This is a genomic window from Streptomyces avidinii (assembly GCF_014650695.1).
Lineage (GTDB): Bacteria > Actinomycetota > Actinomycetes > Streptomycetales > Streptomycetaceae > Streptomyces > Streptomyces avidinii.
This window is the reverse complement of sequence record NZ_BMVL01000007.1, coordinates 1-41,227: the sequence shown is the minus strand read 5'-3', so window position 1 is coordinate 41,227 and position 41,227 is coordinate 1. Positions and strand designations below refer to the sequence as shown.

Sequence of the window (41,227 nt, the reverse complement as noted above, 5' to 3'; positions counted from 1 at the left end):
CCGCGCCTCAAACGCCGGCGAGGCTGAAGTGGCCCGGCGAGGCTGGAATGGCCCGGCGAGGCTGAAGTGGCCCGGCGCACCCGGAAGGTGGCCGGTGAGGGTTACCAGCCCTGTAGGGGTGGGGAGACGCCGCTCGGCGGTGCGGCCCAGGGGCGCGTCAGTGAGGCCCACACCACAAAGGCCACCGCGGCAGCGAAGAGCACCGCCCAGCCGAACCGGCGCAGCGCCCGCCGCCGCCGCAGGAGCCGGTCGCCCCGGGCCGCCGCGCCCGCCGCCAGCCCGGCCGGCACCACCGGGTACGGCCCCTCCAGCAGGTGCCTGATCTGGGCTTCCTTCCGGTCCGGAACCCCGCTCACGCCGCCTCCCGGGACCGCAGCGCCGCCACGGCCCGGTTGCACAGCACCCGTACCCGCTCGACCGGCATTCCCAGCTGCGCCGCCGTGACCTCCTCCGCGACCCCTTCGTAGAGCCGCAGGACGAGTACGAGCCGCTCCGGCGGGCTCAGCCGCGCCAGCACCCCCGCGCCGCCGTGATGGCGCCAGCCGGTCCGGGCGAAGGCGGCGCACAGCTCCTGGCGGGTGTAGTCGTACGGATCGTCCGCGCGCAGCCGCCGCCAGTTCGCGTACGTCCGGGCCAGCGCGCCCGCCAGTAGCCGGCGGGCCGATTCCGGTTCGCCGGTGAGCAGTACGGCGACATGCAGGAGCCGCCCTGCCGCGCCCGCGACGAAGGCTTCGAACTCCGCGTAGGAGCCCGCCTGTTGATCAACCACCCGCATAGTCCACATAGTGCGGGCAGCGGGGCGGCCCAGGTCAAGAGGACGGACGGACTCCGCTCAGGAAGCGGGACCTGCTTCGGCCACGGCCGCCATGAGCTCCGACAGCGACAGGTTGAAGCGCGTCAGCAGCCCGGTGAAGGATTCGCGCTCGCCCTCGCTCCAGCCCTCGGTCACCCGGGCCATCAGCTCGCGCCGCGAGGAACGGACCTCCTCCAGCCGGGACAGCCCCCGCGGGGACAGTGCGAGCACCACGGCCCGGCCGTCCTCGGGGTGCGAGGTCCGCTTGACCAGACCGCTGTCGACCAGCGGCGCGACCTGCCGGGTCACCGTGGAGGAGTCGATCCCCATGCCGCCGGCGAGCGCCTTGACGCCCATCGGGCCCTCCAGGTCGAGCCGGTTCAGCAGCAGGTAGGCGGCACGGTCCATCGAGTTGCGGGCCTGGCCCACACCGCCCAGACGGGTCTGCTCGGCACGGCGGGCGAAGACCGCCACCTGGTGCTGGAGCGCGTCGAGGAGACCGGCTCCGGCGGGCGCCTCGAGCGCCGTGGGCAGATCGGAATTGGCCGGGATGGAAGGCATGGCCGTGGGCTCTCTTCGCGTGGGTCCGACAAGGTTGGGGGACAGAGTACGCGGCCGTGCGGCGGCCCGTACGCCTCGTACGAGAACTGATACCGCCGGTTCGCGGACCGGCTGCGCGCGCGTCCCGGATGGCGAGATATCGCCCCTGGCGCCGCCGGCCCGCACCCCTCGCGCCCGCTGCGCGTCGCGCACGCCGCGTCCGCGCGGCGGCCCTTCCGCCGCCTCGAGCCGGGCCCCGCCCGGGCTGCGAGACTGGCGGCATGAACTACCGCGTGCCCCAGCCCGTTCCGCAGGTCATCCTCGACGACGTCCGGGGGGCTCAGAAGATGCTCTCCGGCGTCTCCCGGGTCACCGCGATGGAGGGCAGCCGGCACCTCTCCGCCCTCACCGGCTCGCCGGTCCACCTCAAGTGCGAGAACCTCCAGCGCACCGGCTCCTTCAAGCTCCGCGGCGCCTACGTACGCATCGCCGGCCTGCGCCCCGAGCAGCGGGCCGCCGGTGTCGTCGCCGCCAGCGCGGGCAACCACGCCCAGGGCGTGGCCCTGGCCTCCTCCCTCCTCGGGGTCCGCTCCACCGTGTTCATGCCGGTCGGGGCGCCGCTGCCGAAGGTGGCCGCGACCCAGGAGTACGGCGCCGAGGTGCGCATGCACGGGCAGGTCGTCGACGAGACCCTCGCTGCCGCCCAGGAGTACGCGGACCGCACCGGCGCGGTGTTCATCCACCCCTTCGACCACCGCGACATCATCGCCGGGCAGGGCACGGTCGGCCTGGAGATCCTGGAGCAGTGCCCGGAGGTGCGGACCATCCTCGTCGGGATCGGCGGTGGCGGGCTCGCGGCCGGGGTCGCGGTCGCCGTGAAGGCGCTGCGCCCGGACGTCCGGATCATCGGCGTGCAGGCCGCGGGCGCGGCGGCGTACCCGCCCTCGCTCAAGGTCGGGCACCCCGTCTCGATCGACGACCCGATCACGATGGCCGACGGAATCAAGGTCGGCCGCCCCGGCGACGTCCCCTTCAAAATCATCGGCGAGCTCCTGGACGACGTGCGCACGGTCTCCGAGGACGCCCTCTCCAGCGCTCTGCTGCTGTGCCTGGAGCGGGCCAAGCTGGTGGTCGAACCGGCAGGGTGCAGCACGGTCGCGGCCCTGCTCAGCGAGCCCGAACTGTACGGCGGCGGCCCGGTGGTGGCCGTCCTGTCCGGCGGGAACGTCGACCCGCTGCTGCTCCAGCGGATCCTGCGCCACGGCATGGCGGCGGCGGGCCGGTACCTGTCCCTGCGACTGCGCGTGGCCGACCGGCCCGGGGCGCTGGCCGGGCTCCTGGCGGTGTTGTCAGTGGTGGATGCGAACGTGTTGGACGTGAGCCATGTGCGGACGGACCCGCGGCTGGGGCTCACGGAGGTGGAGGTGGAGCTGCACCTGGAGACGAAGGGCCCGGAGCACTGCGCGGAAGTCGCGCGTTCCCTGCACGGCGCCGGATACAAGGTGATGAGCCAGTAGCCGGAGAAAGCCCGAGCCCCTGACCGCGGACCGCACCCGATCGGCCGAGCAGGACGTGTCCGCCGCCCATAGGATTTGCCTAGGAATGCCTTGAATATTCTGATTCCAATGGCCTGATCCACTGGGAGAATCCATATGCCAGGCGCTATCTACGCCGAAGGTCTGGTCAAGACCTTCGGCGACGTACGGGCTCTGGACGGCGTGGACCTCGACGTCCCCGAAGGCACCGTCCTGGGCCTGCTCGGCCCGAACGGCGCGGGCAAGACCACGACCGTACGCGTCCTGACCACCCTCCTCCGGCCCGACAGCGGCAAGGCCGTCGTCGCCGGCATCGACGTGCTGCGGCATCCCGACGAAGTCCGCCGCTCCATCGGCCTGTCCGGCCAGTTCGCGGCCGTGGACGAGTACCTGACCGGCCGTGAGAACCTCCGGATGGTCGGCCAGCTCTACCAGATGAAGGCCAAAGCGGCGAAGGTCCGGGCCGAGGAACTCCTCGAACGCTTCAACCTCGGCGACGCCGCCGACCGCACGGCCAAGACGTACTCCGGCGGCATGCGCAGGCGCCTCGACCTCGCGGCCGCCCTCGTCGTCAGCCCGCCCGTGATGTTCATGGACGAACCGACCACCGGCCTCGACCCCCGCAACCGCCTGCAACTGTGGGGAATCATCCAGGAACTGGTCGCCGCCGGCACCACCCTGCTCCTCACCACCCAGTACCTGGAGGAGGCCGACCACCTCGCGCACGACATCTGCGTGGTCGACCACGGCAAGGTCATCGCCCGCGGCACCTCCGACCAGCTCAAGGCGCGCACCGGCGGCGAGCGTGTGGAGGTCGTCGTCCACGAGCGGGACCGCATCACCACCGCGCGCGAGGTGCTCGCCGGCTTCGGCAAGGGCGAGACCACGGTCGAGAAGCACACCCGCAAGCTGACCGTGCCCGTGTCGGGCGGTGCCAAGCTGCTCGCCGAGGTCATCCGCGAACTGGACGGCCGGGGCATCGAGATCGACGACATCGGGCTGCGCCGCCCCACCCTCGACGACGTGTTCATCTCCCTGACCGGTCACGCGGCCGAACGGCGGGCGGAGGAGCGCGCCGAAGCGGCGGCCGGCCCCGAGGTCAAGGGCCGCAAGGCGGCCCGGAAGGAGGCGGCGAAGTGAGCGGCCTGAGCGACTCCCTGGTCATTGCCCGCAGGAACTTGATTCGGATGTCCAGAATTCCCGAGATGATCCTGTTTGGCGTGATCCAGCCAGTCATGTTCGTGGTGCTGTTCAGCTTCGTCTTCGGCGGCTCCATGACCGTCGGGGGCACGACGGACCCCGTCGTCTACCGCGAGTTCCTGATGGCCGGCATCTTCGCCCAGACCGTCACCTTCGCCACGGCCGGCGCGGGCGCCGGCATCGCGGACGACATGCACAAGGGCCTGATCGACCGCTTCAGGTCCCTACCGATGGCCCGCGGCGCCGTCCTGACCGGCCGCACGCTGGCGGACCTGGTGCAGACCGCCCTCACCGTGGTCGTCCTTACGATCGTCGCCCTCCTCGTCGGCTGGCGCATCCACGAAGGCGTCCCGAAGGCGCTGGGGGCCTTCGGCCTGCTGCTCCTCCTCGGCTACGCCTTCTCCTGGATCGGTGCCCTGATCGGCCTCTCGGTCCGCACGCCGGAGGCGGCGACCTCGGGCGGCCTGATCTGGCTCTTCCCGGTCACCTTCATCTCGATCGCGTTCGTGGACTCCGCCCAGATGGCGTCCTGGCTCCAGCCCATCGCCGAATGGAACCCGTTCAGCGCGACCGTGCAGGCGTGCCGCGTCCTGTTCGGCAACCCGGGTGTCTCGACGTCCGAGGCCTGGCCGATGCAGCACCCGGTCTGGGCCTCGATCCTCTGGTCGGTTCTGATCGTCGTGGTCTTCCGGACGCTGTCGGTACGGAAGTACCGCCGCGCAGATGGTTGATGCCCTGACTTCCGATGGAGCCCCCACCCGAAGGTGGGGGCTTCTTCATGCCCGCTGACGCTGGCTCCAGGCCTCAGTGGCCCGGGAGGACGTTCTCCGGGGTGTCGAGCCATGCCCTCTGGGTGTCAGGCCCTACGGTGAGACCGAAGTGGTCGAACCCCGGTCGGCCATGGCTGAACCACCACTGAAACGCCACCTCGGTCTCTTCCCAGAGATCGCGGGGACCGGACTGGACCACCTCGTACTCGTCGGCCCCCGGGACGTAGTCGACGGAGGCCCATGACTGCGTGTCCGTGCTGTACGTCCAGAGCGTGTAGGCGCCGCCCTCATACCGCTCGGCACGCCAGAACGCCCCGGGAACCATGAGCCCGATCACGAACTGCTCCACCCAACCACCGATCTCAGTGGGGGAGAGGGCGCTGGAGCTCCGCCTGCCGTCCGCAGGCCACTCCTGGCCCTTGAGGTAGGCGTCAAACGGTGGGCGCGCCGTGCGCTGCTGCCTGAGGCGCATGAACGCGGAGGAGCGGGTGAAGGGGCCGCTCGCGGTCCCGCCCTCGCCGACGGTCAGACGGACGACGTGCTCGCCGCCGTAGTCAGTGCCCCAGGGGGCGACAATCACGCCACCAGGTACCGTCTGCTCGATCCACGTCTGTGGCACCTCACCGATGGAGCAGGTAGCGATCACCCGGTCGTACGGCGCACCGCCGCTGTACCCGAGCCTGCCGTCCCCGACGATGACGAGGGGACTGAGGCCGGCGCGGCGCAGGTTCTCTCCCGCGCCCTTGGCCACCGCTTCGTCGTACTCGATGCTCACGACGTTCTCACCGCCGAGGCGATGTGCGAGCAGCCCAGCGTTCCAGCCTGTGCCAGTGCCGATCTCAAGGGTGCGGTGGCCCTCGCGGACGTCGAGGTCGGCGAGCATCGAGAAGACCATGCGAGGCATCGAGTTGGAGCTGGTGGGGGTGGTGCCGAGGCCGTCGCCCACGTGCTTGCCGTCGTCCCACTGAGTCGTCAGGGGGATGTCCGAGTACACGCACTTGAACCACGCTTCGGGGTCCTTCTCGCGGTCCACGAGCTCGGTCTGGCGGGTGCCGTCCGCGATGCCGGGCCACACCCGGGCAGGTACGAACGACTCTCGGGGTACCGCCTTGAAGGTCGGCAGCCAGTCGGATGTCAGGGCGCCCGTCTCAACGAGCGCGGAGGCGAGCCCGTTCAGGCCCGCCTCCTCTGCGCGAATGGTCACTGTGCCTGCTTACTTGGCCGGGCCGGAGCCGTCGCTGGTGTTGCCGCCCTCGTCGGAGCCGCCCCCGCCGTGCTTGGCGCCGCTGTCGCTGTCGTCCTGCTGGCTGCCGCCCTGGCCGGAGCCGGTGCCGCCGCCGTGCTGGCCGCCGTCGGCGAACGAGAGGTAGAACTCCATGGTCGATGCTCCCCTGAGTAGGTTCAATGCCGCATGTCGGTACTGCTGCCTGCCCTGTGGGACAGGTGTCCTTCCCGCCCCTGCCGAGTCCCTTGGCCGTGCCGCGACCGGGTAGGAGGGTGTCCTGGCAGGGGCGGAGTCTGTGGGCGGCCTGCTTTGGGCCGGGGTGCGCTGGTAAGGCCGGTAGACGCGAATGGTGCGTTCGGCCACGCAGACGGCCCCGTTGCCGAGGATCATCGTTCGGGGCCTCGGGGCTGGGGCGGGGCAGAGAGACCATCACGGGGGCGCCTACGCCGCCGCCGGGCATTCCCTGCTGCGCGAACTCGTTACGTGTGGCTTCCATGATTTGCCCCTCGCCGCCGTTTCCGTTCGGTGAGTGCGATCGTCCCGCTACGGAACGTGTCGGCCCAGTGTGATGCGTAGTGTGAAGTGCAGCCCAGGTGCCTACTGTTGGCGACTTTCAGCCGGTTGGAAGGCACCATGAGGGGCGCCGGCGAGTGGCAAGGTGGGCGTATGGACCTTGGGGAACTGATCAAGAGCCTGCGCACGGCCCAATCCATGTCACAGGGCCAGTTGGCGAAGAAGATCAACGAGGTGTACGGGACGACGCTGTCCCGCGAGTACGTGAGCAATTGGGAGCGCGGCAAGATCACGCCGGGCCCCTTCTACCTGACCGCTCTCTCCGCAGTCTTGGACGTACCCCTCGCAGTCCTAGAAGGTGAAGTGGAACGACGCGCTTTTATGACGGACATCGTGGGGGCGGCCATTGCTCCCACGGTCGCCTCCGACCTCCTCTCCAAGGGCTTCGCCGCGCGCCTCAAGGGCGGGCCGGCTGCGGACGAGTGGGAGGCCAAGCTGGGCACTTACGGGACCGAGTACATGTCCATGGGCGCGGCCGACATTCAACGCCGCGTGTCCGGCGAGCTGGTCGTCGTGCAGCAACAGCTCGACGACCCGCGACTCTGGTCGGTCGCGTCGCGATTGATGACCTTGTATGCCAAAACGTTTCCGGGCTCGGATGGCGCGAAGGCAGTGCATTGGTACCTGATGGCTGCGCGGGCGGCCGACAGGTCGGATGACGCCTCGGCGCAGGTGTGGGTGCGCGGTCGCGCAGCAATCGCGCTGGGCTACGAGGGGGCCTCGCTGGGCGTTGCCGATGTCCTGGCGGATCAGGCCCTTGAGATCTCTGATCGGCCGTCTCTGGGGCTGCTGAATGCCGTCTACGGCAAGGCCCACGCGGCAGCCATCCGGGGTGACAGGGCCACAGCCCTGGACCTCGACACGAAGGGACGCCTGATCTTCGACAAGGCCGGATCGCACGAGCAGACCAGCGACTACGCAGTTCCGTACTGGCGATTGAACGTCTTCCGTTCTCTCCTTCTCGCCCGCCTGGGTGACGAGAAGGCGGCAGTGGCTGCGCAGGACCAAGCAGCGCGAGAACTGCCCGAGAGCCTGCCGAGATTCGCCACACACCTGGAGATGCACAAGGGGCTGATGCTCGCCCGAGCCGGGGACCGTGCCGGCGGCGCTGCATTTGCGCGGAGGGCCCTGGATGCGCTCCCGCCCGAGAAGCACAGCCTGACCCTGCGGATGCTCATGGACGAGATCGAGCGTTGACCCAACGACAAAAAGACCCCCCAGCCATCAGGCCAGGGGGTCTTGGTCATGCCGTCACCGGACCGGGCAGGCGCCGGTCGCGCAATCCTCGTCCGTGCCGTCCTGGACGGACGTCAGTTCGTAGGAGTCGAACTCTTCCTCGGTGATCCGCTCGTACGGGGCCTGGGCTCGCGTGCCGTCAGGCATCAGGGTCGTGCCCTTCAGCTCCGGCAGCCAGCTCTCGATCATCTTGGCCGCGGTTTCGACCGTGTACTTACACTCGGGGAAGTTGACGGTGAACGAGACCGCGTTGTCGGCGTACTCCGTCTGGTACATGGCCGGGAAGGCGAGCATCGAGAAGAGGTCGATCTCGTCCGCGGACTGAACGACCGCGGCGTCGTAGCCCGGGCGTCTCGCAGTCCGACGCCTGGCCGATGGTCCACCCGGTCTGGGCCTCGCTGATCTGATCGTCCTGATCGTCCTGGTCTTCCGCACCCTCGCGGTCCGCAAGTACCGCGGCGCGGACGGCTGAGAGGACGGCGGAGGCGGAACGCAGATGCCCGGCCGGTGGAGACCGGCCGGGCATCCGGCGTGCGGGTCGGGCAGGATTCGGTGACCGAGGGTGATCAGCCGGTAAAGGGCTTGACGTCCAGGATCTTGACCGAGGCCTTCTTGCCGTTCGGCAGCTCGTATTCGGCGTCCTCGCCGATCGCCTTGCCCATCACACCGCTGCCCAGCGGGGACTGGGGGGAGTACGTCTCGAAGTCCGAGGACGCGTACTCGCGCGAGGCCAGCAGGAACTCCATGGTGTCGTCCTCGTCGCCGTCGAAGGCGATCTTTACGAGCGTGCCCGGGGCCACCACGCCGTCGGACGCCGGCGCGGTGCCGACCTTGGCGTTCTCCAGGAGCTGCGTGAGCTGGCGGACCCGGAGCTCCTGCTTGCCCTGCTCCTCCTTGGCCGCGTGGTAGCCACCGTTCTCACGCAGGTCGCCCTCCTCGCGGGCTGCTGCGATCTTCGTGGCGATCTCCGTGCGGGCGGGACCAGAGAGGTAGTCCAGCTCCGCCTTCAGCTGGTCGTACGCCGCCTGGGTCAGCCAGGTGACGCTTTCGCTCGTCTGGGTCACGGGTGCTCCTCGTCGGTACAGGGGACTACTGGCCGCCAGCGGCGGACGAAACCACGAGCCTAACAATTCGGGAAGAAAAGGGGGAGGACCCCAGAGGCTCATTGCCTCGTGGGGCGCGTCTTCAATCCTCTTCGCGCCTCAGTGGGCGGAAGCCGCCGGCTGGCAGCCGACCAGCTCGACCATGGTGGCCCGCGTGGTGGTCTTCAGGGTGACGACCTCGTCCACCCGCGACACGGGCTTGGCGAAGGTGAAGTCCGCGCGGCCCACCTCGCCGTGCCCCTCGTCCTGGGAACTCAGGGAGCAGACCCCGGTGACCGAGGAGTCCTTGCGGACCTCCAGGTGCACCTTCACCTCGGTGTCCGAAATCACCTGGAATTTGATCACCTCGGCGCTCACGCTCTGGCCCGCGATGTAGTCCCAGCCGATCCAGCCGATCACACCCAGTAGCGCGACACCCAGCACCGATCCGATGATCTTGAGCTTCCGGTCCGTACGCTCGTCCGCCGACCGGCCGTACCGGCCCTCGGTCAGTCCCTCGCGCACCGCGCTCATGATCGTTCCTCTCGCCGGGGACGGCTTGGTCACCCCTGGAATTTTCCGCCCCCCAGTTCGGTCACTATAGGAGCTGAGTGTCGCGCCGAATCGCAGAGGATCCTGTTTTGACCGAGCAGCTTCGACTGATGGCCGTCCACGCCCACCCCGACGACGAGTCGAGCAAGGGCGCGGCCACCATGGCCAAGTACGTGTCCGAGGGGATCCCCGTGCTGGTCGTCACCTGCACCGGTGGCGAGCGCGGCTCGATCCTGAACCCCAAGCTCCAGGGCGACAAGTACATCGAGGAGAACATCCACGAGGTCCGCGCCAGGGAGATGGACGAGGCACGCGACATCCTCGGCATCGAGCAGGAATGGCTCGGCTACGTCGACTCCGGCCTCCCCGAGGGCGACCCGCTGCCCCCGCTGCCCGAGGGCTGCTTCGCGCTCGCGGACGTCGACGAGGCCGCCGGCGAGCTGGTGAAGAAGATCCGCGCCTTCAAGCCGCAGGTCGTCACCACCTACGACGAGAACGGGGGCTACCCGCACCCCGACCACATCATGACCCACAAGATCTCCGTGGCGGCCTTCGAGGGCGCGGCCGACACCGAGAAGTACCCGGAGAGCGAATACGGCCCGGCCTACCAGCCGCAGAAGCTCTACTACAACCAGGGCTTCAACAAGCCGCGCACCATCGCCCTCCACGAGGCGCTGCTCGCGCGCGGCCTGGAGTCCCCCTACGGGGAGTGGCTGGAGCGGTGGAAGGAGTTCGAGCGCAAGGAGCGGACCCTGACCACCCACGTGCCCTGCGCCGACTTCTTCGAGATCCGTGACAAGGCGCTCATCGCGCACGCCACGCAGATCGACCCGGACGGCGGCTGGTTCCGCGTCCCGATGGACATCCAGAAGGAGGTCTGGCCCACCGAGGAGTACGAGCTGGCGAAGTCGCTCGTCGACACTTCCCTCCCCGAGTCCGACCTCTTCGCGGGCATCCGGGAGAATGCGTAGCTATGAGCGCTACGCAGGCAGCACTGACCCAGCTCCTCCCGCTGGCGGGTGACACCTTCGACAAGAACAAGGTGACGCCCGGCCTCCTCGGCTTCGTCGTGTTCGCGGCCCTCGCCATCGGCGTGTGGGCCCTGATGAAGTCGATGAACCGGCACATGGGCCGGGTGGACTTCCAGGAGGCCCCGGAGCCCGCCGCGCCGGCCGCCCCCGGCGCGGACGGCACCCGGGCCCCGTAGGGCCGAAGACCGCCGCGTGCGTGCGCCGCCCGGCCGGGAAACCCGGTGGGGCGGCCATTTCCGCACGGCATGATCACCGCGTCACCGCCCACCCGCGCGACTTCGAGCCCGCCTCCGCAGCTGCGCGGCGTGCGGGCGCGCGGGTGGAAGACGTGCGCACCGCCGGACGGCCGGCCCGGACCGCGTGACGCACCCGGCGACGGGCGCCGCGTCCCGCCGCGCTCCCGCGCCCCGCCGCGTCCCGGCCATGCGCCCGCGCCGCGCGTCCCCGCCGCGCGTCCCCGCCAGGCGCCCGTGTCGGGCGGCGTTCCGCCTGGTCAGGCCCGCGGGACCCCCATCACCTCCCGCGCATGCAGGTTCGGAACCAGCCCGAGCCGCCACGCCTGCCAGCCCTCCGCCGGATCCACGCCGCGGCCGAGGATCACCCCGTACGTCTCCAGGCAGTCCTCCAGCCGGCCGTCCCGCGCCGGATGCGGCGCCTCCGCCAGCCGCCCCAGCTCCGCCCGGGCCTCCTCCGGCGCCGCCGGTACCGCGTACGGCAGCATCGTGCACCGCAGGAACCGCGCCCAGTCCTCCCCGCGCCGGTCCCCGTACGAGATGAACAGCCGCACGGCCTCCTCGCACAGACCCAGCGCCTGCGACAGCCGCCCGTTGCCCGCGTCGATCACCGCCAGCTCCAGGCAGGTCCACGCCTCGCCGTGGGCCAGCCCGATCCGCCGGAAATCCGCCCGCGCGTCCACCAGCAGCTGCCGGGCGAAGCCGGAGTTCCGCAGGTTCCCCGTCTGCGCCGCCCGCTGGTCCCGCGTCACACGGCCCGAATGGTGGCGGGCGTACGCCAGCCCGTACACGTCCCGCATCCGCGAGAACATCGTCCGGGCCCGCTCCAGCTCCCGAACCGCCTCGTCGCGCCCGCCGCCCTCCTCCAGCGCCTGCCCGAGGTAGTACTGCGTCCAGGCCTCGCCGCGCGCGTCCTCCGCCTCCCGGTGCCGGGCCAGCGCCTCCCGCAGCCCGTCCACCGCCGGCCCCGGATCCCCGTCCACCACCCGGGCCCGGCCCAGCTGCGTCAGCGCCCAGGCCTCACCGCGGTCGTCGCGGGTGCGCCCGTACAGCTCCAGCGCCAGCCGCAGCTCCGCCTCCGCCGGCTCCACGTCCCCGAACCGCAGGTGCACCTGACCCAGCTGGAAATGCGCCCACGCCTCCCCGTGCACGCTCTCGCTCTCCCGGTGCAGCGCCAGCGAGGTCTCCAGCAGCCGCGCCGCCTCCGCCAGGTGCGCCCGGTCCCGCTCCACCGCCGCCAGGGCGTGCAGACCCCACGCCCGGTCACCCGCCAGCTCCGCCGGCTCCTGCAGCACCAGAGCCTCCCGGATCCGGACCGCCGCCTCCGGAAGATTGCCCTGGTGGTGCAGGGTGATGCCGAGCGAGACCAGGGCCATCGCCGCCCCCGCCTCCTGATCGGCCTCCATGTACTGGTCGACCACCGAGGCCAGCGTGGTGCGGGCCTTGTCCAGCTCGCCCAGCTGGCGCGCCGCGATACCCGTACGCCACTGCACCGAACGCACCAGCCGACCCTGCTGCCCCGGCAGCCCCTTCTGGCCCGCTGCCACCGCCTGCGTCAGCTCGTCGATCTCACCCAGCCGGTACAGGTCCCCGCGCAGCAGGCAGAAGTCGCACAGGGCACCCAGCAGATCGAGCACCGCCTGCTGGTCCACCCCCTCCGAATGCCGCAGCGCCGCCGTGATGAAGCTCGACTCGTCGTCCAGCCAGCGCAACGCCGCATCCAGCGAGGTGAAACCGTGCCCCCCGAACTGGCCCGCCCGCGTCGACATCTTCCCGTCGACCATCCGGATCACCGAGTCCGCGAGCTGCGCGTAGTTACGGATCAGCCGCTCGTGCGCCGCCGCGGCCTGCGCCCGGTCATCCTCGTCCCGGGCCGCCTCCCCGTCCCCACCCCCGTCCACGTGCACGTCCCGGTCAGCGGCCGACCGCGCCGCCGCGTACGAACGCACCGCGTCGTGCATCCGGAAGCGCTGGCCGCGCACCCGCTCGATCAGTCCCGCCTCCCACAGCTCCTCCAGCGTGCGCAGCGCCGCCGCCTCCGGTACGTCGGCCAGCGCGGCCGCCGCCGCACCGCCCAGCGACGCCCGCCCGGCCAGCGGCAACCGTCGCAGCAGTTGCCGGGCCGGCCCCGCCAGCCGGGCGTCGGCCGCGCGCAGCGCCGCCTCCACCGGATGCGCCGCCACCGCAGCGCCGCCCACCAGGGCCCGGCCCTCACCCGCCAGCGGAGCCAGCATCCGCAGCGCGAGCGGGAGCCCACCGCTCAGCTCCACCACCGCGGCCACGTCCTCCTCCGCCACACCCGCCCCCGGCGCAGGGAGCAGCTCCGCCGCCTCCTGCGGAGCCAACCGCTCCACCGGCAGCTGGTACACCCACGCCGCCAGATCGGCCGACAGCTCCAACGGCTCCCGCGCCGTCACCAGCACCAGGCTCTCGGAACGCTCCGGCACCAGCAGGTGCACCTGCGCCGCGTCCACCGCATCGTCCAGCAGCACCGTCACGGGCAACCCGCGCAGGTGCTGGTGGTACAGCTCACCGAGGCGACGCACCTGCTGCTCCGCCGACGCTCCCTCACGGAACAGCAACTGCTCGCGGGGCGCCCCCAACCGGTTCATCAGGTGCAGCAGCGCCTCACGCGTCGCCAGCGGCGCCTCCCCTGACGCCTTCCCGGCCGAACCGCCCCGCAGGTCCACCACGCACGCGCCCCGGAACTGGTCCCGCAGCGCGTGCGCAGCCCGCAGTGCCAGCGTCGTACGCCCCACGCCCGGCTCCCCGTGCAGCACCACCACCACCGGCCGGGTCTCCGTACTCGCCCGGGCCGCCTGCACCCACTGCGCGATCCGCGTCAGCTCGGACCGCCGCCCCGCGAACACCTCGGCCGGCGCCGGCAACTGCCCGAAGGAATGCTCCAGGGCACTGCGCCGCCGCGCCTCCGCGCTGCGGTCCGTACCGCGCAACTGCGGAGCGGGCCGCGGCGCCGGCCGCGCGACGGGCCGCGCGGCACGCGCCGCCGCGGCCACCGCACGCTGCTGCTCCAGGAACGGGCGTACCCCGCGCACCTCCAGCGCCGACAGCCACTGCAGCTTCAACTGTTCGGGGCCGCCCGGCCGGCCCAGCTCGCCGGCCCGCCGGTTCGCGGCCGGCAGGTGCAGCGCGGTCACCTTCGCCACCGTCGCCACCGCCCCCGCGATCCCCACCACGGCCCCCGCCGTCAGTGCCGTACCGGCCGCGACACCCAGCGACAGGTCCGCGCCCACGGCCGTGGCCGCCGCCACCGCCGTCACCAGCAGAGCCGTGGAAGTGTTCCCCCGCCGGAAGGACTCGCCGAGCGACTGCTCCCCGGCCGCCGCCTCGTCCAGAGCCCGCACGTACGCCTCGTACTCGGGCGCCGCACTCGCGGCGAGCGCGTCCAGCGCCTCCCGGCCCCGCGCCAGCAGCGCCGCCCGGTCGACACCGGCACCCGCCGCCCCGTCCACGGCCCGCTCCAACAGCCGCTCGGCCTCACCGCGATGGCTGTCCCGCATCGGCATCCCCCTCAGAGAGCTCCGGCAACGTGCCCCAAGTGTCCTGCGGGACCCGGCCAAGTGCGAGTGAATCTGAGCTAGTTCAGAGGGAACTGCTCACTTCCTCCTACAGTCGGGTCGGAAGACACCAACATGTTTGAACGGGCGGGGATATGACGAAGCGCAGGTCACACGGGACGCCGATCACGGCCCTGTGCGCGACGGCACTGCTGGCGGTGGTGGCCGGATGTGAGGCACCCGGGCCGGCCCGGGGATTCGTACCGCGTTACGAGGAGCCGGCCGCGGCCGACCACGACAGCGCCGGCTTCCTGAAGCAGCGCCGGCTCGTCGAGCTCGTCACCGCCGACCTCAACGCCTACCTCGACGTCCCCCACCGGATCACGGTCGTCGCCCGCTCCTGCGCGGGCGAAGGCAGTGGCTACGACCCCGGGACCCGCCGGATCGAGCTCTGCTACGACGACCTGGCGGAGGACCGGAAACTCTTCGAGGGCGCCGGCCGCCGGCCGGCGGACGAACCCCTCGCCGAGGTCGTCCGTGAAACCCTCCACCACGAGGCGGGCCACGCCCTCATCGACGCCCTCGACCTCCCGGTCCGCGACCAGGGCCGCGCCGAGGAGGACGCGGCCGACCGCTTCGCCCAGCTGATGCTCCTGCGCACCCCGGAAGGCGACCGCACCCTGCTGACCGCCGCCCGCGCCTACGACCTCGCGGCTGCCGCCGACCCGATCCCGGATCCGGACGACGAACACGCCCCGGACCAGGCCCGCGCGGAATCCCACCGCTGCGCGGCCTACGGCGCGGCCCCCGCCCGCCACCCGGACCTCGCGACACCCGCCCGCGCGCACTGCGCCGCCACCTGGACCACCACCCGCGACCACTGGACCGCCGACCTGACCCTGCTACTGCGGTGAGCCCGCGCCTCGTCGGGCCCAGCTACCGCTCCGCATAGCGCAGGAACTGCCAGCCCAGTACGGCCAGAGCAAGCGTCTGCGCGAGGGAGACGATGACAAGTAGGGTCTGGGCGGCGGGAGAGCACCAGAACGCGGTCAAGCAGAGCATCGGCAGGGCCAGGTACGTCAACAGATCCACAGCTGTCTGGAGTCGCTTGCGCGTGGTGCGGCTCGCATCGTCGCGATGGTAGATCTCCCAGCCGAACACCGTGCCGTGGGCGGCGGTGAGCTCGCCCAGCCGCGGTCCCAGCTGGTCGCGGATGTAGCAGCCGATCGACGAGATCTTCTCGTCGTTGACGAGGTAGGTCCAGCCCAGAACCAGGCAGATCACGGGGACGGCGAGCAGCAGTTGAGGTTGCCCGCTCTGGACGGTGATCGCCACGGCCGCGGTGGCTGCGGCGAGTGTGAAGTAGAGCAGGTTGTCACGGAAGCCTATCCGGGTCTTCTGCTCCTCCTTGATGCAGTCGTACTCGGCCAGCAGGAGTGTGCTCTCGGTGACGTCGTCTGTGGTGGCCACGGCCAATTCCTAAGCTCGGGTCGAGGCTGGGCTGACGAGTGGGCGGGCAGGGCTCCGGCACTCCGACCCCTGCCCGCCCCCGGAGGCCCGGAGCACTCAATCGGCAGTATGGAAGGACGGCAGGTTGTTGGGGTTGTTTCGCTCGATCCAACCCTTTCCGTCCGCCGCGATTCCTTCCAGGAGGCGGAAGGTATGAATGAAACCAGCCGCGCTGAGGTTGATCTCAGCGATTTCCTGGGAACTTTCATCCGGCGCCAGTTGATGAGCATCGGCGTCCTTGACGCGAATGTTCCTGGCCGGCCCGTTGGTGAGGATGAGTTCCAGATCGTAGCCGGTGTGGGAGTTTTCTGTTACTTGCACGGAGGACAACGCCTCGAACCGGTAGTTGCTGCGCTGCTCGTTTCCGCGCTTCGCGTCAGTGAAATCGATTTCCGAGCTGATTTCGCGAACGCCATCCTGGGTGACCAGGAACAGGCGGAAGCTGTAGCGCGAGTACCGCCAAGGACCGCGCCTCGCGCGCCCCCGCTTGTAGGGGCGTGCGGGTGTCAGCAGGATGGTGTGGGTGATCAGGTCGCGCCAGGTGAGCTGGTAGTGCCGAAGCGCTTCATCGATGAACAGTGTCTTGTCGCAGGTGAGCCAGGTCTCCATTTCCAGCTCACTGGGTCGCGTGGTGTCCAGGAACGACTTCCAGTTCCCGTAAGCGACCTGTCGTGCGGTCAGCCGCTCGTGGTATTCCTGGGTTTCCCTGACGAGTCGATGCTCTTCACGCCGGACCTCCAACCATGAGGAAGTAGCCTCGCGCCCGGACCAGACCACACCGACTGCGGCCAAGACGGTCAGCAGCACCCCCGATCCGTCGATACCCGACAGCGCTGTCCCGAACACGGACAGAGCCGTGATGCCGAGAGCGATGAGGGCGACCACGGACAGGGCCTTCGCCATCGCCGGAGTCTGGTTCCGGCGTTGATCGAACAGGATGCCGCTGTTGTGGCGGTCTCGGGCGTCCTCGGCTAGGTGGCGGATCAACCAGTTGACCCGGTCCACGCCGATTCGATTCTCTCGGTAAAGGAGCGCAATCTCGGCGGCGAGGGCGTTGCGGACGTGGACGGTGTACCCGAGCCATTCGTGCGGGGCGAATCCGTGGGGCGCACGGATGGCGAAATAGTGATCGAACGAGTGACGGACGCGGTCGGTGAACCCGTCCCCGGTTGGGGCGGGATCGCGCATGTGCGGGACGTGGGGCTCGGTTGTGGTGTTCGGTTGGCGGTCCTGGTACCACCACTGACGGCCGAAATGAGTCGCAGCCAGACCCGCGCCGAGCACCACCAGCAACTCGATGACCGCCTCAGCGGGATCTGCGACCAGCGCCGTGACCCAGAGGATTGTGCTGCTGATGACGAACAGGCCTGCTCGGACCGGGAAGGCCGCCTGGGCGGCGGCAGCGGTGCTCGGGCGGGGCGGCAGGGCTCGTGGCCCGATGGGGTCGGGCTCGAAATAGGCCCAGATCCGGTGGACCCGGTCGTTGCCGAAGCGATCTGCCTCCGCCAGCTCGCGACTCTCCGCCCACAGGCTGTCCTTCAGCCCTCCGGTGAGTACGAGGTCGAGGTGGCGGAGGATCGCCTCGCGCTGGTGAGGCGACAGGGCTCGCAACCGTTCCAGTACGAGCTCCGTGTCGCCGTCCGCGGTGCTGAGCATCGCCAGCAGTTCGAACGTGATGCGCAGGGCGTCCTTCCACTCTCCCTCTTCGTAGCTCGGTACGAGCCGGGAGGCGCGGTGCATCCGCTGGATCTCTTCGGCGTTGAGGTCGTGGTAGGCGCGCGTACTGAGCATGGCGAGCACCCAATGGAAACGGACCTCTGCGTTGTCGTGTCCGTGGACGATCGCATCAGTGATCGTTTCGCGAGCGCGGCTGGGGATGCCGTCCTCCAGGAGCCGCACACCTACCCGGTACTTCTCCTGGGGAGAGGCGTCCGGATGGACGAAGTTGACAGTGGAGTTGTGCACGGTCTCGGCCTGGAAGCCGACGGTGGAGTCGTATGCCGCGTTGTGCGTGCCACTGCTGCTGCCGTTCATGCCGAGCCACCCGCGGCAACGACGAGGGGTGCCAGCTTGGCCACCAGCGCGGGGCACTCTGCGATCAGGCCACGTAACCTCTTGAGCGTCATGACCGCCCGCTTGGAAGATTCTGGAGTGTCGTCCCGTGCCGCCCGGCGGGCAGAGTCCAGATCGGTCAGCGCCTCCCGGCAGGTGTCGTCGTCAAGAGCGCCCTCGGCGTGGTGCCGCATCAGGTGCAGGCGAAAGCCGTCCAGTTCCGCGACCAGGTCCTTCGGGCTGTTCACCTTAGGGTCCGTGTTCATGTAGACGTTGCTGTCCTTGACGGAACCGGCCATGATGCCCACGGTGCTGCCATGTGCGGTGTTGCTGACGCGCTCGTCGAGTCGGTCGGCCGAAGGGACCCTGTCTTTTCCGGACATGGCGGTCTGCTCCTGTTCCCCCATTAATTCCACGGCCAGCCGTGTGGCGAATGCTGCCGCGTTCGCTGCGGCCCGCGGCTGCCAGCTACGGTCCGTCCCGCTGTGCTTCGTGCCGTCCGCCCGGTCACTGATTCCCCGGATAATCGCCACCGGCGCCCCGTTGAGATGTCCGGCCTGTGCCACACCGGCGGCTTCCATCTCGATCGCAAGGGCGTCGTTGTAGTGCTGCCGGATCCACCGCGCCTCGGCCGAGATCTTCGAGTTCTGTACGACCTCGCCGGCGGCGATCGCACCGAAGCGCACCTGCGGGGCTTGACCACGTCCGGGCGTGTCGTCGGCCCAATCGTTCACACGAGCGAGGTGCGAGCCGAGCTGACTGATGGCGTGCGGAGCCTCCCATACCCGGGGGCGGGCCTTGAGCCCGTCGTCCTCGCTGGTCCCGCCGTGGTAGGCATACACGTGTGTCGCCATCACCACGTCGCCCAGCCTGGCGGTTTCCCAGAGGGCGCCGGCGACGCCGACGAACAGCACGGCCACCGGCGAGAACTCCTGGATCGCGCGCTCAGCGATCACGGCGGCGGAATGATTTCCCTTGTTTGTCAGCGCGAGCGCAACACGGCATGAGGTGCCCTGCACGGTTCCTACCTCGAACCGCGTCCCACGCTCATGACGGTGTAACTGTGGACCGGTCATCTTCTGGCGCACGGCCTGATATTCGAGATTGAGGGCGGTAAGAATCACCACCAGGTCTTGCGGCATCTATTGCTCTTCCCCTCTTGTCGTCTCTTCTGTCGTGGAGGGCGCAGGTCGGATCAGCGGTGGGAACAACACGGTCTGCGGTCCGGCCTTGTACAGTCGCGCGGGCCGTCCTCCCGTGTCCCTGCGGCCCGATCCGGCGGGGACGATGAATCCCTTCGCGGCTTGGACCTTTCGGTAGAAATTGCGGGTGTCGAGTTCGGTGCCCCAAACCGCCTCGTACACCTGCTGCAACTCTGCTATGGAGAACGTTTCTCTGCAGAACGCTGTGGCCAGTGCCGAGAATTCGAGTTTGGTGCGTGCCTGTTCGATCCCATCCGTCGCGATCCGGTGATGGTCGAAGGCGAGTTCCACTCCGCCGGACAGGACGGATTCCGCGGGAACCCATGCGGCGTCGGTCGCATCCGTGCCTGCAACCGGATCTGGGAGTCCCGGCGCGATCGCCAAGTGGGCCACGGAAACGACCCGGCCTCGAGGATCGCGCCCCGAGTCCCCGTAGGTAGCCATCTGTTCGAGATGTACTCGGCCGGAAGTCAGGGCGGTCTCCTCACTCAGCTCGCGGTGGGCGGCGTCCAGGATCTCCTCACCGTCGTGATTCAGGAATCCGCCAGGCAGGGCCAGCATGCCGCGAAAGGGATCTTCGCCCCGCTCTACGAGGAGAACGCACAGGCGGCCCTCGCGCAGCGTCAGGATCACGAGATCGACCGTCAACAACACGGAAGTTGGTGACCATGAGTCAGCTTGCATGCCTTGTACGGTACTTGAGTTACTGTCATTTGCACAAGAAGGGTGCCGGAGCAGCCTCCGACGCCGCACCGCGAAGGTGTTCCGGGTGGTCAACGCGTCGGCCGCTCTGGAGTCGACACGGTTCGATCGTGGTCCGCTGCTTCGATGTGACCCTGAAGTGGGACGCCGTCGGCGTCGCTGGGAGGGGCCCGCTGCTGGGCCGGTCCGGCCGGAACGAGGCGGGCCACGTACATGTCCTGTTGGAGCCGGCCCGCGCGCACCGCCCGCAGCCCCGTCCGGGCCGTTGTGCCGCAGCCGGGCAACGGTCCCCGTGCGGCAGGATGGGCCCATGCCGAACCGCCTCGCGAACGAGACCTCTCCCTACCTGCTCCAGCACGCCGACAACCCGGTCGACTGGTGGCCCTGGTCGCCCGAGGCCTTTGCGGAGGCGCGCGAGCGCGGGGTGCCCGTGCACCTCAGCGTCGGCTATTCGAGCTGCCACTGGTGTCATGTGCTCGCGGGCGAGAGCTTCGAGGACGAACTGACCGCCGCCTACATGAACGAACACTTCGTCAACATCAAGGTGGACCGCGAGGAGCGCCCCGACGTCGACGCCGTCTACATGGAGGCCGTACAGGCCGCCACAGGGCAGGGCGGCTGGCCCATGACGGTCTTCATGACCGCCGACGCCGAGCCCTTCTACTTCGGGACGTACTTCCCGCCCGAGCCCCGGCAGGGGATGCCCTCCTTCATGCAGGTGCTCGAAGGGGTGCGGACCGCCTGGGTGGGGCGGCCCGAGGAGGTCGCCGAGGTCGCGCAGCGGATCGTACGGGACCTGGCCGGGCGGGAGTTGGACTACGGCAAGGCCGGGACTCCCGGGCCCGAGGAGCTCGCGCAGGCGCTGCTCGGGCTGACGCGCGAATACGACGCCCCGCGGGGCGGATTCGGCGGGGCGCCGAAGTTCCCGCCGTCCATGGTGCTGGAGTTCCTGCTGCGCCACCACGGCCGCACCGGCTCCGAGGGCGCGCTGCAGATGGCGGCCGACACGTGCGAGGCGATGGCCCGCGGCGGGATCTACGACCAGCTCGGCGGCGGGTTCGCGCGGTACTCCGTGGACCGGGAGTGGGTGGTTCCGCACTTCGAGAAGATGCTCTACGACAACGCGCTGCTCTGCCGCGTGTACGCGCACCTGTGGCGGGCCACCGGCTCCGATCTCGCGCGGCGCATCGCGCTGGAGACCGCCGATTTCATGGTCCGGGAGCTGCGCACCGAACAGGGTGGCTTCGCGTCCGCGCTCGACGCCGACAGCGAGGATCCGGCGACCGGCGAGCACGTCGAAGGGGCCTACTACGCCTGGACGCCCGACGGGTTGCGCGAGGTGCTGGGGGAGGCCGACGGGGAGTCGGCCGCCGCGTACTTCGGGGTGACCGAGGAGGGGACCTTCGAGCACGGGAAGTCCGTGCTGCAGCTGCCCCAGGACGGGCCCGTGGTGGACGCGGAGCGGATCGCCGGCATCAAGGCGCGGCTGCTGGCAGCGCGGGCGGAGCGGCCCGCGCCCGGGCGGGACGACAAGGTCGTCGCCGCGTGGAACGGGCTGGCGATCGCCGCGCTCGCCGAGTGCGGGGCGTACTTCGACCGGCCCGACCTGGTGGAGCGGGCGACCGAGGCGGCCGATCTGCTGGTGCGCGTGCACATGGACGGTCGCGCCCGGCTGTCGCGGACCAGCAAGGACGGCCGGGTCGGCGCCAACGACGGGGTGCTGGAGGACTACGGCGACGTGGCGGAGGGCTTCCTCGCGCTGGCGTCGGTGACGGGCGAGGGCGTCTGGCTGGAGTTCGCCGGGTTCCTCGTCGACCTGGTCCTGGACCGGTTCACGGCCGAGGACGGGTCGCTGTACGACACGGCGCACGACGCGGAGAAGCTCATCCGCCGGCCGCAGGATCCGACGGACACGGCCGCCCCGTCGGGGTGGACGGCCGCTGCGGGCGCGTTGCTCTCGTACGCGGCGCACACCGGGTCGCAGGCCCACCGTACGGCGGCGGAGCGGGCCCTCGGCGTGGTGGCTGCGCTCGGGCCGCGCGTGCCGCGGTTCATCGGGCACGGGCTCTCGGTGGCCGAGGCGCTGCTGGACGGGCCCCGGGAGGTGGCGGTCGTCGGCCATCCGGAGGATCCGGCGCTGGCGCTGCTGCACCGGACCGCTTTGCTGGGGACGGCTCCCGGCGCGGTGGTGGCGGCCGGTCTGCCGCGTACGGCGGACGGCGGTGGCGGGGAGTTCCCCCTTCTTGCCGAGCGCACACTCGTGCACGACCTTCCGACGGCGTATGTGTGTCGACATTTCGTCTGCGCGCGGCCTACGACAGATCCGGTCGAGCTGGCGGAGCAGTTGGGAACGGTTCGCCCCTGAAAGGGTCGGAGTGCCGTCAATTCCGGTTGCAGGCGCATGAGTTGGGAAACGTGCTTTTTATTTTCGATGCAGCTGAGTGTCATGTTCACTGCCTAATCTCGTAGCTCCGGACGTCACCGGGACGACGCACTGGGGGGTGCGTGCGAGGGGGGAAGCGGGGCGACGGCGGGCCGGGGGGCCCGCCGTGAGTCCCCGGGGGGTTTGCTGATCGCCGCCGGGGGGCGGCGGGTCTGTGGGGGACCTTTTGTACACATCTGTGTTCATTGCTGTCGTGTCTCTGGCGCTCTTCTGGATGGCCGCCTTCACGCTCTGGTGGCAGATGCACGCGTGGCGGACCCCGGAGGTGCTGGCCTCCACGCGCTTCGACCGTCCCGACGGCGAGGGCCGCCTGGCCTTCTCGCTCCTGCTGCCCGCCCGCCACGAGCAGGCGGTCCTGGAGCACACCATCGACCGGCTCCTGGAATCGAGCCACACCGACTACGAGATCATCGTGATCGTCGGCCACGACGACCCCGGGACCACCGCCGTCGCCGAACGGGCCGCCGCCCGCCGGCCGGCCCGCGTCCGGGTCGTCGTCGACCACCACGAGCAGAAGAACAAGCCGAAGGCCCTCAACACCGCCCTCCCGTCCTGCCGCGGTGACATCGTCGGAGTCTTCGACGCCGAGGACCAGGTCCATCCCGAGCTGCTCGCCCACGTCGACCACGCCTTCCGCTCCACCGGCGCCGACGTGGTCCAGGGCGGGGTCCAGCTCATCAACTTCCACTCCAGCTGGTACAGCCTGCGCAACTGCCTGGAGTACTTCTTCTGGTTCCGCTCCCGGCTGCACCTGCACGCCGAGAAGGGCTTCATCCCGCTCGGCGGCAACACCGTCTTCGTGCGCACCGAGGTGCTGCGCGAGGCCGGCGGCTGGGACCAGGACTGCCTCGCCGAGGACTGCGACCTCGGGGTGCGGCTGTCGTCGGTCGGCAAGAAGGTGGTCGTCGCGTACGACTCCGACATGGTCACCCGGGAGGAGACGCCCGGCTCGCTGGTGAGCCTGCTCAAGCAGCGCACCCGCTGGAACCAGGGGTTCCTTCAGGTGTACCGCAAGAAGGACTGGCAGCAGCTGCCCGGGCGCGGTCAGCGCTGGCTGGCCCGCTACACGCTGATGACGCCCTTCATGCAGGCCGCCTCGGGTGTGATCATCCCGCTCAACTTCGCCGTGGCCGTCTTCCTCGACGTGCCGGTCGGCGTCGCGATCATCACCTTCCTTCCCCTGGTCACGGCGATGGTGACCTTCGTGTTCGAGATCGTGGGCCTGCACGACTTCGGCCGCCAGTACGGACTGCGCGTCCGCTTCGTGCACTACGTCAAGCTCGTCGTCGGCGGGCCGTTCTACCAGGTGATGCTCGCGGGAGCGGCGATCCGCGCGGTCTGGCGCGAGCAGCGCGGCCAGGTCGAGTGGGAGCTGACCAGCCACACCGGCGCCCACCTGACGTCCACCGCCATGCCCGAGGCGACGTCCGAAGCCGCCTCCACCTCCGCCTCCGCCTCCGCCTCCGCCTCCACCGCGATCCGAGAGGACAGCCGCCGGTGACCGCCACCCTGCCCACGGCCACTGATCCCCAGCCCGGAACCCGCACCGCCCCGGCCCGGCGGACGCCCCCCGGAGGGCGCCCCGGCGCCGGCCCGCCCGCGCCGGCCCGCCCGCTCGTGCGCTTCCGCTCCTCCCGCCCCGACCTGCTGCTGTGCGGCGCCCTGCTGCTGGTGACCGTGCTGGTGCAGGGCTGGAACATCACCGACTTCCCGACCCTGAGCGACGACGAGGGCACCTACCTCGCCCAGGCGTGGGCCGTCCAGCAGGGCGACGGCCTCGCCCACTACACGTACTGGTACGACCATCCGCCGCTCGGCTGGATCCAGCTCGCGGGCCTGACGTACCTGCCCTCCCTCTTCCTGCCCGACTCGATGACCGTGGCGTCGATGCGTTGCGCGATGCTCGCCGTCTCCGCCGCCTCCTCCGTGCTGATGTACGTCCTCGCGCGCCGGCTGTGGCTGCCGCGCTGGGCCGCGGGCCTCGCGATGGCCCTCTTCGGGCTGTCGCCGCTCTCCGTGGTCCTGCAGCGGGAGATCTTCCTCGACAACCTCGCCGTGATGTGGATGCTGCTGGCCTTCTGCCTCGCCGCGTCCCCGAACCGCCACCTGTGGCACCACTTCGGGTCCGGGCTCGCGGCCGCCACCGCCGTCCTGACCAAGGAGACGATGCTGGTGGTGCTACCGGCGCTGCTGGTGACGATGTGGCGCCACAGCCACCGCGATACCCGTAAGTTCGCCGTCACCGGAGCGATCACCGCCTGCGTGCTGATCGGACTGTCGTACCCCCTGTACGCCCTGCTCAACGGCGAGCTGCTGCCCGGTTCCGGGCACGTCTCGCTCATCGACGGCATCACCTACCAGATGGGCCGCGAGGGCTCCGGCTTCATCCTCACGCCCGGCTCCGGCTCGAACGGCGTCCTCCGGTCCTGGCTCTACTACGACACCGTCCTGCCGCTCGGCGGGCTGGCCGGCGCCGTCCTGCTGCTGGCCACCTTCCTCCCCCGAGCTCTCGGCTTCGCTCGAGCAGGGGGGACCCCCATGTCCGTCACCGCCCGCGCGCTGGCCGGCCCCGCGCTCGCCGCGGCGATCCTCGCCGTCGTCGCGATGCGGCCCACCGGCTACCTCCCGGCGATGTACGTGATCCAGGCGCTGCCCTTCCTCGCCCTCGTCCTGGCCGGGGGCGCGGCCGCCGTCACGCACGCCGTACTGCGCCGCGGCCGCGGCCCGGGGGAGCGCAGGCCGCGGGTGTGGGCGCGGTGGGCGCTGCTCGCCGTACTCGCCGCGTCGGCCGCGGTGTACGTGCTGCCGCGCTGGTACGAGGGCAATCGCACCGCGCTCACGGTGGACGCGAACGCCCCGTACCGGCAGGCCGCGGCCTGGCTCGGCAGCGAGGTCGCCGATCCGGCGAACACCCGGGTGCTGCTGGACGACGCGCTCTGGCTGGACGCGGTGCACCACGGCTTCGAGCCGGGCCTCGGCGCGATCTGGTTCTACAAGGCGGACCTCGACCCGGCCGTGACCCGGACCCTGCCGCGGGGCTGGCAGGACATCGACTACGTCGTCTCCTCGCCCACCGTGCGCCGTGACGCGGTGAACCTGCCCAACGTGCGGGCCGCGCTGGAGCATTCGGCGGTGGTGGCGGTCTTCGGGTCGGGCGAGGACCGCATCGAGATCCGCCGCACCGACCGACCCGCCCCCGGCGACGCGGGCGCCCCCGCCGCCCCCGCCGACCGCCCGAGTGGGAGCTGACTCACCATGAGCGAGGACATGCGGTCCCTCCGTGCCCCGATCGATCCGGACCTCACCCTTGCGCAGGCGGTGACCGGCAGCGTCACCCTCATCATCCCGACCTTCAACGAGGCGGGGAACATCCACGAGCTGCTGCGCCGGCTCGCTGACGCACTGCCCGACCCCGAACAGCTGCCCTGCGAGGTGCTGTTCGTGGACGACTCCACGGACGACACCCCCGCCGTCATCGAGAAGGCCGCCGCCGACCACCCCTTCCCGGTGTCCGTCCTGCACCGGGAGGCGGCCGCGGGCGGCCTCGGCGGCGCCGTCGTCGAAGGGATCGGACGCGCGGACACCGACTGGATCGTCGTCATGGACGCCGACCTCCAGCACCCGCCCCACCTGGTGCCCGAACTCGTCGGCGAGGGGATCCGCACCGGCGCCGACCTCGTCGTCGCCTCCCGCTACATCAGCGGCGGCAGCCGCGCCGGACTCGCCGGCAGCTACCGCATCGCCGTCTCCCGCGCCGCGACCTGGCTGGCCAAGGGGCTCTTCCCGCGCGCGCTCGGCGGCATCAGCGACCCGATGAGCGGGTTCTTCGCGATGCGCCGCCGCGTCGTGACCGCGGAGACACTGAAGCCCCTCGGCTACAAGATCCTGCTGGAGCTGGCGGTGCGCTGCCGCCCCCGCAAGGTCGCCGAGGTGCCCTTCGTCTTCCAGGACCGCTACTCGGGCGAGTCCAAGTCCACCGCCCGCGAGGGCCTGCGGTTCCTCGCCCACCTGGCCTCGCTGCGCTCCGCGACCCCGCTGGCCCGCATGATCGGCTTCGGACTGATCGGGCTCTCCGGCTTCGTCCCGAACCTGGCCGGGCTCTGGCTGCTGACCCACGCCGGGATGCACTACCTGCCCGCCGAGATCGTCGCCAACCAGGCGGGGGTCCTGTGGAACTTCCTCCTCATCGAGACCCTCCTCTTCCGAGACCGCCGGCGCCACCGCCACTGGGCCGACCGGATCGGCCGGTTCGCGCTGCTCGCCAACGCCGACCTGCTGCTGCGGATCCCGCTGATCGCGCTGCTCGTCACCCGGTTCGGGGCGGGGGCGCTGCCGGCCACCGCCCTCGCGCTGGTGACCACCTTCGTCCTGCGGTTCGCGGCCACCGAGGCCCTCGTCTATCTGCCGCGCCGCACCAGGAGCTGAGCCGCACCAGGAGTTGAGCCGCACCAGGAGTTGAGCCGCACAGAAAGGAAGCCTTCCATGCGTCTGACGATCCGGCGGAGGGCCGGGCGGCGGGCCGCCCTGCTCGCCGTCGGGGCGATGACCGCGGGCCTGCTGCTCACCGCACCGCAGCAGGCCATGGCCGGTCCGCCCAATCTGCTCTCCAACCCAAGTTTCGAGACCGCCGGCGCCGCCGGCTCCGACATGCCGTCCTGCTGGTCCAGGTCCGGCTGGGGCGACAACGACTTCGCCTTCGCCACCGTCGCCGACGCGCACAGCGGCACCAAGGCGATGAGGGTCTCGCTCACCCGCCGGGTGGACGGCGACCGCAAGGCCCTGGTCACCGAGAACGCCACCTGCGCCCCGAGCGTCACGCCGGGCCGGCAGTACGACCTGTCCGCCTGGTACAAGTCGAACACCCCGGACGTGTCGGTGACCGTGTTCCGCCACGACACGACGGCGGGCTGGCAGTACTGGACCGACCTGCAGAACCCGCCCGTCAGCACGGCCTGGGCGCGTACGGAGGTCCGCACGCCGGCCGTCCCGCCCCACACGGACAAGATCGCGTGGGGGCTGTCGGTCTACGGGGTGGGCACGCTCACCACCGACGACTACGCGCTGGAGGAGGTGGGCGCCGCCCCGCCGCAGCCGGTCTGCTCGGGTACGGCGGAGGAGTGCGCCAAGGGCAGGTGGGAGGTGATCCCGGCCAAGAACCCGGTGCGTTCGATGCACGCCGTCGTGCTGAAGAACGGCAAGGTGCTGCTGATCGCCGGCTCGGGCAACGACATCGCCCAGTTCAACGCGGGCACCTTCACCTCCGCCGTGTATGACCCGGCGAACGGGTCCTTCACATCGATCCCGACCCCGGTCGACATGTTCTGCGCGGGCCACGTGCAGCTGGCGGACGGCCGGGTGCTGGTGATGAGCGGCAACAAGGGGTACCCGTCGGCCGACGGCTCGATCGGCTACCAGGGGCTGAAGGACTCGTACACCTTCGACCCGGCGACCGAGACGTACACGAGGACGAACGACATGAACGGCGGGCACTGGTACCCGTCGGCGACGATCCTCGGCAACGGCGACGTGATCTCCTTCGGCGGGCTGAAGGAGGACTCGACGGGCAACGTGACCGCGGAGAAGTTCTCGGCGGCGCAGAACAAGTGGCTGCCGATGAACGAGGTCAACCAGACCTGGTCGTACTGGGGCCTGTATCCGTCGATGATCCTGATGCAGGACGGGCGGCTCTTCTACTCGGGCAGCCACACCTTCGGCAACGGCACCCCGGGCACCGGCGCCTCGATCTACGACTACGACGCCAACACCATCACCGATGTGCCGGGCCTGCGGAACAAGGACGAGCGGGACGAGTCGGCGAGCGTGCTGCTGCCCCCGGCCCAGGACCAGCGGGTGCTGACCATCGGGGGCGGCAACAACGAGCGCAACCCGGCGGCGAACCGGCTCACCGACATCATCGACCTCAAGCAGCCGGCCCCCGCCTACACGGCCGGCCCGCCGATCCCGCAGGGCCTGGTCGACCAGGGCCAGGGCAAGCGGCCGCAGACCGGCGCCGAGGGCAAGATGTTCGTGTCGGCGGTCCTGCTGCCGGACGGCAAGGTGCTGGAGACCGGCGGCGGGCTGCACGACCGGGCCGACCCGGTCTTCGAGGCCTCCTTCTTCGACCCGACGACCAACACCTACCGGGCGGGCCTGGCCACCGACCCGATCCCGCGGACCTACCACTCGGCGTCGTTCCTGATGCCGGACGGCCGGGTGATGTCGGTCGGCGACAACCCGGGCAACGGGACGTACAACCACAACGTGTCGGTCTACACCCCGCCCTACCTCTTCAAGGGAGCCCGCCCGCAGATCACTTCGGTGATCGACACACAGTGGGTGTACGGGGACATGCAGCGGATCACCGTCAACCGGCCGATCGCCAGGGCGGAGCTGATCCGTCCGGCGGCCGTCACCCACTCCTCGGACCCGAACCAGCGGTTCGTGGACCTGCCGATGACCGTCGACGGCAACAACATCGACCTCAATGTCACCAGCAACCCCAACCTGGCACCGCCCGGCTGGTACATGCTCTTCGCGGTCGACGCGAACGGCGTCCCGTCGATCGCGACCTGGGTGCACCTGGGCGGCCCGTCCGCACTGGCCGCCGCCCAGCAGCAGCCCTCCGCGCACGAGCACTCCTTCGCGAACAGGCCGGGACCGGCCAAGGCCAACCCGCCGAAGCGGGACTCCGTCCCGGTCGCGCCGAGCGCGGCCGGCTGCGACCGCCACTACGGCACGGCCAACGTGTGCGTGCCGACCCGCTTCCCGGACGGCGTGCAGGGGACGACGAAGGCCCGCTGCGACTGGCTGGCCGCCCACACGTACCCGAAGCGCCTGAAGGTCAACGGCAGTGATCCGCTGCGCCTCGACCCCGACCGCGACGGATACGCCTGCTGAACGCAACCAGAAAGGGGCCCGGCCGCGAATCTGCGGCCGGGCCCCTTTTTCCCGGGCTCAGTGCTGGTACGCGGCCAGCGAGATGCCGACGTAGTGGGCCACGAAGGCCGCGAGCGTCAGGGAGTGGAAGACCTCGTGGAAACCGAAGAAGCGGGGGGAGGGGTTGGGCCGCTTCATGCCGTAGATGACCCCGCCCACGCTGTAGAGGAGGCCGCCGACGATCACCAGGACCAGCACGGCGATCCCGCCGGTGCGCATGAAGTCGGGCAGGAAGAAGACCGCCGCCCAGCCCATGGCGATGTAGCAGGGGGTGTAGAGCCAGCGCGGTGCGCCGACCCAGAAGACGCGGAAGGCGATACCGGCGGCGGCCGCGATCCACACCGCCCACAGCAGGGTCCGCCCGGTGGACGGGGGCAGCAGCAGGACGGTCAGCGGGGTGTAGGTGCCCGCGATGATCAGGAAGATGTTGGCGTGGTCGAGCCGGCGCAGGATGGCCTCGCCCCGCGGTCCCCAGGTACCGCGGTGGTAGACCGCGCTCACGCCGAAGAGCAGGCAGGCCGTGAGGATGTACACCCCGCAGGCGACCCGGGCCCGGGTGGAGTCGGTGAAGGCCATCAGGACCAGGCCCGCGACGACCACGGCGGGGAACATCCCGAGGTGCAGCCAGCCGCGCAGCAGCGGCTTCTCCTCCAGGGCGGTCTCGGCCGCCTCCAGGGCCTCGACGACCGGTGTGGCCTCGTTGGCCGGGACGGCGGCGGCATCAGAAGTCATGCGCGCCATGCTACCTACGGGTCCGTAGGTTTCCGTCAGTGCTCTTTACGGAAGATTGACGGACGTGGCAATGCTCACGTGAGAGGCCCTCTGGACATATGCGCACATCCACCGGATGATCAGATGAGTGCGGTCGACACCGGATGAGCGGAGCGCGAAGCGTCCGGGTCGCAGCCCCCACGGGGCCTACACCAAACAAACCCCTCAACAAGGAGCAATCGTGGCGCGCGACAACGCGGCTCCCACTATCCCGACGACTCACCAGGAGCTGATCTCCTGGGTGGACGAGATCGCAGCCCTCACCCAGCCGGACCGCGTCGTCTGGTGCGACGGCTCCGAGGGCGAGTACGAGCGCCTGTGCGAGGAGCTCGTAGCCAAGGGAACGTTCAAGAAGCTCGACGAGACGAAGCGCCCGAACTCCTACTACGCCGCCTCCGACCCCTCCGACGTCGCGCGCGTCGAGGACCGGACCTTCATCTGCTCCGAGAAGGAGGAGGACGCGGGCCCGACCAACCACTGGAAGGCCCCTTCCGAGATGAAGGAGATCTTCGCGGGGGACAAGGGCATCTTCCGCGGTTCCATGAAGGGCCGGACGATGTACGTCGTCCCGTTCTGCATGGGCCCCCTCGGCTCCGAGCTCTCCGCGATCGGCGTCGAGATCACCGACTCCGCCTACGTCGCGGTCGCCATGCGCACCATGACCCGCATGGGCAAGCCCGTCCTCGACGAGCTCGGCACCGACGGGTTCTTCGTCAAGGCCGTCCACACCCTCGGCGCTCCGCTCGCCGAGGGCGAGACCGACGTGCCGTGGCCCTGCAACACCACCAAGTACATCTCGCACTTCCCGGAGACCCGCGAGATCTGGTCCTACGGATCCGGCTACGGCGGCAACGCCCTCCTCGGCAAGAAGTGCTACGCCCTGCGCATCGCATCCGTCATGGCCCGCGACGAGGGCTGGCTCGCCGAGCACATGCTCATCCTCAAGCTCACCCCGCCGGCCGGCGAGGGCGAGGCGAAGTACATCGCCGCCGCCTTCCCCTCCGCCTGCGGCAAGACGAACCTCGCCATGCTGGAGCCCACGATCCCCGGCTGGACCGTCGAGACCGTCGGTGACGACATCGCCTGGATGCGCTTCGGCGAGGACGGCCACCTCTACGCGATCAACCCCGAGGCCGGCTTCTTCGGCGTCGCCCCCGGCACCGGTGCGCACACCAACGCCAACGCCATGAAGACCATGTACGCCAACACCGTCTTCACCAACGTCGCGCTCACCCCCGACGGCTCCGACGTGTGGTGGGAGGGCATGACCGAAGAGGCGCCCGCCCACCTCATCGACTGGAAGGGCAACGCCTGGACCCCGGAGTCCGGGACCCCGGCCGCCCACCCCAACGCCCGCTTCGCCGTCCCCGCCGCCCAGTGCCCGACGATCGCCCCCGAGTGGGAGGACCCCAAGGGCGTCCCGATCTCCGCGATCCTCTTCGGCGGCCGCCGCGCCTCCGCCGTCCCGCTGGTCACCGAGTCCTTCGACTGGAACCACGGCGTCTTCATCGGCTCGAACATCGCCTCCGAGAAGACCGCCGCCGCCGAGGGCAAGGTCGGCGAACTGCGCCGCGACCCCTTCGCCATGCTGCCGTTCTGCGGCTACAACATGGGCGACTACATGGGCCACTGGGTCGACGTCGCCAAGGGCAAGGACCAGTCCAAGCTCCCGAAGATCTACTACGTGAACTGGTTCCGCAAGAACGACGCGGGCAAGTTCGTGTGGCCCGGCTTCGGCGAGAACAGCCGCGTCCTCAAGTGGATCGTCGGCCGCCTCGACGGCACCGCCGCGGGCGTCGACACCCCCATCGGCATCCTGCCGACCAAGGAGTCCCTCGACCTCGACGGCCTGGACCTCCCGGCCGAGGACCTCGACTTCCTCCTCACCGTCGACAAGGAAGTCTGGCGCGACGAGGCCTCCCTGGTCCCCGAGCACCTGAACACCTACGGCGACCACACTCCCAAGGAGCTGTGGGACCAGTACCACGCACTCGTGGAGCGCCTGGGCTGAGCCGGGACACGCCCTGAAGAAGGGCCATTGAACGTGGGAGCCCCCGACCAAGCGGCGCCCACCGCTGTGGGAGCCCCCGACCAAGCGGTTCCCACCGCAGCACATGACCGACCTCAAGAGCGTCCGCGCTCCTCCAGGTAGGCCGTGTGCGTCTGCTGACGGCGGGCCTCTGCTTCGCGGAGGTCCGCCGTCACTCTTTCCGCCTCCTCGTACAACAGGTCCAGCTGACGCTCCAGATGGCGCTCCGGCGACTCCCCGCCCGGCGTCAGCCGGTTCCACCAGCGGGTCCGGTTGTACGTGTCCACGCACTCCGGCACGTCCCGCCGGATCGCCCGCGACAGCGCGTGCACCGCCTCCGGCTCGGTGGCCAGGACCTCCGCCACCCACCCAGGCTCCAGCAGCGCCCCGTACAGCTCCAGCAGCCCCTCCCACCCGGCCCCGGGCGTCATCGGCAGCTCCACCTCGCCCAGGTACTCCTTCAGCCGCGTGAAATCCGCGCGCAGCGCGCCGACCTCCTCGCTCGGGTCGAAGGGCGGCACCACCACCCGCTCCGGCGGGGCGATCAGCGCGCCCGCCCCGTACAGCCCGGCGATCACCACCGGCCAGTACGCGCCGGCCACCCCGGCGAGGGTCAGGCCCAGCCCGACCACGCCACAGGCGGAGCCCGCCAGGTTCTTCCTCGACTCCAGGTGACCGAGCATCCGGCGCGCCCTACTGGTAGCCACGGATCTCCTCGAAGGCTCCGGCCAGCGAACCGCCCCCGGCTACCGCTGGGGGGACCCCCGTGCCGGTGGCGTCGAAGAGCCGCCCGCCGGTCAGTTCGGCGATGTGGGTGAGCTCCTTGCGGTCCGAGTCCCCGAACAGCACCGCGAAGACGGGCGTCTGCTTCTGCGCCGGCGGCAGCGCCGCGTAGAAGGAGTCGAAGTGCCCCGCCCCGACACCCTCGGTGTTCTCGCCGTCCGTCATCAGCACGATCGAGGTGAACGCATCCGCACCGCCCTTGCCGAGGTGCTGGTACGCCGCCTCCAGACTGCCGTACACCGCCGTACCCCCGTCCGGCTCCAGCGACTTCACGTCCCCCCGGATCGCGTCCAGGGCCGGACCCGGATTGCCGGGCTCGACGACGTGCGTGCGCACCTTCTTCACCTTGGACCCGAAGGGCAGCAGCGTCACCTCCTCGCGGTCCCGGAACCGCTGCCCGGTGCCCGAACTGCCCGAACCCGTCAGGTCGGTGAGCGCCGACTTCAGCCGCCCGATCCGGTCCTCCTCGCTCATCGAACCCGAGGTGTCCAGGACGTACACCGTCCGCGAGGGCCGACGCAGCTCGTTCTCGTACGAGGCCAGCAACCCGTCGGCGACCGAACGCGAACCCGGGAAGGGCAGCTCGCGCCGCTTCTCCGCGTCCAGCCCCGCGGCCGGCGCCACCCCGGCCGCCACCGGGCGGCGGAAGGTCTGCTCGGTGATCGCCTTCTGCGCCTCGGGACCGCGCAGGTACTCCGTGAGCGCCCGCCCCGCGTCACGGGCCCCGGCCGGGGCCGAGGTCAGCAGCGTCAGCGGATAGTGGGCGGTGACCACACCGTCGCGCGGCCGGACCACCGTCAGCGGAGCCCCGGCGCCCTTCGCGTCCCGGTTCATGGACAGCAGCACCGACTCGTAGTTCACCAGCGCGTCCACGTCCCCGCGCTTGGCGTAGGCGCTCACGAGCCAGCCCGAGGACCCCGAGGTCAGCTTCTGCCCGGCGAAGAACTCCTTCAGCCGGGGCGTGGCCGCCTTCACGTCCGCATCGCTCAGCGCCGCCTGCGCGCCCGACAGCCCCGAGGCCACCGACACCAGCGCCGAGAAACCCGAGTTGGAGCGCACCGGGTCCGTCATCCCGTACGTCAGCCTCCCGGCGGCGACGGCCTCGTGCACCGCCGGCCACGTCACCTCACCGGGCTTCCAGCCGAGCCGGGCCAGAGCCTCCGGCTTCACCCCGAGCGCGACCGGCGAGGACATCACCGGCGTCTCGCTGGAGAGCTTCCCGGCCGCCTCCGGCCGCAGCCGCAGGTAGTCGTTGGAGGAGAGCCAGATCGCGTCGTACTTGCCGTCCGCGTTCCCCGAGGCGACCTGCTCGGCGGCGTCCAGCGTCCCCGACCAGGTCAGCTCGACACTGACGCCGGTGGCCGCCCTGGCGGCCTTCAGCACCGGCTCCATGTCGCTGAGCTCGCTGGAGGCCAGCACCCGCAGGTGGCCGTCCTTGTACGTCGACCGCTCGGGCTCGGCGGGCCCGTCGGCGCTGCAGCCCGTCGCGGTCATGAGCCCGGCGAGCGCCAGGCCGATCCAGCCCCGCCGGCGTCGCAGCGGCCTCACCGGGAACCCCCGTCGAGCGCACCGGCGGTCCGCGTCCGCGCGAGATGCGCCGACGCCGTCTGCAACTCCCCGGCCAGCGACTCCACCGTCGCCGCCATGTTCTGCGTCGCCTGCACCTTGAACGCGTCGATCGCGTCCAGCGTCCGGTAGATCTGCGCGAAGGCCGTCCGCAGGGTCTCCACGCCCACCGCCGGGTCGGCCGCGATCCGCTGGATCTCGCCGCTCTGCGTGGACAGCATCTCCGCGTTGCCCCGGATCAGCTCCTCGGTGGTCCCCTTCAGGGCATTGACCTGCTCGATCACCTTGCGCTGGTTGTCGAGGGCCGAAGCCAGCATCACGGCGATCCGCAGCGCCGACACGGTGGTGGTGGCGGCCCGGTCGACGCCCTTGATCAGCTCGTCGTTGTTGCGCCGGACCACGTCCATCGCCAGGTAGCCCTGCGCGCACACGGCCAGCTGCGTCAACAGGTCCTGGTGCTTCTGCCGGACCGGGAAGAGCACGTCCGCGCGCATCGCGTCGGCCGCCTGCGGATCGGTGTGCTCCGCCTCGGCGATCCGCTGCTCGACGGCACCGTCCAGGGCCTCGGTGAGGACGGCGTACTCCTGCAGTTTGCCCATGGTCTCCCACAGGCGCGAGCGCTCGGTGTGCAGGGCCGCGTTGTCGCGGCGCAGCTCGTCCTGGCCGCTGCGCAGCGAGCCCACGATCTTGTTGAGGGCGGCCTGCGAGGAGGCGTACTTCGCCACGTGGTCGCGGAACCTGTTACCGCCCAGCTTCGAGAGGATCCCCTTGAAGCCCTTGCCCGGCGTGTCCCGCGGGTCGAGGTCCTCGACGGTGCGGCGCAGCTCGACCAGCGACCCGGCGACGCGGGCCTGGGCGTCGCCACCGCCGTCGGAGCCCAGCGAGCGTACGGCCCGCTCCAGCATCCGGTTGGACTGCTGGGCGGCGGTGCGGACGTCGGCCGCGCCGAGTCCGGCGATCTCGCCGATGCGCTGGGCGAACTCGGGGGAGCGGGCGTCGATCGCGGCGAGCGAGCCCACGTACTCCCCGGCCCGGCGGGCCATCTCCTCACGGACGCCGTCCTGGAGCGGGACCAGCCCGGCGGCCTGCTCCCTGCGTACGGGGGCGACGGGCTCCGGAGGGCTCAGGTGGAAGGACGTGTCCTCGGGCGGTGTCAGTGTCATGGCGTGTCCCCCTGGCCCTTGGCGCGCTGGGCCAGCGCCATCAGGATCTTGACGGTGGGTGTGCCGACCTGGCGGATGCCGGTCAGACCCGTGTTGAGGTAGGCGGTGTGCGGCATCGTCGCGGCGGTGAACTCGGCCACGCCCTCCTGCGGGCGGAACCCGCGGAGCACGGCCAGTTCGCGCAGCTTCGGATCGGTGGCGAGCAGGGCGCCCAGCTCCCGCGCCCGCTCCGTCAGCGGCACGAAGGTGTGCGCCGAGTTGACGGTGGTGTCCGGGTAGAGCACGACCATGTCGCCCGGATCCTGGTGCTGCATCAGCAGCGAGGCCACCTGGGACTCGTACACCAGGATCAGCGGTTCGCCGCTGCCGCTGATGAAGGCCCGGAAGGGGTCGTCGGTGCTGGGCTCCAGCGCACCCTGGACCGAGATCAGCTTCCGCATCAGGGGTGCGGTGCGGGCGATGCCGGCGTCGTCGGCGACCACGGTGTTGCCGTTCGCGACGTTGGACGTGGCGGCGAGGAAGAGGGCGCCGGAGTTGGAGGAGGCAGGGTCGGTGGTCTTGATGAACACCGTGCCGGTCAGCTCGGCGTGGGCCGCGGAGCCGGGCAGCTGCTGCCAGGTGCGGTCCTCACCGGCGGCCTTGAGGAAGGCGCCCATGAGCAGGGTCCCGGAGTTCTTGCCGGTCATCCTGGCGAGGCCGTTGTCGGCCAGCACCTTGGCGGCGCCGGGTCGGGCGATGACGACGAGCGGGGAGAAGAAGGGCCTGGTCTCCTGGGCTCCCTTGAGCCCGGCCGCCGCCGCGACCTCCTTGGCGGGTTCACTGCTGCTGGGGAAGGCGAAGTCGAACTCCTTGAGGGCGAGTTGGTCCATCGCCCAGGAGCCGGAGGTCTCCGTCTTCACGGTGTAGCCCTTGGCGGCAAGGGCCTTGACGACGTCGGGGTCGCGGAAGAATTCGGACTTCTCCGAGCCGATGACGCCACGCACGGTCTTCGTTGCCGTGGTTTCTGGGTGATCCTGCCCCTGGAACGCGACGAGGTAGAGCACGCCGCCGATCAGGAGGAGGCCCAGGACGATTCCTAGGATGCGTCTCACGGGTGCAGCGTGCTCGCGGAAACCCACATTCCGCGAGGAGTTGAATGAACGTCAGGTGTCCAGGTGGTCCCACTTCGAAATGCTGTGTGGGCCCTCGGGTGCTGGTGGGCGGGGCGGCGGCCCGGGAGGATCGGGGCATGGGCGTGAGTGCGTTGAAGTGGCAGGGCTGGCTGGTCGGCCTGGTGACGGTGGCCGGGCTGCTGGTGTTCGCCCCGCTGGCTCTGTACGTGTGGGCGAGCGGCGGCGATCCGCCACAGGCACCGCCGCGGGCGGCGGTGGAGGACGTACGGGTCACCGGGTGCCGAATCGATCCGGCGAGCCGCCGGGTGGTGGCCGCCGTGGAGGCGACGGGACGCCCCGAGGGGCCGGGCGCCTACGTCGTCACGGTGGGGTTCCGCGACCGCGCCGATGCGGACCCGGGCGGGCGGGCCGCGCAGGCGCTGGTGAAGATCCCGGTCGTGGCCCCGGGCGCGACCGAGTACGGGGAGGCGGTCGGCCCGGTGTGGCCGGTGGCGACGGTGCCCTGGTGCGGGGTCGCCGGCGCGGAGTTCGCGCGGGCGGCCCGGTGATCCCTCGGCAGGGAGTCGCCACCGGTCCTCACCGTGCGGCGATCAGCCGTTCTGGTTCACCTTGATGACGACGGTGCTGCACACCTTGTCGGCGAAGGTCTGCTTCTTCTCGTCCCACAGCGGCCACAGGTAGCCGATGTAGCAGGCGGCGCCGTCCAGGAAGTGCGCCAGCTTGCGGACGAACGCCATGCCGAAGCCGATCGTGGACCCGTCGGTCTCACGGTGCAGGCTGATGCCGACGATCCTCTTGCCGATCGACTGGCCGGTGGTGCCTTCCTTGTACAGCTGGAAGACGGCCATGCCGAGCGTGTACAGCATGCCGATCAAGCTGAGGATGCCGGCGATCGCCTCGGTCGACTCGTCACTGGCGACGGCCGCGCCGAGACCGATCAGCGCGTACATCGGGCCGAGGATGATCAGCAGGTCGAGCAGGTACGCGCCGACGCGCAGCCCCCAGTGGGCCAGCGGCGGCATCCCCGAACCCGGCATGCCCGGCGCGGGCATTCCCGGCGGCGGGTAGGCACCGTACGGCGGCGGGGCCTGCTGCGGGTAGCCGTACTGCGGGACGGCGCCCTGCGGAGGCTGCTGCGGGTAGCCGTACTGCGGAGGGACGCCCTGCGGGGCCTGCTGCGGGTGGCCGGGCTGGCCCTGCGGGGGCTGCTGGCCGTACGGATTGTTCGGGTCGCCGAAGCTCATGGGCGAATCTCTCCAGAATGCTCGAACGGGGACGAAGCGGAGCGGAGGAGATTGACCATGTGGAGCGGCCTCCCCCGTGCTGCCGCGATCTTTCAGCCCTCATCGTGTTCGGAGCACCGGAATCTGTCCAATTTCCGCCCCTGCCGCAGGCTCGCGCGCAGGGACCGTGGCACCCGGTCCGGAGCCTCCGCGGCCCCGGACCGGGGCCGTCTAGAGGGCGCCGGCCAGGTCCGAGGACTTCAGGGCGGCGGCGTGCGCGTCCATGCGCTCGGCCGCGAGGATCGCGACGGTGGTGTCGGCGCGGGACGCGGCGACGAGAAGCGCGCGGGCGGCGAGGTCGTGGGCGCGCTGGTGCAGTGCGGCAGCGCCCTCGGGGGAGTGCCGCGGCGCGCGGGCGGGCTGGGCTCCGCGCAGCCGCGCGACCTGCGCGGCGATCTCGGTGGCGTCCTCGTCGAGCCCGAGCTCGTCGGTGACGGCGAGAAGGGCGGCGAGATGGCCGGCGAGCTGCACGTCCAGCGCTTCGGCACGGCTGCTGTGGGGGTAGTCGGCCGGGGCGGCGCCCATGCGGTGGACGACCGGCTTCGTGCGGATCGGCTCGTACATGAGGTGGCCTCCTGCGTGGTCAGGAGACCATCCTACATTGGATTGGTTCTAAAGTTGAGCTGAATCCTGTTGTTGGGGGTGCGTCTCACCGGGTGGACGCCGGCGAGACCGCGCGTACGCGCCTACACCTGGCTGTAGCCGTCGAGGAAGTTCCCGATCCGGGTCACCGCATCGGCCAGATCCTTGGCGTTCGGCAGGGTCACGATCCGGAAGTGGTCCGGCTCGGGCCAGTTGAAGCCCGTACCGTGCACCACCATGATCTTCTCGGCCCGCAGCAGGTCGAGGACCATCTGCCGGTCGTCCTTGATCTTGTAGACGGACGGGTCCAGCCTGGGGAAGGCGTACAGCGCGCCCTTCGGCTTCACGCAGGTGACGCCCGGGATCTGGGTGAGCAGGTCGTACGCGACGTTGCGCTGCTCCAGGATCCGCCCACCGGGCAGGACCAGGTCCTCGATCGACTGCCGGCCGCCGAGCGCGGTGGCCACGGCGTGCTGGGAGGGCATGTTCGCGCACAGGCGCATGTTGGCCAGGACCGTGAGGCCCTCGATGTAGCAGGAGGCGTGCTTCTTCGGGCCGCAGACCGCCATCCAGCCGGCCCGGTAGCCGGCGACGCGGTAGTTCTTCGAGAGCCCGTTGAAGGTCAGCGTCAGCAGGTCGGGGGCGATGGCGGCGGTGTTGTGGTGCACGGCGCCGTCGTACAGGATCCGGTCGTAGATCTCGTCCGAGCAGACGACCAGGTTGTGGCGGCGCGCGATGTCCGTCAGCCCGCGCAGCATCTCTTCGTCGTAGACGGCGCCGGTCGGGTTGTTCGGGTTGATGATGACGATCGCCTTGGTGCGATCGGTGACCTTGCGCTCGATGTCGGCGAGGTCGGGCATCCAGTCGGACTGCTCGTCGCAGCGGTAGTGCACGGCCGTGCCGCCGGCGAGGGAGACGGAGGCGGTCCACAGCGGGTAGTCCGGTGCGGGGACCAGGACCTCGTCGCCGTCGTCGAGCAGCGCCTGCATCGACATCTGGATCAGCTCGGAGACGCCGTTGCCGAGGTAGATGTCCTCGACGTCCAGGTCGATGCCCTTGGTCTGGTAGTGCTGCATGACCGCGCGGCGCGCGGAGAGCAGCCCCTTCGCATCGCCGTAACCGTGGGCGGTGCCCAGGTTGCGGAGCATGTCCTCAAGGATCTCCGGCGGGCACTCGAAGCCGAAGGCCGCGGGGTTGCCCGTGTTGAGCTTGAGGATGCGATGACCTGCTGCTTCGAGCCGCATCGCCTCTTCGAGCACGGGGCCGCGGATCTCGTAACAGACATTGGCGAGTTTGGTTGACTGGATCACCTGCATGACGGGAGCTTACGGGCCCGGGTGCGAGCGTGACGTGCGTTTTCGAAGAGTGGCCCGAGGTTGATTTGTCCCACTTCGGGCAATGGGTGGGTGGGGGTGCGGTCCCCCCTTGGAATCCGGGGCCGCGCCCCGCCCCGACCTGCGGAATGGGTGGAGCTGGGGTGGGTGGGAGCGCATGGTGTTGCGCTCGTCACCCCGGGTGCCGCAGAAGATCGGGAGCGCCCGGTACGCCGCACGGGCGCGGGGCGTCGGTACGAGGGCGTGAGGGCGGGACGGTACGAGGCGTGAGTACGCCGCATGAGTACGCCGCATGAGTACGCGCACTCATGCGGGCGCCCGTGCCGCGGTGGAGGCTGGAGGCATGCACCAGGGCGAGCGGGAAGCCGGGTCGGCACGGTCATCGTCGCCGCGGCGGGCGTCCTGATGGTGGCGGGGGCGGTCCTCATGGGCCTGCTCCTGCCGGTGTTCCGGAACGGCGGCAACTGAGGGGCGCGAGACAGTGGTTTTCGTAGTCGGTGACATGGAGATCGCCACGGTCGGCACGGATGGCGACGACCGGGCGATCGAGTTCCTGGTCAGGCCGGAAGGAGTCGTGGAGGAGGGTCACTTCGCGATCTTCCGCGACCACGACCAGGACTGGGAGTCGGCCCGCCTCGCCATCGCCCCCGACTCGGGCAGCGTCCCGCTGGCCGCGGTGGAATGGGCGGTGGAATTCGCCCGCGAGTACCTCTGAGGGGGCTTCGGGGGGCCGGGGTGAGGGTGGGGATGGGAGCGGGGGTGGGAGCGGGGGTGCGGGAGGGCAGGGGGTCGCGCGGGCGGGGTCGGTGACCTTCGGGGGTCTGCGGTGGGCCGGGTCCGCGGGGGCGGTGGTCAGGGACGCGTATGGGGGTTTCCCGTCAGTCTCATCGTCTCTCCGTGTCGGGCCGGTCCCTCAAGGGCGCTCCTCCTTCGTCGTCGCGTCGCTGCGCGATGGCCTTCGGCCACCCTTGACCGACCGTCCCGCCCCGGAAATCCGAAGACTGCCGGGAAACCCCCAAAGGAACGGGCCGGGCCTTCCTTTCATGGACGGGGACATCAGAGATCCGCGACCCGGCCGGGGTGGGCGCACTTCCGAGGCCGGGCCCATCCGGAGCGGCCTGCCGGGCCGGGGGAAGCGCATCCAATCGCTACGCGCTCCTCATCTCTCAGCGTCCGACGACCGTCCAGGGCTGGACATAAGCCGCCCACGACCCGTTGACGCTTCCCCTCCACGCGTCCGACGACCGGCCGGGGCCATTGAGAGGGGCTGACGGCTGATCCCTCGACTATGTCGTCGTGGATGCAGGTCAGCGAGGGACTGAGTCCACGGGCAGGGGTGCAGGCAGGGGCAATTGGGGCAAACCGTTGGCCTTCTGAGACGCCTACGTGCGCTGACCCGTCCCCACGACGGAATAGCCGCTGTCCGGCGCCTTTCCGCCCCCGAGAGGGGCCGGACGCCGTCGATGAGAAGC

Annotated in this window: 36 protein-coding genes and 1 pseudogene; 16 read left to right on the top strand and 21 right to left on the bottom strand. The window is 70.4% G+C overall.

Features of this window, described 5'->3' with window-relative positions; translation table 11 throughout:
- Positions 1-101: 101 nt before the first annotated feature.
- The 3 genes from IE257_RS19270 to IE257_RS19260 form a co-directional block, all read right to left on the bottom strand.
- Positions 102-356, bottom strand: a complete 255-nt coding sequence (locus IE257_RS19270) for a hypothetical protein (protein WP_189970289.1) — start codon at positions 354-356, stop codon at positions 102-104.
- A complete protein-coding gene (locus IE257_RS19265; protein WP_229920515.1) occupies positions 353-769 on the bottom strand; it encodes a sigma factor-like helix-turn-helix DNA-binding protein in 417 nt (138 codons plus the stop codon). The genes IE257_RS19270 and IE257_RS19265 overlap by 4 nt, the downstream gene beginning before the upstream one ends.
- Before the next feature lie 63 nt (positions 770-832).
- Positions 833-1,354, bottom strand: a complete 522-nt coding sequence (locus tag IE257_RS19260) for a MarR family winged helix-turn-helix transcriptional regulator (RefSeq protein WP_189970285.1) — start codon at positions 1,352-1,354, stop codon at positions 833-835.
- Positions 1,355-1,614: 260 nt separating this feature from the next.
- On the opposite strand from IE257_RS19260, the gene ilvA reads away from it, so the two are divergent.
- The 3 genes from ilvA (at position 1,615) to IE257_RS19245 (ending at position 4,799) form a co-directional block, all read left to right on the top strand.
- Positions 1,615-2,850 carry a threonine ammonia-lyase gene (gene ilvA, locus IE257_RS19255; RefSeq protein ID WP_189970283.1) on the top strand — a complete coding sequence of 412 codons (1,236 nt, stop codon included), beginning with the start codon at positions 1,615-1,617 and terminating at the stop codon, positions 2,848-2,850.
- A 135-nt stretch (positions 2,851-2,985) separates the two neighbouring features.
- The gene (locus tag IE257_RS19250) at positions 2,986-4,008 is read left to right on the top strand and encodes an ATP-binding cassette domain-containing protein (protein WP_189970281.1); all 1,023 of its coding nucleotides are present in this window, start codon (positions 2,986-2,988) and stop codon (positions 4,006-4,008) included.
- Entirely contained in the window at positions 4,005-4,799 is a 795-nt protein-coding gene (locus IE257_RS19245) for an ABC transporter permease (RefSeq protein WP_268251419.1), read from the top strand. Before IE257_RS19250 ends, IE257_RS19245 begins: the two co-directional genes overlap by 4 nt.
- Positions 4,800-4,872: 73 nt before the next feature.
- Here IE257_RS19245 and IE257_RS19240 read toward each other — a convergent pair whose 3' ends face one another.
- Together IE257_RS19240 and IE257_RS19235 are read right to left on the bottom strand one after the other, a co-directional pair.
- Positions 4,873-6,042: a methyltransferase domain-containing protein gene (locus tag IE257_RS19240; RefSeq protein WP_189970279.1), complete on the bottom strand. Its 1,170-nt coding sequence runs from the start codon at positions 6,040-6,042 to the stop codon at positions 4,873-4,875.
- 9 nt (positions 6,043-6,051) lie between these two features.
- Positions 6,052-6,216 carry a hypothetical protein gene (locus IE257_RS19235; protein ID WP_189970277.1) on the bottom strand — a complete coding sequence of 55 codons (165 nt, stop codon included), beginning with the start codon at positions 6,214-6,216 and terminating at the stop codon, positions 6,052-6,054.
- A gap of 513 nt (positions 6,217-6,729) precedes the next feature.
- On the opposite strand from IE257_RS19235, the gene IE257_RS19230 reads away from it, so the two are divergent.
- Positions 6,730-7,833 (top strand): helix-turn-helix domain-containing protein, encoded by a 1,104-nt coding sequence (locus IE257_RS19230; RefSeq protein WP_189970275.1) that lies wholly within the window; start codon positions 6,730-6,732, stop codon positions 7,831-7,833.
- A 54-nt stretch (positions 7,834-7,887) separates the two neighbouring features.
- Here the strand turns inward: IE257_RS19230 and IE257_RS19225 are convergent, their stop codons facing one another.
- A complete protein-coding gene (locus tag IE257_RS19225) occupies positions 7,888-8,148 on the bottom strand; it encodes a hypothetical protein (RefSeq protein WP_189970273.1) in 261 nt (86 codons plus the stop codon).
- A gap of 65 nt (positions 8,149-8,213) precedes the next feature.
- Between IE257_RS19225 and IE257_RS38490 the strand changes: the two are divergent.
- Positions 8,214-8,344: pseudogene (locus IE257_RS38490) on the top strand (ABC transporter permease); the annotation flags it as partial.
- A gap of 94 nt (positions 8,345-8,438) precedes the next feature.
- Here IE257_RS38490 and greA read toward each other — a convergent pair.
- Together greA and IE257_RS19215 are read right to left on the bottom strand one after the other, a co-directional pair.
- Positions 8,439-8,936, bottom strand: a complete 498-nt coding sequence (greA, locus tag IE257_RS19220; protein WP_030765152.1) for a transcription elongation factor GreA — start codon at positions 8,934-8,936, stop codon at positions 8,439-8,441.
- 138 nt (positions 8,937-9,074) lie between these two features.
- On the bottom strand, positions 9,075-9,488 hold the full coding sequence (locus IE257_RS19215) for a DUF4307 domain-containing protein (protein ID WP_189970271.1): 414 nt from the start codon (positions 9,486-9,488) through the stop codon (positions 9,075-9,077).
- A gap of 107 nt (positions 9,489-9,595) precedes the next feature.
- Between IE257_RS19215 and mca the strand changes: the two genes are divergently transcribed.
- Both mca and IE257_RS19205 read left to right on the top strand, forming a co-directional pair.
- Positions 9,596-10,477: a mycothiol conjugate amidase Mca gene (mca, locus tag IE257_RS19210; RefSeq protein WP_189970269.1), complete on the top strand. Its 882-nt coding sequence runs from the start codon at positions 9,596-9,598 to the stop codon at positions 10,475-10,477.
- A 2-nt stretch (positions 10,478-10,479) separates the two neighbouring features.
- Positions 10,480-10,713 carry a hypothetical protein gene (locus IE257_RS19205; protein ID WP_052873284.1) on the top strand — a complete coding sequence of 78 codons (234 nt, stop codon included), beginning with the start codon at positions 10,480-10,482 and terminating at the stop codon, positions 10,711-10,713.
- Between the two features lie 317 nt (positions 10,714-11,030).
- On the opposite strand, the gene IE257_RS19200 is transcribed toward IE257_RS19205, so the two are convergent.
- Positions 11,031-14,291, bottom strand: coding sequence for a tetratricopeptide repeat protein (locus IE257_RS19200; protein ID WP_189970268.1), 3,261 nt, complete (start codon positions 14,289-14,291; stop codon positions 11,031-11,033).
- Between the two features lie 152 nt (positions 14,292-14,443).
- Between IE257_RS19200 and IE257_RS19195 the strand changes: the two genes are divergently transcribed.
- Entirely contained in the window at positions 14,444-15,202 is a 759-nt protein-coding gene (locus tag IE257_RS19195) for a DUF4344 domain-containing metallopeptidase (RefSeq protein ID WP_189970266.1), read from the top strand.
- Between the two features lie 22 nt (positions 15,203-15,224).
- Here IE257_RS19195 and IE257_RS19190 read toward each other — a convergent pair whose 3' ends face one another.
- The 4 genes from IE257_RS19190 to IE257_RS19175 all read right to left on the bottom strand — a co-directional run bounded on the left by IE257_RS19190 (position 15,225) and on the right by IE257_RS19175 (position 19,735).
- Positions 15,225-15,758 carry a hypothetical protein gene (locus tag IE257_RS19190; RefSeq protein ID WP_372453180.1) on the bottom strand — a complete coding sequence of 178 codons (534 nt, stop codon included), beginning with the start codon at positions 15,756-15,758 and terminating at the stop codon, positions 15,225-15,227.
- Between the two features lie 96 nt (positions 15,759-15,854).
- Entirely contained in the window at positions 15,855-17,831 is a 1,977-nt protein-coding gene (locus IE257_RS19185; RefSeq protein WP_189970262.1) for a hypothetical protein, read from the bottom strand.
- Positions 17,828-18,991, bottom strand: coding sequence for a 5'-methylthioadenosine/S-adenosylhomocysteine nucleosidase family protein (locus tag IE257_RS19180; protein WP_189970260.1), 1,164 nt, complete (start codon positions 18,989-18,991; stop codon positions 17,828-17,830). Before IE257_RS19180 ends, IE257_RS19185 begins: the two co-directional genes overlap by 4 nt.
- A complete protein-coding gene (locus tag IE257_RS19175; protein WP_189970259.1) occupies positions 18,992-19,735 on the bottom strand; it encodes an NUDIX hydrolase in 744 nt (247 codons plus the stop codon). It abuts the gene before it with no gap.
- 328 nt (positions 19,736-20,063) lie between these two features.
- Between IE257_RS19175 and IE257_RS19170 the strand changes: the two genes are divergently transcribed.
- The 5 genes from IE257_RS19170 to IE257_RS19150 all read left to right on the top strand — a co-directional run bounded on the left by IE257_RS19170 (position 20,064) and on the right by IE257_RS19150 (position 29,093).
- Entirely contained in the window at positions 20,064-22,118 is a 2,055-nt protein-coding gene (locus tag IE257_RS19170) for a thioredoxin domain-containing protein (RefSeq protein ID WP_189970256.1), read from the top strand.
- Between the two features lie 244 nt (positions 22,119-22,362).
- The gene (locus tag IE257_RS19165) at positions 22,363-23,697 is read left to right on the top strand and encodes a glycosyltransferase (RefSeq protein ID WP_189970254.1); all 1,335 of its coding nucleotides are present in this window, start codon (positions 22,363-22,365) and stop codon (positions 23,695-23,697) included.
- Positions 23,694-25,445: an ArnT family glycosyltransferase gene (locus IE257_RS19160; protein WP_229920513.1), complete on the top strand. Its 1,752-nt coding sequence runs from the start codon at positions 23,694-23,696 to the stop codon at positions 25,443-25,445. The genes IE257_RS19165 and IE257_RS19160 overlap by 4 nt, the downstream gene beginning before the upstream one ends.
- Before the next feature lie 18 nt (positions 25,446-25,463).
- Positions 25,464-26,621: a glycosyltransferase gene (locus IE257_RS19155; RefSeq protein WP_229920554.1), complete on the top strand. Its 1,158-nt coding sequence runs from the start codon at positions 25,464-25,466 to the stop codon at positions 26,619-26,621.
- 57 nt (positions 26,622-26,678) lie between these two features.
- Positions 26,679-29,093: a galactose oxidase family protein gene (locus tag IE257_RS19150; RefSeq protein ID WP_189970250.1), complete on the top strand. Its 2,415-nt coding sequence runs from the start codon at positions 26,679-26,681 to the stop codon at positions 29,091-29,093.
- A gap of 57 nt (positions 29,094-29,150) precedes the next feature.
- On the opposite strand, the gene trhA is transcribed toward IE257_RS19150, so the two are convergent.
- On the bottom strand, positions 29,151-29,864 hold the full coding sequence (trhA, locus tag IE257_RS19145) for a PAQR family membrane homeostasis protein TrhA (RefSeq protein WP_030390232.1): 714 nt from the start codon (positions 29,862-29,864) through the stop codon (positions 29,151-29,153).
- Between the two features lie 220 nt (positions 29,865-30,084).
- On the opposite strand from trhA, the gene IE257_RS19140 reads away from it, so the two are divergent.
- Complete coding sequence (locus IE257_RS19140; RefSeq protein WP_189970248.1) at positions 30,085-31,914, top strand: phosphoenolpyruvate carboxykinase (GTP); 1,830 nt, start codon at positions 30,085-30,087, stop codon at positions 31,912-31,914.
- A gap of 113 nt (positions 31,915-32,027) precedes the next feature.
- Here the strand turns inward: IE257_RS19140 and IE257_RS19135 are convergent, their stop codons facing one another.
- The 4 genes from IE257_RS19135 to IE257_RS19120 are packed head-to-tail and all read right to left on the bottom strand — an operon-like array spanning position 32,028 to position 36,535.
- Positions 32,028-32,639 (bottom strand): hypothetical protein, encoded by a 612-nt coding sequence (locus IE257_RS19135; RefSeq protein WP_189970246.1) that lies wholly within the window; start codon positions 32,637-32,639, stop codon positions 32,028-32,030.
- A complete protein-coding gene (locus tag IE257_RS19130; protein ID WP_189970969.1) occupies positions 32,626-34,209 on the bottom strand; it encodes a substrate-binding and vWA domain-containing protein in 1,584 nt (527 codons plus the stop codon). The genes IE257_RS19135 and IE257_RS19130 overlap by 14 nt, the downstream gene beginning before the upstream one ends.
- 50 nt (positions 34,210-34,259) lie before the next feature.
- Entirely contained in the window at positions 34,260-35,444 is a 1,185-nt protein-coding gene (locus IE257_RS19125; protein ID WP_189970244.1) for a toxic anion resistance protein, read from the bottom strand.
- Positions 35,441-36,535: a substrate-binding domain-containing protein gene (locus IE257_RS19120; RefSeq protein WP_229920512.1), complete on the bottom strand. Its 1,095-nt coding sequence runs from the start codon at positions 36,533-36,535 to the stop codon at positions 35,441-35,443. The genes IE257_RS19125 and IE257_RS19120 overlap by 4 nt, the downstream gene beginning before the upstream one ends.
- Positions 36,536-36,678: 143 nt before the next feature.
- Here IE257_RS19120 and IE257_RS19115 point away from each other — a divergent pair, with 143 nt between their 5' ends.
- Complete coding sequence (locus tag IE257_RS19115) at positions 36,679-37,104, top strand: hypothetical protein (RefSeq protein ID WP_189970241.1); 426 nt, start codon at positions 36,679-36,681, stop codon at positions 37,102-37,104.
- A gap of 42 nt (positions 37,105-37,146) precedes the next feature.
- Here the strand turns inward: IE257_RS19115 and IE257_RS19110 are convergent, their stop codons facing one another.
- From IE257_RS19110 to IE257_RS19100, 3 genes are all read right to left on the bottom strand, one after another.
- A complete protein-coding gene (locus tag IE257_RS19110; protein ID WP_189970239.1) occupies positions 37,147-37,800 on the bottom strand; it encodes an RDD family protein in 654 nt (217 codons plus the stop codon).
- Positions 37,801-38,010: 210 nt separating this feature from the next.
- A complete protein-coding gene (locus tag IE257_RS19105) occupies positions 38,011-38,403 on the bottom strand; it encodes an SCO4983 family protein (RefSeq protein ID WP_189970237.1) in 393 nt (130 codons plus the stop codon).
- Positions 38,404-38,525: 122 nt separating this feature from the next.
- Entirely contained in the window at positions 38,526-39,737 is a 1,212-nt protein-coding gene (locus tag IE257_RS19100; RefSeq protein ID WP_189970235.1) for a pyridoxal phosphate-dependent aminotransferase, read from the bottom strand.
- 499 nt (positions 39,738-40,236) lie between these two features.
- Between IE257_RS19100 and IE257_RS19095 the strand changes: the two genes are divergently transcribed.
- The gene (locus IE257_RS19095; protein ID WP_030390222.1) at positions 40,237-40,470 is read left to right on the top strand and encodes a hypothetical protein; all 234 of its coding nucleotides are present in this window, start codon (positions 40,237-40,239) and stop codon (positions 40,468-40,470) included.
- Positions 40,471-41,227 lie beyond the last annotated feature (757 nt).

Coding starts and splice junctions, on each gene's coding strand:
- IE257_RS19175 (WP_189970259.1), bottom strand. CDS start 19,735: ATGCAAGCTGACTCATGGTCACCAACTTCCGTGTTGTTGACGGTCGAT.
- IE257_RS19225 (WP_189970273.1), bottom strand. CDS start 8,148: ATGTACCAGACGGAGTACGCCGACAACGCGGTCTCGTTCACCGTCAAC.
- IE257_RS19235 (WP_189970277.1), bottom strand. CDS start 6,216: ATGGAGTTCTACCTCTCGTTCGCCGACGGCGGCCAGCACGGCGGCGGC.
- IE257_RS19105 (WP_189970237.1), bottom strand. CDS start 38,403: ATGTACGAGCCGATCCGCACGAAGCCGGTCGTCCACCGCATGGGCGCC.
- IE257_RS19110 (WP_189970239.1), bottom strand. CDS start 37,800: ATGAGCTTCGGCGACCCGAACAATCCGTACGGCCAGCAGCCCCCGCAG.
- IE257_RS19180 (WP_189970260.1), bottom strand. CDS start 18,991: ATGCCGCAAGACCTGGTGGTGATTCTTACCGCCCTCAATCTCGAATAT.
- ilvA (WP_189970283.1), top strand. CDS start 1,615: ATGAACTACCGCGTGCCCCAGCCCGTTCCGCAGGTCATCCTCGACGAC.
- IE257_RS19195 (WP_189970266.1), top strand. CDS start 14,444: ATGACGAAGCGCAGGTCACACGGGACGCCGATCACGGCCCTGTGCGCG.
- IE257_RS19260 (WP_189970285.1), bottom strand. CDS start 1,354: ATGCCTTCCATCCCGGCCAATTCCGATCTGCCCACGGCGCTCGAGGCG.
- IE257_RS19215 (WP_189970271.1), bottom strand. CDS start 9,488: ATGAGCGCGGTGCGCGAGGGACTGACCGAGGGCCGGTACGGCCGGTCG.
- IE257_RS19205 (WP_052873284.1), top strand. CDS start 10,480: ATGAGCGCTACGCAGGCAGCACTGACCCAGCTCCTCCCGCTGGCGGGT.
- IE257_RS19130 (WP_189970969.1), bottom strand. CDS start 34,209: ATGACCGCGACGGGCTGCAGCGCCGACGGGCCCGCCGAGCCCGAGCGG.
- trhA (WP_030390232.1), bottom strand. CDS start 29,864: ATGACTTCTGATGCCGCCGCCGTCCCGGCCAACGAGGCCACACCGGTC.
- IE257_RS19150 (WP_189970250.1), top strand. CDS start 26,679: ATGCGTCTGACGATCCGGCGGAGGGCCGGGCGGCGGGCCGCCCTGCTC.
- IE257_RS19125 (WP_189970244.1), bottom strand. CDS start 35,444: ATGACACTGACACCGCCCGAGGACACGTCCTTCCACCTGAGCCCTCCG.
- IE257_RS19100 (WP_189970235.1), bottom strand. CDS start 39,737: ATGCAGGTGATCCAGTCAACCAAACTCGCCAATGTCTGTTACGAGATC.
- IE257_RS19250 (WP_189970281.1), top strand. CDS start 2,986: ATGCCAGGCGCTATCTACGCCGAAGGTCTGGTCAAGACCTTCGGCGAC.
- IE257_RS19185 (WP_189970262.1), bottom strand. CDS start 17,831: ATGAACGGCAGCAGCAGTGGCACGCACAACGCGGCATACGACTCCACC.
- IE257_RS19230 (WP_189970275.1), top strand. CDS start 6,730: ATGGACCTTGGGGAACTGATCAAGAGCCTGCGCACGGCCCAATCCATG.
- IE257_RS19155 (WP_229920554.1), top strand. CDS start 25,464: ATGCGGTCCCTCCGTGCCCCGATCGATCCGGACCTCACCCTTGCGCAG.
- IE257_RS19170 (WP_189970256.1), top strand. CDS start 20,064: ATGCCGAACCGCCTCGCGAACGAGACCTCTCCCTACCTGCTCCAGCAC.
- IE257_RS19200 (WP_189970268.1), bottom strand. CDS start 14,291: ATGCGGGACAGCCATCGCGGTGAGGCCGAGCGGCTGTTGGAGCGGGCC.